The organism is Methyloceanibacter superfactus (assembly GCF_001723305.1).
In the GTDB taxonomy this organism is placed as follows: domain Bacteria; phylum Pseudomonadota; class Alphaproteobacteria; order Rhizobiales; family Methyloligellaceae; genus Methyloceanibacter; species Methyloceanibacter superfactus.
In genome coordinates this window covers 55,888-96,357 of sequence record NZ_LPWF01000035.1, presented here as the reverse complement: position 1 = coordinate 96,357, position 40,470 = coordinate 55,888, and the positions used below count along the sequence as shown (strand labels likewise).

The following is a 40,470-nucleotide window of genomic DNA, read 5'->3' as shown; positions in this document are numbered from 1 at the left end:
CGCGCTCTTCGCCGACGCCAGGGCAAACCCGCTGCCGAGCGACCGGCTGGCCGAACGGCCGGCGGCCCCGGCCTTGGACGCCACCAGCGAAGACCCGGCGGCCAGCGTCGAGCCGCCGGCGCGGGCGGACGCCTGCGCCTTGGCCCCGGTCCATGCGAGCCCCGCCGACATCATCGCCGCGAACCAACGCCCGGCGGCGGACAGTTGTGCACCCGTAAAGCGCAAGCCCGCCGCGACGAGACGCGCGACATAGCCCGCGAAGGCGGCGATCAACGCCCCGGCATATTTGAACCCGGCGACGATCTTGGCGACGGCGAGCAGGACCAGGGACCGGACGAAGAGTAGCGCCGCCCATGTCGCCTGCTGCACCGCGCGCGTCGCCCGTTGACGCATGAGTTGCCGGCGGCGCTTGGTGCGCTCCCGCCGGGCGGCGGCGACCCGGTGCTCACGCTGACGCTGTAGCCAGCGCTCGTGCCGGGCGCGGTCGCGATCGACGGCGGCGCTCTGCGCCTGCAGCCAGCGCTTGTGGTCGGTCAGGTCCTCTTTGGCGGTGGAGAGGAACGCGCCGGACTTCGCGGCGGTATCCTGGGCCGCGGCGACCGATGCCTCGAGCGCGGCTGTTTCCCTCGACTCAGCGTCGTCTTCCCGCGTCGACCAGGCACGTTTTTTGCGCATCGGACTGGCCATGCAGAGAGGCTCCGCTAGAACCCGAATCCAGGTCGAGCCTCATGGGTTACAAGACTCATCCCTACTCATCCCCGAGGACGCTAAACAACGGAACGCTAAACAAAGGGCGCCGTGACGGGGCTTCCGCCCCGACGAACCGGAGTCTTTGGCCGCGACGGCCTACCGTAGGAGATCGCCCCCGCCTCGAACAAGGCGCTTTTGCGCCGCCCCACGCTTGGAGGGCACCTAAAGAAACGGCAGGCTGTTGGCCGTCAGATCTCCGCTCGCCTCAGCTTAGCGGTCAAACCCATTGGGGCCAACGGCCAAACTCGGGATCGCATGATTTTGTAAGAAGGGTGTGGCGGGAAACGCGCTCACGCTCACAAATCGTCGAGACCGCCCAACACCCGGTCGAAATCCCGGCGCTTCTGGTACTCGATCTCGGCCTTCTGGGCACGCTTGTTCGCCAATTCCTGGCGGCAGGCATCATATTCGGCGCTTCCCGGGTCGCCTTTAGGGCGGCAAGCTGCCTCCTCCTCCGCATCCTTGGCCACCTGTTGGGCCACACGATCTGCGCGGATCTCCTCCCGATCGGCGCAGCCGAAAAACCCCGTCGCCATCGGTGCAAGCAAGGCCAAGATGAAGGCTTTTCTCACCATGGACCCGTTGCTGCTCTCAAATGATGGCGCGGTGATGGTGGTAGCCGGCAAGGACTGTCACGGATTTCCGCGCCTTGAGACTGCCCGCTTGCTTGCATAAGTCTGTGATGCCCCCCTCGCAAGGGCCATTGCCGTCTCCAGCCAGAGAGCACATCAAAGTGACAGACGCTTCTCGACGCCACCTCGCCGGACCAGTCTGCCTAGCCGCCTTCCTTGCCGCCTTCGCCGTCTTCTCCGGCGCGCGAGCCGAGGACGTCCACGCGCCCAGGCCCGAGCCCAAGCCCGTCACTCAACAGTCCGCGCCCGAGGGGCAAGCCAAGGGGCAAGAAAGCAACGACGGGAGCAAGGACGAGAGCCAAGAGGCGGCAAAACCGCTCCTGCCGCCCGCCGTGACCACGTCCCACACGCTGCAACAGGGCAGCGCCGCCTTGACCTACAGTGCCGTCGCCGGCGCCCTCCCGCTCCACGAGAAGGGCAAGATCACGGCCGAGATCTTCTACGTCGCCTATACCAAGTCGCCCGCCGACACCGGCCGCCCCGTCACCTTCGTCTTCAACGGCGGTCCGGGCGCGGCCTCCGCCTATCTCCATCTCGGCGCGATGGGCCCGAAGATCATCGAGGCCACGGACAACGGGGGAATTGCTCGGGCCGCCGCCGCGCCTCGCCGACAACGACGCGAGCTGGCTTTCCTTCACCGACCTGGTCTTCGTCGATCCGGTGGGCACCGGCTATAGCCGCGCCGCGGGCGAGAAGAAGGAGTCGGATTTCTGGGGCGTGAAGCAAGACACCGAGTCGCTCGCCGAATTCATCCGGCTCTATCTCATCGACAACAATCGCATGGCCTCGCCCGTGTTCCTCACCGGCGAGAGCTATGGCGGCTTCCGCGCCGCGACCATCGCCCGCGAGTTGCAGAAGACCACCGGCATCTCGCCGAGCGGGCTGGTGCTCGTGTCACCCGCGCTCGAGTTCTCCATGATCCACGGCGAGGACTACGACCCAATGCTTTGGGCGCTGGCGCTGCCCTCTTACGCCGCCGTCAAGCTCGAGAGCGACGGCGTCACCGGGCGGCAAGCGCTTAAGGATGCGTTGGCCGACGCCGAAAACTATGCCCTGTCCGATTACCTAGTGGCGCTGGCTTCGGGCGCCGAGCAAGGCGGCAAGACGGCAAGCGCCCGCGTGGCGGAATTGACTGGTCTGCCCCTGGACAAGGTGGAACAGCACCTGGCGCGTGTCTCGCCCTCTGTGTTCATCAAGGAGTTCGACCGCGACGGCGGCCAGCTGTTGAGCCGCTATGACGGCAGCGTCAGCGGCCCCGATCCGCATCCCTCGAGCGCATGGCCGCACGGCCCCGACCCCGTGCTCGACGCCACGATCCCGCTATGGAGCGCGGCCTTCGTCGACTACGCCCAGACTGACCTCGCCTATAGGACCGACGAGCCCTACCGCCTGCTCAATCGCGACGTGCGCAACAAATGGGATTTCGGCACCAGCCCGACACGGCAAGGCTATGCCGGGGTGCTCGACGACATCCAGGAGGCCCGCGCTTCCAACCGCGCGCTCGAAGTGATGATCGCCACCGGCTACACCGACCTCATCACGCCTTACATGGTGCCGACCTATCTCGTGGGGCAGCTGCCGCCGCTCAAGGGCGCGACGCCGATCACCATTGAGGACTATGCCGGCGGGCATATGCTGTATTTGCGCCCCGACTCCCGGCGCGACCTGAAGGCCGATGTGGAAGCGATGTACCGCCGGGCGCTGTCGGCGGCGTCGCAAGGCTGACTACCGCCGGCGCATGCGTGTCACGGGTGAACCATACGGGATGATCGGGTAGACTTGCGATTCTACACGCAGGCGACGAAGGGATCTGCAGTGCCTGTTCGACGCATCGCTTTGGCCTCGATAGCGCTTCTGGCGCTGGCCGCTCCGTGCATCGCCGCGGAGGATGCGCCCGCGCCCGAGCCGCCGAAATGGCGCGAATTCCACTTCTCGGAGCGGGGCTTCGTCGCCTCGTTTCCCGGCGCGACCGCCAAGCCCAAAGCGGTGAGCACGCCGGTCTCCGGCCAGAACCCGCTGCTCCAGCACGACTATCAAGTGAGTGTCAGCGACGACACGGTCTATAGCGTGGTGGTCTTCGAATATCCGGAAGCCGGGCGCCCAGCCCACCGAAACCCGACTATTTCGCCAAGGTCGTCAACGCCTATGCCAAGGGCAGCGGCACGAAGGTGCGCAACAAGGGCGCCAAGACCATCGACGAGCGGCCGGGCTACGAGGCCATTGCCGAGGACGGCAGAGGCAAGCTCAATCATCTCGTCGATCTGGTGGCCAACGGCGACCGGGTCTACATGCTGGTGTCCGCCGGACCCAAGGGCCACGCCAAGAGTGACGGGGCCGAACGCTTCCGCGACAGCTTCCGCCTCCTCGGCGGACCGCCACCGCCCGGCGCCGCCAGCGCCTCGGTCGAGTAACGATCGCCTCCGGCTTCGCTTCCGGGTTCAGACGGTCCGCTCGCGCAAGCCCTTCACGAAGCGCTGCACGTCCTCGGACGGCGCCGCCGTGAACAGGCTCACGCCGATCATCACGAGGAAGCCCACGGGCACCGCGAAGAGCCCTGCGAAGGCCCCCCGCACACCCCACCAATTGGCGATCGGGCGCGCCGCGGCGTCCCATTTCGCCAGCACCGCCTCCTGCGCGGCCCCATTGGTGAGATAGTAGCTCTGCTGCAACGACTCATAGGCCGACCTCTGCGCGTCGGTCGCATTGGAGAAGACGCTCGACGACTCGAAGAAGGCGAACGGGATCGTGTGCGGCGCGATCATGTAATAGAGACAGACGGCGAGCCCGGCGATCATGCCTGCAAGCGCTGCGTCCGCGCTGGCGCGCTTCCACCACACGCCGAGCACGAGCGCCGGCAGAAAGGCGCTGGCCGCCAGTGACAACGCCGCCGCAGTGCCCGTCAACATCGCTTGCGGCTCGGCCATCGCGGCAAGCGCGGCGAGCCCCGCCACCAAGATCACCGACAGGCGCGCCACGAACAGCCGCCGCCGGGTAGATGCCGTGGGGTGCGCATCCTTGAAGTAGAGGTCGTAGGAGACCGCGTTGGCGATGCACAGGGCGAGCGCGCTGCCGACGGCGAGCAGCCCGGCGATCGCCGCCACTGTCAGCACCCCCTCGGCGATCATCGACAAGTTGTCACCGCTCTTTACCCAGGCCGCCTCGAACAGCGCGGCAAAGGCCGGTGCGGCCAAGCACAGCGCCCCGGCGAAGAGCACGCTGACGAAAAACGAAGTCCGCGCGTTGCCGGGCGTGGGGGTCGTGAAGCTCCGCATGAGGAGAAACGGCAACGAGGCGGTCCCTGCCGCCAGGCAGCAGATCAGGGCGAAGCGGTTGACCGCGTCGTCTTGCGCGAAATCTTGCAGTCCGAGGCCTGGGATCACCTCATCGATCAGCAACTGGCTTTCGCCGAGCAGCGTTTCCGCCTGCCAGAGCACGACCATGACCGCGGTCAGCGAGGCTGCCAGCAGCAGGGCATATTGAGCGATCTGCGACAGGCTCAGCGAGCGCATGCCACCGATCAGCGTGCACACCAGGATCATCGCGACGCCGAAGCCGATGCCAGTGACGGCCGGTAGGGAGAACAGCGCGGCGCTAAGCATGCCGAAACCGAGCAGCACGGTGGCGAGTGCCGGAAAAGAGCAGAGAATGATGGCCAGCACCGCGAGCGGCCGGATCTTGTCGCCACCGAAACGCTCGGCGAGAAAGTCCGGCAGCGTGTAGCCGCCATAGGCACGCAAGTAAGGCGCGAGCAGCACTCCGGCCACGATCAGGCCTGCGCCGCCGCCCAGCAGCAATGTCGTGACGCCCTGCCAATCGGGGCCCAGTCCGCCGGCCAAGCCGACGAACACCAGCACCGCCATGAAGGAGGCTGCGATAGCCATGCCGTTGAACATGGCGGGCATCAGCCGCGCCGCCACGTAGAAGTCGGACACCGGCCGCGCCACGCGCACGAGACCCGCCCTGGCGAAGATCAACACTGCCAAGAGGATCGAGATTTGGGTGCTTAACGTTTTCGGCCTCCGTTCTTCTTGGGCTTTGTAGGCTTCTTGGTTGGCTTCGGCAGGATCTCGCAGAGCAGCTTACCGAACTGCGCGAACTCGTCCTTACGCGGCGAGGTCTTGCGCCAGGCGAGCCCGATCTCGCGTTTGGGCTCCGGCGCCGGAAAACGCAACAGGCGAATATCGCCGCCGCGGTGAATCTCGCTCTCGATGGCCATCTCCGGCAACAACGTGACGCCATAGCCGTTCGCCACCATCTGCACGATGGTGGCCAAGCTCGACGCGCCGAAGCTCTCGCGCGCCTCGCGCGTCATCATGTGACAGTAGGACAGCGCCTGGTCGCGCAAGCAGTGGCCCTCCTCCAACAGCAGCAGCCTCTCATCGGCAAGCATGTCCGGCGTGGCGCCCCGCAGCTTCGCGTTCTCAGGTGTGGCCTGTGTCGCCAGGATGAAGCTGTCGGCGAACAGATATTGCGTCTCCACCTCGGGATCGTCGATCGGCAAGGCGACGAGAATAACGTCGAGATCGCCGGTCACAAGCTCATGCACGAGGTTTTCCGTCACCGTCTCGCGCAACTGGAGCTTGAGGGCCGGAAAGCGCTTTTGTAAGGCGGGCAAGGCGGCCGGCAGGAGATAGGGTGCGATCGAGGGGATGGCGCCGAGCTTGAGCACGCCCGACAGCAAGCCCTCCTGCTGCTTGGCGTAGTCGACGAGATCGCGCACCGAGGCGAGGATGCTGCGCGCCGCCCGGGCCACCTCCACCCCTTTCTCGGTCAGCTCCACGCCGGACTTGCGCCGCTCCACGAGGCTGAGCTGGAGCTCGTCCTCCAGCTCCTTGATCTGCATGCTGAGCGCCGGCTGGCTGACGGCGCACGCCTCCGCCGCGTGGCGGAAGTGCCGCGTCTCGGCGAGCGACTCGAGATAGCGAAGCTGCCTGAGGGAAACCATGGCGATAAGGAGCGCTTATGCTTTCTATAAGGAAATACGATTGGAAATTATCATGACACGATCGCATATTCCAATCGCAGAGTCGGGCGATCCTTTGAGTTCGGGTTCGCAAAACGTTCAAGGGACCGTCCCGACCGATGCTTGGTCTTAAACTCGCGAAAGGAGAACTATCATGCGTGAGTGGCACAAGCCGACGGTTGAGGAAACGGAGTCTGGCATGGAAGTGACGAGCTACCTGCCGGCCGAGCTGGACCGCGCTTAGTCCGGCTTTTCCTCATCTCGGAAATCGCGAAGCGGCGGTCCGGCGGGAGCCAGATCGCCGTTTCGCACATCTGGGGGCAGGACTCTGGGGGGAGGACTCTGGGGGGACGGCCAGTCGCGGCCACGCAATGGCGCCGCTTCGGCCTTTCGTCTACGATGGCTCGCTAAGAGCCGATAGCCCGTTCAGACGTTCTTAATCCGGCATCAACGCAGTGTTCATGAACGAGTCATGAAACTCTCATTGCGCATCACCATGTTTCTACATGGTATAGACCGATTCAAAGGCGCTCACGAAGAAGCGCCATTAGTAGACAATATTTGAGGATTGACGCGCATCAAGAAGGCGGCAGCGGCGCCGGGCTAGTTTATCCTCCCAGACCAATGGTTGAGATCGAGGTGTAGAGCCGTGACGAAGATAATGAGCCCTGACGAACTGGAGCAAGAGCTGCGCGCCATCGGCGCCGCTCAGTATCACGATAAGCATCCCTTTCATGCGCTGCTGCATGGCGGCAAGCTGAATAAGGGCCAAGTGCAGGCTTGGGCCCTGAACCGCTATTGCTACCAGTCGGCCGTGCCCCGCAAGGACGCCGCCCTGATGAGCCGCTGCCATGACCGCGAGCTTCGCCGCGAGTGGCTGCATCGCATCATGGACCATGACGGCTATGGCGAGGAGGAAGGCGGCATCGAGCGCTGGCTCGTGCTGACCGACGGGCTCGGCCTCGACCGCGACTATGTCATCTCGCGCAAAGGCGCCCTCCCCGAGACGGTCTTCGCTGTGGAAGCCTATGTGAACTTCGTGCGCGAGAAGACGCTAGTGGAAGCGGTTGCGTCCTCGCTCACCGAATTGTTCGCGCCGAACATCCACAAGGCGCGCATCGCCGGCATGCTGGAGAATTACGACTTCATCAGCGACGACGTGATGGCTTATTTCAAGCGCCGCCTGACGCAAGCGCCGCGCGATGCCGACTTCGCGCTTGAATATGTGAAGCAGAACGCTCGCACGCCCGAGGCACAGCAGGGCGTGCTCGATGCGCTCCGCTTCAAGACGCATGTTTTATGGGCGCAGCTCGATGCGCTTCATTTGGCCTATGTCGAGCCGGGAATGATTCCCCCCGGCGCCTTCGTGCCGGACGAGGCATGACGGGCGCAACGACGTCTCCCGGCCGGCTCATCGTCGGCCGTGAGACCCGGCCGAAACTGCCGCCCTATCTGAAGCTCCGCCATGACGCGGGGCGGGGGCGATGGGTGCTCCTGGCGCCGGAACGTGTTCTGACGCCGGACCAAACTGCCGTCGCGGTTCTGCAACTCTGCGACGGAACAAGGACTGTGGAGGAAATCTCCGCCAAGCTCGCCGAGGAGTATTCGGCCCCCGTCGACGTCATCACCGCCGACGTACTCGACCTGCTCCAGGGCTTGGCAGACAAGGGATACGTAAAGGCATGACCGAAGAGCTTCAGCCCAACGAGCATTGTCAAACCGTTAGCGTGGACGACGAGCCGACCGCAGGCGTGGTTGGCGGCGAGGACATGACCGCGGAGTTGTGCGCCCGCGCGCCCATCGGCATGCTCGCCGAGCTGACGCATCGCTGTCCCCTGCAATGCGGCTATTGTTCAAACCCCATCGAGCTCGAGCGCGTCAACAACGAGCTCACCACCGAGGAGTGGGTCTCGGTGATGCGCCAAGCCGGCGAGATGGGCATTCTGCAAGTTCATCTGTCGGGCGGCGAGCCCACGGCCCGCAAGGATCTCGAAGACATCATCTCCGCCGCGTCGGAAGCCGGGCTTTACTCGAACCTGATCACTGCCGCCGTTACCCTCAAGCGCGATCGGCTGGAAGACCTCGTCAAACGCGGGCTCGACCACGTTCAAATCTCGTTCCAGGACGTCGACGCCGAGAACGCCGAGCGGATCGGCGCCTATCCCGGCGCCACCCAGAAGAAGCTCGACGTCGCCCGCTGGGTCGTCGACATGGGCCTTCCCCTCACCGTCAACGCGCCCATTCACCGGCAGAACATCCACAATGTCGGCCGCTATATCGATCTCGCCGTGGAGCTGGGAGCCCAGCGGCTCGAGATCGCCCATGTGCAATATTACGGCTGGGCCTTCCTCAATCGCGCCGCGCTGATCCCCACTTACGAGCAGACGGTCCAGTCGATCGACCTCGTCGAGAACGCGCGCGAGCGGCTCAAGGGCGTGCTCACCATCGACATGGTCGTCCCCGATTACTACGCCAAGCGCCCGAAGCCTTGCATGGGCGGCTGGGGCAAGGGCTTCATGAACATCACCCCGGCCGGCAAGGTGCTCCCGTGCCACGCCGCCGAGAGCATTCCTTCGCTTGCCTTCGACAATGTGCGGGACCGCAAGCTCCTCGACATCTGGATGAACTCGGATGCCTTCAACGCCTTCCGCGGAACCGAGTGGATGAAGGAGCCCTGCCGCTCCTGCGCTTTCAAGGAGATCGACTTCGGCGGCTGCCGCTGCCAGGCGATGGCCATGACCGCCGATCCGCGCAACACCGATCCGGCTTGCGCCCTGTCACCCTATCACGGCGAGATGGTGGCGCTGGCCAAGGCGGAGGCGGCCAAGCCGGCCACGGAGTTCGTCTACCGCAATCCGCGCAACGTCACCGCGGCGATGAAGACGGCGCAAGAGCCCCTCGTCCCCGCCGAGTAGACAAGCACGCGCGTGCTTGCACGGCGACGGTTCTCGATAAGTGTGATCCGAGACGCTGAGGGCCTATGCGGCCAGCCGCGCATCCGGTGCGACCGGCGCGGCGCCGGCACGGCGCGACAACACCCGGTAGGCGTGCACGAAGGCCAATGTCGACACCGGCATGGCGACGAGAACGCCGACGAACAGTGCGAGCAATCCGGCGATGACGATCAGCATGAGGACGGCGATCAGGCCGAGCAGCGTCCAGCGATAGCCGCTACCAATCCGCATGCTCTCTTTCATCGCTTCGATGGGGCCGAGGCCCCGGTCGATGACGATGAAGGTCGTGAACATGAACAGCACCGCGGCGATGAGCCCAGGCACGATCAGCAACACAAAGCCGATGCCGACGGCGAGACCCACCAGGATCGACGCCGCGAGAAATTTCCAGAAGGGTTGCGGGTGCCACAGTGCCGACAGCTCCACGGTTTCCGGATTGTCGTGCGCGGCGAGATAGAAGGCGACGACGCCCATGCCGATGAGGGTGGAGAGCGCGAAATTGACCAGGCCGCCGATCAGAGATGGCTCTTCCGGCGTGGCGCCGAGCACCGAGTCAATCCCGCTCGTGATCCCGCCGACGATCATATAGGCGACGAAGATGACGACGCTCGAGCCCACGAAGAACCATGGGCGCTTCTTGAACGTCTCCCACCCGTAGCGAACAGCCGATCCGACCGTGAATTCCATCGTGGGAACCTAGCACCCCCCTTGCGATTCGGGGAAAAGCCTCATCGCCAATCCACAGGCAAGGGCGGCGGCGCGCGCCACCTACTGTCACGGCAATTATCTTTGCCTAGGTTTCCAACTTGCATTGCCTAATTTCTTGTCGGTACCATGCGGCCGATCGCTCGATTGGCCCCCTCGAACCCTACGAAAGGGCCATTTTCGGGTTTCGGCGCAACGCGATAACCGGCGAAACGGTCCTCTCATGCAAGTTCGCTGGGCCAACAGGCCCCTTTCCCGCGCTCTCTTGGTCTCCGCGCTCACGCTCTTGGGCGTCTCGTCCTTGAACGCTGCTGCCCAAGCCACCGACACCAGCCATCCCTCCAAGGAGCGCGAAGGCGGCGTCAGCGTGCAGATGCCGCAATCCCCCGAAATGGTGCCGCTCGACATCGGTTACATCATCGAGGAGGTGGAGCATCCCCGCCCGGCGTCGCGGCTCGACGTCGAGCCCGAGAATGCCGGCGTTGCCGGCGCCAAGATGGGGATTGACGAGAACAATGCCGGCGGCCGGTTCACCGGACATCTTTATAGCCTCGATACCGAGACCGCGTCGTCGCCGGAAGAGGCCCTCGCGGCGCTAGAGAAGTTCCAGGCGTCCGGCCACAACTACGTCATCGTCGATGCATCCGCCCCGACCCTCCTCAAGCTCGCCGACTGGGCCAAGGACAAGAACGTTCTCTTGTTCAACATCCGCGCCACCGATGTATCGCTCCGGCAAGCCGACTGCCGCGCCAACGTCATGCATATCGTGCCGGACCGCTACATGCTGGCCGATGCGCTGGCCCAATATCTCGTCGCCATGGACTGGAAGAATTGGCTTTTGGTCCACGGCTCGACGCCCGCCGACCTCGCTTACGCGGAGGCGGTCAAGCGCGCCGCCGGCCGCTTCGGCGGCAATATCGTCGATGTCCGCGAATACAAGGACGTCTCCGGCGGCCGGCGCGACGATGTGGGCGTGATCCCCCCGGCCATCCCGGGCAAGCAGGCGAACGCCGACAAGACGGTGGTCTCAAGCCCCAAATATGACGTCATCGTCGTCGCCGACGAGAACCAGGTCTTCGGCCCGCTCCTGCCTTATCGCGGCGGCGGGGCACCGCAGATCGTGGCCGGCACGACCGGGCTCACGGCGACGACCTGGAGCCGCGGCCACGAGAAATGGGGCGCCACCCAGGCCAACAATAATTTCGAGAAGGCCTTTCACCGGCTGATGTTGCCCATCGACCATCAGGCCTATGTCGCGACGCGGACTATCGGCGAGGCGGTGACCCGCAATCCGGACAACGATTTCGCCACGGTCTCGGCCTTCATCCACGGCCCCGATCTTCAGCTTGCGCCGTTCAAGGGCATCAAGCAGCAGTTCCGCCCGTGGGACGGCCAGTTCCGCCAGCCGATCCTGATCGCCACCGACAAGGTGCCGGTCTCGGTCTCGCCGCAGCGCGGCTTTCCGCACGCTAGCCACCCCGAGATCGAGGTGGACACGCTCGGCATCGACGAGCCGGAAAGCATCTGCAAGATGTAGCTTAGCGGTCGGCGGTGCCGGACGCGATCAGCTCGCCCTCTTGGTTCAGAAGCGGCACGTTGTAGCCCTGCAGGATCACGTTGATGTCGTGCTGGTTCTCGGCGAGCACCTTGTTGATGCGGTGCTTCCACTGGGGCTCGTCGGGCCGCACACCCATGGTGATGCCATAGACGGTGTTCGGCCCCGCGGTCTCCTTGACGAGCGGCACGACCCGAAGCGGCACGTCGGCCCGCTGCGCGTAATAGCCGCCGACCGGCCCCCACAGCAGCCCGGCGTCGAGCTCCCCTGAGGCGATTTCCGCGATCATCGCCTCGGCTGCCTTCGATTGGCTCTCGCCGCGTGGGTCTCGAAAGGCTTCGCGTTCGACACAAGCCCATGCATGGCGAGGATGCTCGCCGGCGGCGTCCTGGCGAAAAGTCCGATGCGCTTTTGCTTGAGCCGCGGGTCGGACAGCGTCTCCACCCCCTTGAGGGAAGCATCGTCCTCGCGCGTGATCAGCACATATGAGGTGTTGTAGTAGGGATTGGTGTCCTCGATCAGCCCGGTACCTTGCGCGTAGCCCATGACGAGATCGCATGCATCGTGGCCCACCGTATTCGGGACATAGCCCGTGCTCTCCGTGAACCACGAATATTCGAGCTCGTCCCCGAGACGTTCGGCGATGAGTTCGGCGAGCTTGTTCTCGAAGCCCTCTTTCTGATCGTTGGAGAAGGGCATGTTGTCCGGGTCGGCACAGACGCGCAGCACCGGCGCGGCGCCCGCCTCGCCGCCCAGGCAAAGGGCCACGGCCGCGGCCAGGATTGCCATCGCCATGCCAACCGGCCGGGCGCAAACCGTCGCCCGGCGCATTATCGCTGCGCTGCCCTTCAAGGCCGCCTCTTCTTCATCTCGGAACCGACACCATAGCATGCCCAAACAGGCAGGTTTACGGCGGAAACACTAGGAAGATATGGAGATTCGGGAGCGGCCCTGCCAGCCCTATTCGTCCGGGCCGGCACAGACCAGGATATTGGCGGCCCGCTCGTCGCCGGTCGGATAATAGGCCCCGGTGGGGTTCGCGCCGAAGGCGACCATCGAGTGCCGCGCCGCCTCGATGCCATCGGCCTCGTGCCGCTCCCGCAGCATCCTGACCGCGCAGCAATCGGCCTCGAGCTCCATCTGCTTCAGCGCCGGCGCGATATAGAAGAAGGGTTGCGGCCCGACCCCGCCCAGCCGCTTGCGGAACTTACCCAGATGACCGAGCGAATGGTGGCAGCACTCATGGGCCAGCAGGAACTTGCCATAGGATGGGTGCTGGCGCAGCGTCTGCAGATTGACGACGATCACCGGCCGGCCTCCGGAGTCGGTCATGGACGAGGCCAGTTCCGCCACGTCGCGCAAGGTATAGGTGGTGATGGGGCAGTAAGGGTTCTCGATCGTCGGCAAGAAGCGGCCAGCCTGGGCGCTGCCGAAAAACAGCCCGAGACCCGCGATAGCAGCCAATGCCGCGATCGGAAGACGCAAACCGAGCCCTCCGCGATAAGACCTCGTCACACCGAAGACTATCGCCAAGCGGGAGCGCCACCAAAGCGATTTATAGATGTTGTCCATCGCCGCAATAATAAGCCCAGCCGGACCCGCCCGGGGATAAACACTGCGTTATCGGGGCCTTAGGTTCCGGGGCCGAAGCCCATTAAGGCGCCGCAGACCATGTCGTCCGGCTGGAGTTGAATGCATCCGCCGGGATACTAGATACACACACAACGATCCGACCTGAGACCTCAGACTTGACCTGAGGTCTCTCATTCAACGGCCGTTCATCGGTCTGCGGTTAGACGAATAGGCTCTCATGATCCCGTCCCGGCCAAAGGCGGCGGGATCAGGCGGATGGAGGTGTTCATGCTCCGGCATCTGACCGCATGCGTCTTCGGCGTCGCCGCCCTGATGGCGGCGTCCGCCCCGGCATCTGCCGAGAAACGCGTGGCCCTGGTCATCGGCAATTCGGCCTATCAACACACCGGCACGCTGAAGAACCCCAGCAATGACGCGACCGACATGGCCCGCACCTTGCGGGAACTCGACTTCGAGGTGATCGACGGCACTGATCTCACCAAGCGCGACATGGTCAAGCGCATCAGGACCTTCGCCGACAAGGTGCGCGGCGCCGATGTGGGTCTCTTCTATTATGCGGGCCACGGCCTGCAGGTGAATGGACGGAACTTCCTCGCCCCCGTCGATGCAAAGCTGAGCTCAGACGTGGATCTCGACTTCGAGGCGGTGGAGCTCGACCTCGTGCTCAAGCAGCTGGAGCGCAGCAGCCGGCTGTCGCTCGTCTTTCTCGACGCCTGCCGCGACAACCCCCTCGCCATGCAGCTCGCCCAGACAAGCCGGTCGCTCGGGATCGGCCGCGGGCTCGCGCAAGTCGAGAAGGCCGTCGGCATGATGATCGCGTTCTCCACCCAGCCCGGCAACGTGGCGCTCGACGGCGACGGCCGCAACAGCCCCTACACCGCCGCTCTCCTCCGCCACATCGCGGCCCAAGGGCGGAGCATCAACGACACCATGATCGAAGTGCGCCGTGACGTGCTGGAGCAGACCGACGGCAAGCAGGTGCCCTGGGAGAATTCCTCCCTGACCGGTCAATTCTTCTTCAAGCCAGCCCCGCTCCCGCCAACCGCTGGCGGGCCCAACGAGACGGCGGCGCAGATCGCGGCCTTGCGCGAGGAGATCGAGCGGCTCAAAGGCGCGAAGGTCGCCGACGGCGTGAGCCAAGCCGCCCGCGACGATCGCCGTCGAGGCCGGCGGGAAGCGCCACCGGTGTCGAGACCAAGCTCGCCTCCGTCGACGAGGGTGTCGCGCCAAAAGCCGCGCCCGCCGCTGCCCCTGCCCCCTTGCCAATGCAGCCCACGCAAGCCGAGCTCGCCGCCGACATCGCCGCCGAGCTTGAAGACCTCGACTGCTATGACGGCACGCCGACGAGCGACTGGGACGGACAAACGCAAGATGCGCTGCAGCGCTTCAACGCACTCTCCAAGCTCGACCTGCCGGACGACGCGCCGCAAGACGCGACCCTCGCCGCGCTGAAGGCTTGGACCGGCGATCATTGCGCCGCCACCACCAAGATGGTGGCACCGACGCCGAAACCCGAGATCGCGCCCAAGGCCTCCGCTAAGCCCAAAGCCGCGCCCGCGAAGCGGGCCGCGCCGAAGCAGACCGCGCCGAAGCGCACCAAGCAGGCGGTGAACCCGACCTACCCACCGAAAACCACCGCGCGCCCCACATACAAGGCGAAGCCGAAGAACGACGGCATCAGCGACGCGCAACGTGAGCTGCAGCGACGGTTCCCGGCCGGTCCGTGGGCCGACTGACCGCGCGCTCCAACCTCATTCTTCGCGCCGATTCAAGACTGGAGCGAGCCCGCCGCAGCCGTTAGGGTCTGCCGGCCCGCGTGTCTCGGCGCGGCCGGAGAGAGACAAAGAAAAGCAACGGGATGGGTCCACGCCTTCTCTACGCTCTCCTTGTGGGGGCCGTCATCGTTGCGTCGCTGGCGTTGCGGGTTTGGGACCCCAACCCGGTCGCGCGGATGCGGGCGCTTGTCTTCGACGCCTATCAGCGCGTCGCCCCCGCCGAGTTCGACCCGGCGCTGCCGGTGCGCATCTCGATATCGACGAAGAATCGCTGCAGAAGATCGGCCAATGGCCCTGGCCACGCACGGTGCGGCCGAGCTCGTCGCCAAGCTCGGCGTCGACGGTGCCGCCGCCATCGCCTTCGATATGGTCTTTCCCGAGCCCGACCGAATGTCGCCGGCCAACGCCGTGCAGTTCTGGCCGAAGTCGGCGGCGCTCGACAGCTTGAAGACCGAGGTGGAGAAGCTCCCCACCAACGACCAGGTCTTCGCCGAGGCGATTGCCGAGGCGCCCGTCGTGCTTGGCTTCATCGCCTCGCCGCAGGCCCAATCGATGCCTGAGACCAAAGCGGGCTTTGCCCATGGCGGCGACGATCCGCGCCTCTTCGCACCGTATTATCCGGGAGCCGCGGCAAGCCTCGAGGTGCTGCAAGGCCCGGCCCAAGGCGCCGGCGCGCTCAACTGGATTCCGGAATACGACCAGATCATCCGCCGCATGCCCATGCTCGTGCGCATCGGCGACACGCTCTATCCCTCGCTCGCCGGGGATGTCTTGCGCCTCGCCCAAGGCGCCTCGACTTATGTGGTCAAGTCCTCCGGCGCCAGCAGCGAGCAGGCTTTTGGCGAGAACACCGGCATCGTCAAGATCCGAGTCGGCGATTACGAAGTGCCGACCGAGGCCAACGGTCAGATGTGGATCAAGTTCACGCCCCATTCGGAGGCCCGTTACCTCCCCGCATGGAAAGTGCTGAACGGCGAGATCGGCGCCGACGAGATCGCCGGCCGCATCATCCTGGTCGGCACCAGCGCGGCGGGCCTGCTCGACCTCAGGGCGACCCCGCTCGAAGCCTCCGTGCCGGGAGTCGAGCTGCACGCCCAAGCCGTCGAGCAAATCCTGCAAGAGGCCTATCTGCTCAGGCCGGACTTCGCCACGCCCGCCGAGCTTCTCTATATCCTCGTGCTCGGTCTGCTAATCGCGGTCTTGATCTACCGCGCCGGCGCGATGGGCAGCGCCGTGCTTGGCGCCGTGGCCGTCGCCGGCGTCGTCGGCATCTCATGGTATGCCTATGACGCGCTCGGCTGGCTCGTCGATCCGGTTTATCCGGCGATCGCGCTTTCCGCCATCTACCTCGCCGGCACCTCCTTCGTTTTCCTGCGGACCGAGCGGGAGCGTAACCGCGTGCGCAACGCCTTCTCTCACTATATGGCGCCGGCGCTGGTGAAGCGCCTGGCCGACGATCCCAAGCAACTGAAGCTCGGCGGCGAGACGCGCGACATGACGTTGTTATTCAGCGACGTGCGCGGCTTCACCACGATCTCGGAGGGACTTGATGCGGAGGAGCTTACGCGGTTCCTGAACAGCCTATTCACGCCCCTCAGCAATATCGTCCTCGATGAACAAGGTACGATCGACAAGTTCATGGGCGACGCGCTGATGGCCTTCTGGAACGCGCCGCTCGACGATCCGGACCACCCGAGCCATGCCTGTCGCGCCGCGCTGCGCATCATGGCGGAGAGCAAGACCTTGAACGAGCGCTGGCGCCAGGAGGCGGAAGCCAAGGACCGGCCCTATAAAGAGGTCAAACTCGGCATCGGTCTCAACACCGGCGTCTGCTGCGTCGGCAATCTCGGCTCGGAGACGCGCTTCGACTATTCGGTGATCGGCGACAACGTCAACGTCGCCTCGCGCCTCGAAGGCCAGTCGAAGACCTACGACCTGATGACCATTGTCGGCGAATCGACGGTCGCGCGCGCGCCCGACTTCGCCTTTCTCGAGATCGATCTCCTCAAGATGAAGGGCAAGACGTCCGCGACGCGCGTCTTCACCTTACTCGGCGATTCCGCGCTGAAGGAGAGCCAGCCATTTATCGACCTCAGCACAAAACACGGCGCCTTCCTCGCCAGCTACCGCGCCAAGGAGTGGGACGCGGCGGACGCCTTGAGTCATGAGTGTGAGAAGATGAACACCGCGCCGCTCAACCGGCTCTACGCGCTCTACCGCGAAAGAATCGCGAGCTTCCGCAAAACCCCTCCCCCGCCCGATTGGGACGGCACGGCCGAGGCCTTGTCGAAGTAAAGCCGATGCCAGAGATAGCAATCCTTATCCTCGCCGCCGTGGCGGTCCTCATGCTGAAGCACATGGCGGCCGACTTTTTTCTGCAGACGCCATATCAGTACTGCAACAAGAGAACCTACGGCCACCCCGGCGGGCTGCTGCACAGCCTCATCCACATTGCACTGACGCCACTCGTCTATCTCGTGCTCGCGCCGGTCTCGCCGCTGCTCGCACTCGGGATCGCGGCGGGCGAATTCGCCGTGCACTACCATGTGGATTGGGCCAAGGAGCAGATCACCCGCCGCAACGGCTTTACGCCGCAGACCCGGGGCTTCTGGCACCTGCTCGGCATCGACCAGCTCCTGCACGGGCTGACCTATCTCGCCATTGTCGCGGTTCTGATATGGGCCGCCGCTAGCTAAAGCAGCGCGGAGATCTCGCGATTGGCGAATTCGAGCCGGTCGGAGAGCAGCCGGATGATGAGCTTGTGCAGCGCGGCCGCGGCGGCCGGATCCTCCTCCTGCATCCTGTCGAAGGCATCGCGCGTCAGGCGGTAGACCACGGTCGGTTCCTCGGCCACCACATTCGCCGTGCGCGGCATATGCCGGTAGAAGCCCATCTCGCCCACGACCGTATGACCTATCATGCGCCGCAGTCGGATGGGACGGCCGTGCTCGTCGATGATGGTGATGGCGACGCAGCCCGACGCCTGAAACACGACCGAGTCGGACGGCTCGCCCTGCTTGAACAGATATTCCCCGTTGTCGAGCACCTGATGCTCCATGAAGGGCGCGATCCGCGCGAAATCGATCAGGCCTTCGAATTCTTGCTGCAGCCAGCTTTCGAAGCTGTGCGTCGAGGCGTCGCCAACCTCGTGATACATGAGGAGCATGTCCTCGCACCACTCGATGGCCTCGTTGCGGGTGCCGAATTTCTGATGCGGCCGCGTGGCGCCAAAAAAGCCGGCGCTCTCGAACGCCGCGCGCATGGTGTCGCTCAAGCCGGAGAACACCAGCGCCACTTTGTGCTCCTCGCAGAAATTGCGCAGCTTGACGAGGCTCAACACCGCCGAGGTATCGAGCCCTTGCACCGAGCTGAAATCGAGCACCACATAGCCGACGGGCTTCTCCTTCTGTTCCTCGATGACCCGCTTGATGCGCTCGAACAACCCGTTCGACGACCCGAAGAAGATGAAGCCTGAAAGCCAGAACACATGAACGCGCTTGCCCTCCTCGTGCAGCAAGCGCGTCTGCTCGGGCGAGCGCTCGACATTGCTTGAGAACTCGTAGCGCGTCAGGTGACGGCGGATCACACCGATGCGGCTATAGCTGAGCGCGAACAGCAAGCAGGCGCCGATGACGCCGATCACCACGCCAAGCAGATAGCCGAAATAGCAAATGACGATGGCGATGGCGATGGCGAGACCGAGATCGGTGCCCGAGCGCTGCGCCGGCGACCGCACCAGCGCCTCGATCAGGATCATCACACCGAGATAGGCCAGCATGCCGCCGAGGATCGCTTTCGGCACGATGCTGCCGATATCGGCGCCAGCGAACAACACGAGCCCACACACGATGGCGACGGAAACACCGCTCAGCCGCGTGACCGCGCCGGCCTGCTGCAACAGCAGGCTGTTGTTCAGGGACAGATTGCCGGCAACGCCGCCCAGGATGGAGGCGAGTAGGTTGGCGAGCCCGTTCGTCCGAAACTCCTTGTCGAGATCCGCCGACTTCTGCCGCGCCACTTCCAGGCTCGAAACGTCGAGCAGCATGGAGATGGCGGTGACGCCGCAGACCGCGCCGATCTCAGCGCTGCTCCGCGCCATCACGCCCCAATCGATGTCGTGAGTGACCATGGCCTCGATCGGCCACCAGAGCTGGAGCGCGCCGACGGCCTTGAGGAACCACACGCTGCGCGCGCTCTCGTCCGACACGAAGCCGAATAGAATGACGTCCATCGCCAGGACAAAGACGATGAAAGCGATGGGCAGCGTCAGGAAATCGTCCATCCAGCGGCGCAACAGGACAATAAACAGCGCAAAGGTAAGCCCCACGCCGATCTGCGGCGCGAAATCCATGGAAACAATCGGCAGCCAGCTCGACGGCGACAGCGTGAGATTGGTCCCAGTGATGACCTCGACGCCGCCGGTGATGAGGAGCCAGCCCGAGGCGGCCAGGAAGCCGCCGATCACCGGATAGGGCACGAAACGCAGCCACTGGCCGAGCTTGAGCGCGCCGACGCCGAATAGAAGCGCGCCCGTGAGGAACGTGCTCACCGAGATGGCGACGAGCACGTTGATCACCATGGTTTCGGCACTGGCGCCCTTGGCCGCAAGCCCGGCCGCCACCGTGGCCGCGAGCACGCTCATGACCGCCACGGCCGGCGTATCGGGACCGGCATCGGCCGGCACCAGCGTCGTGGTGAGCGCCACGACGACGCCGGTGACCACCGTGCCCATGATTAGGGCAGCGAGGCCGAGCGGGAATCCGGCGGCGATCGAGCCCTGGAAGATGAGCGCGCTGAAGGAGATGCAATAGGCGATGTTGACGATGGCCGAGATCGTACCGGCCAAAGCATCGCGCCCGAGCGTTGAAGCTTCGATGTTGCGCGGGCGCTTGAGCGCCAAATTCGCGAGCAGCGACAAGGGCGTTATGCGGAATCTTTAAGGGTTAAGTTTGGGCCGATCATGGCCGGGGGCGGCGACAATGCAAGGCAAAAATGGCAATGCGGGGATGCGATGTGTTTGCCTCCCTCACCCGCGCGGCACCGAACGCCTGAGCCGTTCGGCCAGCGTACGCATGACGGCGATGGCGAAGAACGGGGTCTCATGCACCAGGAACAGAAAGCTCTTCTCGTTGATGGGCGCGACCTCGCAAGCGGTCTTGGCGCGCGCCGTGGCGCTGCGTGGCGATCCGTCGATCAACGCCATTTCGCCGAAAATGCCGCCAGCCGACAGCGTTTCCGCCACGACCCCGTCCCGCTCGATATCGATCTCGCCCGAGCGCACCACATACATCTTGTCGCCCTTGTCGCCTTCGGCGAATACCACCTCGCCCGGCTCGAAACTCGCCAGCGGGAACCCGGCATTGGCGAGCATATTGAGATCAATTCCGGCGATGGTCATGCGTGCCCTCCCACCGTGCGGCTCCCGGCGAAGCGGACAGATGCTACCCTAGGCTGCGGCTAAGACGATAGCGTGAAAGTGCCGGAGCGCACCTGCGTGCCCGGTGCAACCCTGCCGGTACCCGGGACTTTCGGGTTCCACCGCGCCGCATCGAGCGTCTCGTCCACGGCCCATGACCCCTCGCGCCCGGGCTCGAACGCCGCCTTCGACAAGAGGCCGTTGAAGGCGAAGCGCGGCACCAGCATGAAGCCGAGTTGGCTCAATTGCCCGCTCATGCGCTTGCCGTCGTTCACAGCGTAGCCCCAATGCTGGAGATGGCAGCTCAGCGTCACGAAGCCCACATTCGCGGCGTCGCGTTCCCGCGAGAACATCTTCTCAGTGAAGAAGGCGCGGCCAACCGAGACCCCGTAGAGCCCGCCGGCCAACCGTCCGGACCGGTCCCGGACCTCGACCGAATGGGCGTGGCCCGCCTCATGCAGGGCCGTGAAGCTCTCGACAACATCCTGCCCCGGCGCGCACGCCCGAATGACCGCGGCGAAATCCTCGTCGAAGGACACCCGATAGGCCCGCGTCTGCATCAACCGCCACACGGTCTTCGACACATAGGCGTTCTCCGGGAAAGACACCATGCGTTCGGCCGGCGCCCACCATTTGCCCTCGGCCGGATAAAGGCCCTTGGCATAGGCCGCGAGCAGTGTCGGCACCCGCATATCCGTGCACGGGCCGGCGAGCCTTCCGGATGGCGCAGAGCCCTTTCCGGATCGGGCAATGCGCCTGGCTTCGAGCTCCACTCGGCATAGAGGCGCGCAAGCGTTGCCAAAGCCGAGGACATCTTGAACTGCCCCGGCGCTTTATGTTGGCCCGCCGGTGCGGGACGACGCGAAACTTGACCCAACAAACTCTTTCCTCCTGAAACGGCGGCCTAGGCCGCCTTGACGGTCCCCGGGGTTCCCGGCTGCCAATCGGCGACCGCCCTCGGATCCGCCTCGACGCTCCAGCGTCCAGGCTTGCCCTTGAGACCCACGTCCTCGCCGAGAATGCGCAAGAACTCGCTGCGCGGAATCATGCGAAAGCCCATATCGAGAATGGTGGGCGTCGCCCACTTGCCGTCGTTGAGCCCAAAGCCCCAATGGGCCAGATGCCAGTTGAGCACCGAGAAACCGAGCTTCGACGTGTTGTCCTCGTGACTGAACTGGGACTCGGTGAAGAACACGCCACCAATCGCGACGCCGTAGCCGCCGCCGGCCAGCTCGCCCTCGCGGTTCCACACCTCGAAGGAGTGCACGAGCCCCGCGTCGTACAGCGCCGCATAGGCGCGCATGATGCGCGGCGTGATCCAGGTGAGATGCCAGCGCCCTTCCCGCTTGCCGGCACAGGCCTTGATGACGCCTTCGAAATCCTGATCGAAGGTGACCCTGTAAGTCCCCTGGCGCATGAGGCGCTTGAGGCGCTTCGACATGTGATAGTCGTCGAAGAACAACACGCAGCGCTCCGGCGGCGAGAGCCATTTGGTCGGCCCGAAATGCGCATGCGGGAAGAGACCCTTCGCATAGGCCTCGGCCAGCTTGGCGACGGAGAGATCGTCGGCGATGCCAACCAGCTCGGGCGCGCCCGGCGTATGAGCGAGATTGGGCAGCGTATCGTTCGGCTCGAGCAGATGCCGCATGCAGAGCTTGGCGAGCGGCACGAGCCGGTCGATACGCTCGGGCTGGAGCGACCAGGCGGTGCCGAGCATCACGCGCTGAATCGTCTCGGCCGGCGTCTCGCGAAACAGAGCGGCGCGGCGTGCCGCACGATCCGCGGGCGGCGGCGCGAGGCCAGCGCCGTCAGGCGTTTGCGGCACGACAGAGTCGCGCGAAAGATGGCTGAGCAAGGACACCGGCAACACCAACGCGAAAACAAAGGTTGCGAACTCGGGAGGAGCTTGCCGGGAAAAGGATTCCCAACGGGTTAACGCCAAAAGTCTTGGGATTCAGGGGCTTGGCAGCCGGTCAATTAAGGCTTTCCGGCGGTGCGTCTCAGGCGCCGTCCGGACGGCTCCGCACCCGCGCCACCGCCTCGTGCCAACCGGCGTAGCGGGCCTCACGCTCGGTGTCGCCCATCGCCGGCTCGAAACGCGCGAGCCCAACGGGCGGCGAGACTGGTGTCATCGCCATAGAAGCCAACCGCCTGACCGGCGTGATAGGCCGCGCCGAGCGCCGTCGTCTCCGGGATCGCCGCGACATCGACACGCTCGCCCAGAATGTCGGCGAGACGTTGCATCGCCCAAGCGTTCGCCGTCATGCCGCCATCGACGCGTAACGTCCGCGCCGGCTCGATGCCGCCCACAAGCATATCCTGGCGCATGGCGGTAAGGAGATCGCGGGTCTGGAACGCCGCCGCCTCGAGGCCGGCCGCGACGATGTCGGCCTTCGACGCGGCACGGCTCAAGCCGACAATGGCCGCCTTCGCGTCCGCGTCCCAGAACGGCGCGCCGAGGCCCTGGAACGCCGGCACGAGATAAACGCCGGCGTTGGGATCGGACCCGTGCGCCAGCGCCTCGCTCTCGCCGGCAGTCTCGATGAGGCCGAGACTGTCGCGCAACCACTGGATGGTCGCGCCGGCCATGAAGATCGACCCTTCCAGCGCGTAAGCGCGCGCGCCGTCGCGCTGATGCAGAATGGTGGACAACATGCGCGTGGCCGACGCCAGCTTATCGCCCCCCGTATTGGCCACGACGAAGCAGCCCGTGCCGTAGGTCGCCTTCACCATGCCCGGATGAAAACAGGCTTGGCCGAAGGCCGCCGCCTGCTGATCGCCGGCAACGCCGTGAATGGGCAAAGCCGCACCGAAATGCTCTTCCGCCGTGACTCCGAAGTCGCCTTGGCTGTCGCGCACCTCCGGCAACATCTCGCGCGGAATCTTGAGGCGCTCCAGCAATCGCCCGTCCCAAGTTCCGCTGCGGATGTCGAACAACTTGGTGCGGGCGGCATTGGTCGCATCGGTGGCGTGCAGCGCTCCACGAGTAAGCTTGAACAGTAGATAACTGTCGATGGTGCCGAAGCACACCTCTCCGCGCTCCGCCCGCGCGCGCAAGCCCGGCACGTTGTCGAGCAACCAAGCGAGCTTGGTCGCCGAGAAATAGGGATCGATGACGAGGCCGGTGGCCTCGGCGACGTGCGCGGCCCAGCCTTCGTCTTCGAGCGTGGCGCAGAGCGGCGCGGTGCGCCGGTCCTGCCACACGATGGCGTTGGCGAGCGGCTTGCCCGTGCCCCGGTCCCAAACGACGGTCGTCTCGCGCTGATTGGTGATGCCGATGGCGGCGATCGAGCCGGCGCCCACCTCACCCAGGACCGTGCGGCAGACTTGGAGCACCGCCCGCCAAATCTCCTCCGGGTCGTGCTCGACCTGCCCCGGCGCCGGATAAATCTGGGTCAGCGGCAATTGCGCGCTTGCGCAAGGCCGTCCGTTCTCGTCGACGCGATGGCGCGCGTGCTCGTGGTCCCCTGATCGATGGCAAGGACATAGCCTTTGCTCATCCCGCGCCCGCGCCTCCGGTCTCGCTCACGATCCACGCGCAATATTCGTCGCTGCCGCCCTCGGTCGGCAGCACGAGCAGCGCCGGCACGTCATACGGGTGCAGCCGCTTTGTCTCGGCCAGGACCGTCTCCGTCAGACTTGACCGCGTCTTGATGATCATGGCGACCTCGTTCGCCTCCTCGCGGGCGCCTTCCCACTGGTAGAGCGAGATCATGCCGGGAAACATATTGACGCAAGCCGCCAGCCGCGACGCGATCAACGCCGCGCCGACCTCCTTGGCATCCGCCAGACTGGCGAAGGTGGTGTAGATCAAGACCGGACGTTCCGCGTTCCCCATGGATTCACCATTTCATCGTTGTTCCGAGAGACTCGAATTCCGAGAGACTTGCATTCCGTGGCCGCCACAGCCTTATAGTGCCCCCTTCTCTAGGCCGGACCAAGCGCAGCGAACTGACCAATGGCACGCTTCGAAAAAATCGCATTCGTCGCCAGCGAGACCAAGGAGGCGGAAGAAGCGCTGGAAACGCTGACCGCGCGCTACGGCAATGTCGCGCCCGAGGAGGCTGACGCCATCGTCGCCCTCGGCGGCGACGGCCTGATGCTCCAGACCATGCACAACCACCTCAACAGCCGCATTCCGATCTACGGCATGAACCGCGGCTCCGTGGGCTTCCTGCTCAACGACTATCAGAAGAACAGCCTGAAGGCGCGGCTGGAGCAGGCCGAGATTACGGTCATCCACCCCTTGCGCATGACAGCCCGCGACGTACGTGGCGCAACTCACCAGGCGCTCGCCATCAACGAAGTGTCGCTATTCCGCCAGATCCATCAGGCCGCCAAGTTCAAGATCGCCGTCGACGGCACGACGCGTCTCAAGGAGCTCATCTGCGATGGCGTTCTCGTCTCCACGCCCGCCGGCAGCACCGCCTATAATCTGTCCGCCCACGGACCGATCCTGCCGATCACCGCGCCGCTGCTGGCGCTGACCCCGATCAGCCCGTTCCGGCCGCGCCGCTGGCGGGGCGCGCTCCTGCCCAACGAGGCGAAGGTGGTGATCGAGGTGCTGGAGCCGGACAAGCGTCCGGTGAGCGCGGTGGCCGACCACACCGAGTTCCGCGACGTGGTCTCGGTCGAGGTGCGGGAGGAAAGCGGCATCGACATCTTCATGATGTTCGATCCCGGCCACACCCTGGCCGAGCGCATCCTGGCGGAGCAGTTCGGCTACTGATGCCATGCGCCCGCGGCGTCAAGGCCGTGTCAGCTCGAACACCTGGTCGATCACCGCATAGTCGCCATAGCCGAGCCGCGCGATAGGCTTGAGCTTGGTCACGTCCACCTTGCCGCCGGTGATCACTGCGTCGTCGATATGCACGCCGACCACCTGGCCGAGCACGATCGCGTGCGTGCCCGGGCCGCCGTTGGGTCCGGGGAGATCGATGGTGCGCCAATAGCGGCACTCGAAAGCGACGGGCGACTCTTTCACCCGCGGCGGCGCCACCATGTTCGACGGCGCCGGATTGAGCCCCGCGAGCACCATCTCGTCCACATCGGGCCCCACATGCTGCGAGGTGCGGTTCATGGCGTCGCGGAGGTCGTAGGTGGCAAGCGAGCACACGAACTCGCCCGTCTCCTCCGCATTGCGCTGGCTGTCCTTGCGCCCACCCGAGGAGAACATCACGAAATGCGGATCGGTGGAGACGGCGTTGAAGAAGCTGTAGGGCGCGAGGTTGACCACGCCGTTCTTGCCGAGCGTGGAGATCCAACCGATCGGCCGCGGCGTCACCAGGGCCTTGAACGGGTCCCATTGCAGGCCATGCGTGTTGGCAACCGCATCGTAGAACATGACGTCGATCCTCTAGGAGAAGCCGCGCGCTAAGACCGCCACGACGTGACGATGTCGGCGAGCCGAGGCCTCTCCCGCTCCTCGGGTTTCTCCTTGGGCGTGCCAATATAGACGAAACCGGCGATACGCTCGTTGTCGGCGAGGCCGAGCGCGGCCCGGACCCCACGGCTGTAGGCATACCATTCGGTGATCCATTGCGCGCCGAAGCCGAGCGCCGTCGCCGCCACGATGAGATTCTGGCACGCAGCACCGGCCGAGAGAATCTGCTCCCACTCCGGCGCGGCTGGGCTGTCGGTGATGCGGGAGACGACGGCGATGACAACCGGCGCCCGCAAGAAGCGCTTGGCCTCGTTCTGCAGCCGGAAGGCGCCGGGATCGGTTTCCTCCGCGCGGCATACCTCGGCCAGCACCTGGCCGAATTCCTCCCGCGCCGCGCCCTCGAACAGCACGAAGCGCCATGGCACGAGCTTCTTGTGGTCGGGCACCCGCGCCGCCGCCGTGAGGATCTGCTCAAGCTCGGCCGCGCTCGGACCGGGTTCGGTGAGGCTGTTGGCCGAAACGGAGCGGCGGCTCAGGAGATGGTCGAGCGTGGGGTTAGACATGAGCTCACGGGATTTGGCTAAGACCATGCTGCCTATCGCGAAACAGGCCGGCGAACAATGCGCAATCCTTGCGTCCAATTGGCCGTCGCGGACCCAAAATCGGCCTTAATCACGGCGGAATTTCCAACCATTACGCGGGCCGGAAGCTTGTATAAGGGTCGGCAGTCGACTGTATCGGAGCAAAAATCGCTATGCGGGGGAAACACTTCGCGGCGCTGAAGCTATTGCTTTTGCCCGCCTGTGTCCTTGGCGCCGGCATGGCGCCGCCGAGGATGCCCCCCTGCCCAACCCGAGCCCCGGTTCCGCCACGGTGCTGGTGCTCGATGCCGCGCGCAGCATGGGCGACAAGCTCGGCGGCGCGGTCAAGCTCGATGCCGCACGCGACGCCTTCGGCCACGCCGTGACCCAATACGGCAATCGCTTCTCTCTCGGGCTCGTCGCCTTGGGCCATCGCAAGGCATCCAACTGCGCCGATAGCGAAATCTTGGCCAAGCCGGGCGCCCTCAATGGGGAGACCTATGAGAAGCTTCTGGGCGGCGTCAGCAAGGCCACGGGGCAAGCCCCCATCGCCGCCGCCATCAGCGACGCCGCGACCCTGGCGGACCCCTCCGGCAAGCCCCTCGACGTGATCCTGATCGCCGATAGCGGCGACACCTGCGATGCGGATCTCTGCGCCACGGCCGACGCGCTCAAGCAAAAGACGAAGGGGTTGCGCATTCACGTCATCGGCCTCGGCGACAAGCCGGACGCACTCAAGCCGCTCGCTTGCATCGCGACCGCGACCGGCGGCAACTATTCCGCCGCAGCCAATGAGAGCGAGCTGAAAGAGCGCCTCGACGCGGTCTTTGCCGTCATCGCCAGCCCGCCCGCTGCCGTCGCCACGGCCGCTCCCAGCGGAGACAGCGGCGCGGCGAACGGCATCACCCCCCCGATGGCGGTCCAACCCATGGAGCCGGATCTCACGGGGCCCGGCGATGCAGGCCCCGGAAACGCGGCCCCCGGGGAAACCGCAGTCCTGAAATCCGGCGCCCCAGCGCCGAGCACCGCCCAGACCTTGGTCCAGCGCGCGCTCCCTCCGAGCCGGCGCGGCCCGTGCCGGTGACCTTCAAGGCGAAGGTCACCGAGGTCGGACCCAAGCTGCAAGGCGGCATCACCTGGCGCGTCTACAATTCCAGGCCCGCCGCCGACGGCAGCTATGAGCTCGTCAGCACCCATCGCGAGCCCTCGCCGACGGCGGCCCTGCTGCCGGGCGAGTATCTCGTCAACGCCGCCTACGGGCTTTCCAATCTCACTAAGAAGATCAAGGTCGAGGGCGGTAAGTCGATCGAGGAAACCTTCGTCCTCAATACCGGCGGCTCGCCTTGCGCGCGGTGCTGGCCAACGGCCAGCCCTGCCCCGAGGGCAGCATCCGCTTCGACATTATGTCCGACGAGGAGGACCAGTTCGGCAACCGGGCCACGATCCTCGCCGACGCCAAGCCTCAATCCGTCATCAGGCTCAACGCAGGCGCCTATCACGTCGCCAGTCTCCTAGGCGACGCCAACGCCAATGTGGGTGTCGATGTGACCGTGGAGCCGGGGCGCATCACCGAGGCCACCATCAAGCACACCGGCGCCAAGATCACCTTCCGCTTGGTCCAGAGCCTGGGCGGCGAGGCGCTCGCCAACACGAAATGGACGATCCTCACCTCGGCCGGCGACACCGTGAAGTCGAATGCCGGCGCGCTGCCTACTCACATCCTCGCCGCCGGCAGCTATGCCGTGGTGGCCGATCACGGGGGCCTGAGCTATACGCGCAAATTCTCCGTCGAGCCGGGCGACGACAAGCAGATCGAGGTCGCCTTCGAAGACGGGCCGACATCGCCGGAAGCGCTGCAGGCTCTGCTTGATCCGCCGGAGCGCCGCGCGCCGGGACCGGCGCATTGACCGGCGAAGGCCCGGGCGGGGCTGCCTCCTTCGACGGATTCTCGGCCAGGCCCGCCGATCCCAATGCCCCGCTGATCAATCCCGGCACGCTGTTCCGGCCCTCCGCTCGCTAGCGCTTCATGCGGCCGTACGGCGATCGCCGGAGATCAGGCGGCACGGCTCACTAGCGATCGTTCGTGCTCGAGCAGCCATTTCTTTCGTGCGAGACCGCCGCCATAGCCGGTCAATGAACCATCGCTGCCGATGACCCGATGACACGGAATGACGATGCCGCGGAAATTGTCGCCGTTGGCGCGCGCCACGGCACGCACCGCTTTCGGCGCACCGATCTGCCTGGCGATTTCCGCATAGGAACGAGTCTCGCCCGGCGGAATCTCTAGCAGAGCGTCCCACACGCGCCGTTGGAAGTCCGTGCCGCGCGGCGCAAACGGCAAGGTGAACGCGGCTCGCTCACCGGCAAAATATTCACCGATCTCCTGCGCTGCCTGACCCAGCACCACGTGATCGCCGGGCACGATGGCAAACTTGGTCTTGTGCCGCAGGCGCAAGATCTCGCGCTCAAGGCCGCGCCGATCCACCCAATCGAGCACATAGAGCCCGCTGTCGTTGGCCAGCGCGAGGATTGCCCCCAATGGTGTCTCGATCCAGCGCGCGAAGAGGCAATGCACGCCGTTTGCCTTCGATGGAACCGTGCCGAAGAGTTTTGCGAAGGCTTCACGAAATCCGCTCGACGATTCAAAGCCGTGGGCCAATTGCGTGTCCAACAGATTTCTCCCCTTTCTGACGGCAGCCAGCGCCGAGCCCATGCGCCGCGCGCGCTGATAGGCGTGAAACGACATGCCGAAATATTTTTGAAACTGCCGCCTTGCGGTTGAGGGCTCAATGCCCATGCGCAGGAGGTCTCGCTCGCGCAAAGGGTCCGACTGGCCTTCCTCGACCATCCGGCGGAGCTTCTCCACCAGTGCCGGCACCTCGCGCCCGACATTCATCGGCTTGCACCGCAGGCACGGACGAAAGCCCGCATACAGCGCCTCGTGCGCGCTTGGAAAAAATTCGACGTTGCCGCGCAGAGGCTTCCGCGCCGGACAGGTCGGCCGGCAGAAGATGCCGGTCGTCCTCACGCCGACGACGAAGATGCCCTCATAGGAGGAATCGCGGCGTTGCAAGGCCCGGAAGAATTCGTCGGCGCGTCGGTCGACTGGCTGCGTGCTCATGGTCGCAATATTACGCGCCGCCCGCACGCCCATGCGACCGATTTTCAGGCAATGATTTCGTTATGCTGCCTTCTCAGCGGCGCTCCGCAAATCAGGCGGCACGGCCTCGTCCACGAGCATCTTCACCGCGGCGTCGAGTGTCATGACCTCTTGGCCCTGCGAGCCGAGCCGGCGCACCGACACGGTGCCTTCCTCCGCCTCGCGCTTGCCCACCACGAGCAGGACGGGGATCTTAGCGACCGAGTGCTCGCGCACCTTGTAGTTGATCTTCTCGTTGCGGATATCGGCCTCCGCGCGCAAGCCCGCCGCGCGCAGCCTCTCGAGCACCGTCTCCGCATAGGCGTCGGCGTCCGAGACGATGGTGGCGACGATCGCCTGTGTCGGGGCGAGCCACAACGGCAGGTGGCCGGCATGATGCTCGATGAGAATGCCGGTGAAGCGCTCCAGCGAGCCGAACATGGCCCGGTGAATCATCACCGGGACCGTCTTCTCGCCGTCGGAGCCGATATAGAAGGCGCCGAGCCGCTCTGGCATATTGAGGTCGACCTGGATCGTACCGCATTGCCATTCGCGGCCGATGGCGTCGCGTAAGACATATTCGAGCTTAGGACCGTAGAACGCGCCCTCGCCCGGATTGAGCTCGTATGACAGACCCGCCGCCTCCACCGCGCGCTTCAACGCGGCTTCGGCCTTGTCCCACACCGTGTCGGAACCGACGCGCTTCGCGGGCCGGTCGGAGAACTTGATGCGGACGTCGGTGAAGCCGAAGTCGCGATAGATCGACAGCATCTGCTCGTTGAGCTTCACGCATTCCTCGGTGATCTGGTCCTCGGTGCAGAAGATATGCGCGTCGTCCTGCGTGAAGTGACGCACGCGCAACAGGCCGTGCAGCGCGCCGGACGGCTCGTAGCGATGCACCTTGCCGAACTCGGCGATGCGCAACGGCAGGTCGCGATAGCTCTTCAGCCCGTTCTTGAAGATCTGCACATGGCCCGGACAGTTCATCGGCTTGCAGCAGAACACGCGGTCATCGGGCGTCTCGGCGATATACATGTTCTCGGCGAACTTCTCCCAATGGCCCGACTGCTCCCACAGCGTGCGCTCCATCATGTCGGGCGAGTTCACCTCGACATAGCCCCAGGCGTTCTGACGCCGGCGCATATAGCCGATCAGCGCCTGGAACAGGGCCCAGCCCTTGGCGTGCCAGAAGACGGCACCCGGCGCCTCTTCCTGGAAATGGAACAGGTCCATCTCGCGGCCCAAGCGGCGATGGTCGCGCTTCTCCGCCTCCTCGAGCTGATGGAGATAGGCTTTGAGGTCCTCCTCGCTCGCCCAGGCCGTGCCGTAGATGCGCTGAAGCATCGGGTTGTTGGAATCCCCGCGCCAATAAGCGCCGGCGATCTTCAACAGCTTGAAGCCCTTGCCCACCTTGCCCGTCGACGTCATATGCGGGCCGCGGCACAGGTCGAACCATTCCCGTTGCGAGTAGATCTTGATGTCGTCGCCTTCGGGGATCGCGTCGATCAGCTCGATCTTGTAGTCCTCGCCCATGCCGGCAAACAGCTTCTTCGCCGCCGCGCGCTCCATCACCTCGCAGGAGAACGGCGAGTCGCGCTTGATGATCTCGTGCATCTTGGCTTCGATCTTCGGCAGATCGTCGGGCGTGAACGGCTCTTCCCGGGCGAAGTCGTAATAGAAACCGTTGTCGATCACCGGGCCGATGGTGACTTGCGTGCCCGGATAGAGCTCCTGCACCGCCTCGGCCATGACATGGGCCGCGTCGTGGCGGATGAGCTCGAGCGCTTGCGGGTCCTCCCGCGTGATGATGCGGATCGCCGCGTCGCCCTTGATCGGTGCGGCAAGGTCGTGGAGCTTGCCGTCGAGCTCGACCGCCACCGCCTTCTTGGCAAGCGACTTGGCAATGGACTCGGCCACGTCGCGGCCCGTGACTCCAGATTCGAAGTCGCGCGCGGAACCATCGGGAAACTTTAGGGAAATCATCGTGTCTCTCCTCTCACTCCTGCGTACCAGCGCAGGTAAGATGGACTGTCGGTTGCGGCGCCGCTTTTAGCGGGAATCGGCTGCCGCGTCACCCGTATTTAGGCGCCAGCGCCCGTAGCGCCAAGGGGCGAGCGGATGATGCTCTGGCCGCAGGTCCGGTACGGGATCGAAGCCGTGGCTGCCCCACGGATGGCAGCGGCACAGCCGGGCGAGCGTGAGCCAGCCCCCTTTCCACGCGCCGTTCGTCTCGATCGCCTCCCGGGCGTAGTCCGAGCATGTCGGCAGATGGCGGCAATTGGCGCCGACGAGCGGCGACAGCGTGTAGCGATAAACCATGATGGGCGCGAGCATCAGCACCTTGGCCGCGCGCCGCCCCAGAGTTGCAGGCGCGCTCATGGATAGGGATCGCCGTTCTTGTGGGTGAAGACGAAGGTTCCGCCGTCCTTGCGCGCCTTCATGTCGATGTCGCTGTATTGCGCCTGCTCGACCGCCGCGCGCGTGCCGACCTCGAGATAAATCACCGGCGTCTTGGTACGGTTGATCAAGTGGTGGCCGTCCGGTCTGCCCGCGGGAAAGCCCGCGGCCATGCCTGGCCCCAGGATCTGCTCGCCGGCGTCGGTGACCAGCGTCACCTCGCCTTCGACCACATAGACGAACTCGTCCTCGTTGGCATGCCAGTGCCGCTGCGAGGACCAGGCGCCCGGCGGCAGCGTGACGAGATTGACGCCGAATTGGGTCAGGCCGAGCGCATCGCCAAGCGCCCGCTTCTCGCGGCCCGCGACCGGCGCGTCGAACGGCGCCGGATAAATGCTGCCCTTGCGCGGCGTCACGTCCTCTGGGTCTAGCCAGCAGCGCTTCTCTTCGCTCATGTCCGCCACCCCGAGCCTAAGACGCCGTCTCGGCGGCGGCGTCCGCCCGCTTGGCCTCGATCTGGGCCATGGCGTCCTCGACCGCGTCGAACACGAGCAGGGTCGAGGCATGCCGGGCCTTGTAGTCGCGAACCGGCTCCAACAGCGCCAAATCGGCCCATTTGCCCGTGGGCGGCGGCCCACCCTCTTTCAACATCTTGCGCATGGTGGCGCCAACCGCGCGGAGCTCCGCCGCCGTGGAGCCCACGATCTCCCGCCCCATGATCGAGGCTGCGGTCTGCCCCAGGAGGCAGGCCCGCACGGTCTGGCCGTAATCCGTCACCACATCGCCATCCATGACCAAGTCGATCTCCACTCGGCTGCCGCAGAGCTTCGAGTGGGCCTTGGCCGTGGCTTGAGGCGAAATCAGCCGTTCCGTGCGCGGCATGGCCGCGGCCAACTCGAGCAATTGCTGGCTGTAAATATCGTCAGGCAGGGTCATCTTGCCATCCTAGGCTGGCCGGGCTCGCCTTGCAGGCTGATTTCACGCAATATATATGCAGCATAGGGCCGCACGGCCACGCCTGCGCGGAATGAGCCAGATCGCGGATTTTCGCCAAATGAAGGAAGTCTCGTCACATGGACGCAACCACCAAGAATCCGCGGCCCGCACGGCTCTATGCCGGCATGGAAATCGGTCGTGGCCCGCAGATCACCCGCCCGTCCCGCGAGAAGGCCGAGGAGGCCGTGCGCACGCTCATCGCCTATGCCGGCGACGATCCCGAGCGGGAAGGCCTGCGCGACACGCCCCGCCGCGTAACATCCGCCTATGACGAGTTCTTCGCCGGCTATCGCGACGATCCTATCGAGGTCCTGTCGCGCACGTTCGACGAAGTCGCGGGCTACGACGACATCGTCATGCTGCGCGACATCGAGCTCAACTCGCACTGCGAACATCACATGATCCCGTTCATCGGCAAGGCGCATATCGCCTATTTTCCGACGGATCGCGTGGTCGGCCTGTCGAAGCTCGCCCGCGTGGTCGAAGTGTTCGCCCGCCGCTTGCAGACGCAAGAGACGATGACCGCACAGATCGCCGAAACCATCGACACGGTGCTGAAGCCAAAGGGCGTGGCGGTGATGATCGAGGCGGTGCATCAGTGCATGTCGATCCGTGGTGTCCGCAAGCCTAACGTGGCGACCATCACCACACAGTTCACCGGCATCTTCAAAGAGGATCCGTCTCAGCAGGCGCGCTTCATGATGCTGGCGACCGAGCGCGGCCGCTCGTAACGCGGGTCCGGCCGCGAAGGAAGTGATCGCGGTGACCAAGACCAACGTGTTCCCCAAGATCGAAGACAAGACCGAGCGCGAGGAGGGAACCGTCTTCGCGCCGAATTTCGACGCGCACGGCCTTCTGCCCGTCATCGTCACCTCCGCCAAGACCGGCGAGGTGCTGATGTTCGCCTTCATGAACGCGCAAGCACTCGCCCTGTCGATCGAGACGGGCGAGGCCCACTACTGGTCGCGCTCGCGCAAGAGCCTGTGGCGGAAGGGCGAGACATCCGGCAACACGCAGCGCATTGTCGAGATGCGCACGGATTGCGACCAGGACGTCATCTGGCTGAAAGTCGAGATGACGGGCGCCGAAGCGTGCTGCCACACCGGCCGCAGATCCTGCTTCTATCGCGCGATTCCCACCGGCGACGCACCCGGCGCCGCCCTGTCGCTCGTCTGGGTCGACGCCGAGCGACACTTCGACCCAGACGCGGTCTACGGCCACGGCGCCGCCGCAAAGGGAACCTTAAAGAGTTCATAGTACTGATCTTGATTGGCTTAGGGCTCGCACTTGGCCAGCCTGTGGGACAACCAAGCACGGCTAGCTGCGACCTTTTTGGCGTTACCGGACGCCTGTCCGGTGTGAGGCTCGTGTAATGGAACGACCAACGCTCGGTTTGGCGCTTGGAGGCGGAGCGGCCCGCGGCTGGGCCCATATAGGCGTGCTGCGGAGCCTGATCGCCGCCGGTCTCGAGCCGGACATCATCGCCGGCACCTCGATCGGCGCCGTGGCCGGCGCCTGCTACGTCACCGGCAAGCTGGACGCGCTTGAGGACTTCGCCACCGCCCTCACCCGCCGCCGGGTCTTCGGCTTTCTTGATTTCAATTTCGCCGGCTCAGGCTTCTGACCGGTCAGCGCCTCAGCACACGGCTCGACAACCACCTCAAAGACTTCTCCATCGAGAAGCTGAACCGCAAATTCGTGGCTGTCGCAACCGAGCTCGGCACGGGCCACGAGGTCTGGCTCAACAAGGGAAGCCTGGTGACGGCCCTACAGGCGTCATTCGCCCTGCCCGGCATCTTCCGTCCGGTCCAGATCAACGGGCGCTGGCTCATCGACGGCGCCCTCGTGAACCCCATTCCGGTCTCAGTCTGCCGCGCACTCGCGCCCGCGTCGTCATCGCCGTCAATCTCAACAACGATCTGTTCAGCAAGGGCGGCGTGATTCACGACCATGGCGTGGACGCGCCGGCCCCGGTGGAGGACAACCACCTCCCTGGCACCAACGGGCGCGCGGCCGTACATCTCCTTCACCGGCAGATTTTTGGACGCAGCAACGGCGCCCCGGGCCTGTCGGCGGTGATGATGGACGCCATCAACATCACCCAGGACCGCATCGCGCGCTCCCGCCTCGCCGGCGACCCGCCCGACATCACCATCGGCCCGAAGACGGCGCGTATCGGCCTGTTCGACTTTCACCGCGCCAACGAGGCGATCGAACTCGGCAGCAAGGCCGCCGAATCCCAGATCGACGAGATCAGAATGCTCATGCGGGCGCTCGCCGCGTAGCGCGGCGAAGACCGAGACGGGGAAGCCGGTCGGCTCAGCCCGTGGCGATATACTCGCGCATCGCCGCCGCTTCCATTTCGGCTTCCGCGATCCGCATTCTCACCACGTCACCAATCGACACCAGGCCGGTCAGGCGTCCGCGATCGACCACCGGCATGTGACGGAACCGGTGCGCGGTCATCTCGCCCATCAGCTGGTCCATCGTGTCCGATTCCCGGCAGCTGACCACGGCCTTGGTCATGCACACCTCAACCGGCTCATCGAGCACGGACGCGCCGGCTCTGGCGATCTCGCGGACGATGTCCCGCTCCGACACGATGCCGATAACCTTGCCATCCTCCGCGGCGATTACGATGCAACCAATACGGTGCCTGCCGAGGAGCTTAGCAATCTCCTGTAAGGGCGTGTCCGGCGCGGCCGTGAAGACCTCCCTGCCCTTCAGCTTTAGAATTGCAGCGACGTTCATTAGGGTTTCCTCCAGCCCGGGAACTTGGGCCCCGTTGCTGCGACATCATGTCCCGGAGCGGCACAGCGCGCAAGAAGCCCCAGGAAATCGCCGCTTTCTCCGATGCTTAGCCCTGCCGCCAGAGATTGTCGGCGGCATCCCGCTTGTCGAAGAAGCCGAAGGTGAGCAGCCCGCAGAGGAAGCCGCCAATATGGGCTTCCCAGGCGATGCCGCCGTCAGACCCGCCGGACCAGACCGAGGTCAGCCCGAAATAGGCATTGAGGACGACCCAGAATATGAGGAACGCGACGATGCGGTGATCCCGCAGGGTGGCGCCGAGGCTGGCGAGTGGCGCGTTAACGAGTCGGGCGCCCGTTCGCCGGGCAACCGCTTGGCGAAAAAGACAAATCTTAGGGCGCCGGCCATCTGTCCCGAAATGGCCGCCGAAGCGCCCACGACGGGCGCCATCTCACCCCAATGGAGCGCCAGATGGGTGAGCGCACCGGCGACGCCGCACAGGATCGAAAACTCGAAGAAGCCCCGTGTGCCGATGCGCCGGGCCACGGCCGTGCCGAAAGCCAGCATCCAGAGCACATTCACCAGCAAGTGCGTCCACCCGCCATGCACAACCATATAGGTCACGAATGAGGTGACGGCGCTGACATACCCGCCGGGCAGCTCGAGCGCCGCCCCGCTATAGCGGGCCGGAATGAAGGCCAGCGTCAGCAACACGGTGAGATCCATCTCGTCCGGCAGGAGTCCCCGGATGACCTGCACCGCGATCATGATCGCCGAAGCCACCACGACGGCGCGCGGTACGTTAAGGATAGGTTCGCTTGCCGCCATTCGAGGATCTACTCAGAAACGGTTGTTTCTCGCCATTCTGACAACCTTAGTGGCCGTCACTCCACGCCGCCGCGGCCAAAGCACCCCGCGCTGGCATACTCCCTGCTTAACAGACCCTGAGCATGCTCGCTCAACCGTGCCAAAGCGGGATTCGACCCTGGCTTGGCTCAAGGATGCGCGGGCTCGTGAGTGAAGCGTTCTTTCGTCGGGTAGGTTATGCAACAGCCAACAAGCAGGCAGCTTTACGCGTATTGGGACGGTATACGCAATGGGCGCATTGCCCCGCGCGCTTCGAAATCGAACCGGCGCGGATCGCGGGTCTCCTGCGCGAGACGTTCATCGCCGAATGTACGGGTCTTCTGGGCTTCCGCTTCCGCTTGGCCGGAACGAAGATTTGCCATCAGTTCGGCCGCGAGCTGAGGGGCGTCGACTTCTTGAGCCTGTGGCCCAACGAGGACCGCCTCGCCATCGCCTCCCAAGTCCGCACCGTGCTGAATGACGGCGCCGTGGGCCACGGCGTGTTTCAGGCCTTCGGTGAAACGAACCGCCCGGCACGCTTCGAATTCACGCTCATGCCGCTGATCCACACGGGCCAGACGATCAACCGCCTAATGGGCTCCATCACCGCCATCGAGCCGCCATTCTGGCTGGGCGCCGAGCCCCTCAACACCTTCGAGCTCGCCGAGCTTCATCTTCATTGGCCGGACGGCGTTCCCGCCTTCATGGCAAATGGGGGCGACGATGCCGTGCGGGCTGCCCGCCGCCGCTTCCGCGTCGTCCAGGGCGGCCTGGCCTGCGGCAACGAATAGGAAACCCAATGAGCACCGAAGCCGGGACGTTTCCACTTGGACCGAGCCATTTAGACTTTCCTTAATGCGTGCTCTCCTAGCCTGACACTCGGCTTGCTCAGCCCCCAATTCCCCAGACCTGAGCGGGCCGCTGGCATGATTATGAGCGTCCCAAATACCGAGGAGCAGGTTTCCGCTCGCCCCGTGACCATTCGTGGCCGGCGCGACAGCAAGCTCACGGCCAGCCGGCCGCTTCCCAAGATCGTGCCGGACCGTCGCAAATATCGCCGGGTGACGGTGAGCCTCCAGGGCCGCTTCATGTCCGAGGACAAGCAGGATTATCCCTGCGAGGTGATCAACATGTCCGCCGGGGGCATGGCGCTGCTGGCGCCGATTTCCTGCGCCCCAGGCGAGCGCATCGTCGCCTATCTCGAGAATTTCGGCCGTCTCGAAGGCATCGTCGTCCGCAGCGTCGAGGGCGGCTTCGCGGTCGAGATCCAGGTGAGCATGCAGAAGCGCGAGCGCATCGCCAACTTGCTCACGTGGTATGCCAACCTCGAGATCGGGGCCGAGGAGCGACAGCATGAGCGCGTCGCGCCCCGCATCGCCGCCCAGAAGCTCATCCTGCCCAACGGCGACGTCCATGATTGCCGGGTGCTGGACGTGTCCTTGAGCGGCGCCTCGATCGCCACCGCCGTGAAGCCGCCGCTGAACACCGTCGTCGTCTTGGGTCGCCCGCGCGGTCGCGTCGTGCGCCACCACGATCAGGGCATAGCCATACAATTCGCCGAGCTTCAAGATCCGGATAGTCTCGCGCGCACGTTTGGCTAACCTTTCTCAATTCTTTCAAGACTGCCGGCCGATGGTGCTTCGCCTTGCCATCGCCTCAAAAAAATCGCGGAAAACCGCGCTTGGCCGCGTTTTGTTCCAAAATATCTAAAATTTTAGCTAACCCAAGAACATTCAGGTTTGAGTAGGTCTCACTAAAAAAGAACTACCAATACTACTCCAAAACACTGGCTTCTTTTATCGGGATCTCAAAACCTCTCTGACATAGTGCTCCTCAACAAACGGGGGGTGTAATGAAACACTTTGTTCTAGGTACAGCATTCTTGATGTTCATCTCGTCTTTGCCGGCGGATGCCACAAACAATCATGCAATCAGTCTCAAGCCTCAGCTTGAGACGCAGAAGGTTGCGTTCCTGCAGTCCTTTGGCGACACCTTGCCGCCGATCGGCTACGTGAATTTCTGCCGTGAGCGCGAGACCGAGTGCCGTCCGTCCGGACGCTTCGCCGACCGTATCCAGCTGAGCGCCGCCAAGTCCCGCGAGCTCGCCGAGGTCAACACGAGCGTCAACGAGGCCGTGGCGCCGATCACCGATCTGGACCTCTACGGCAAGGTCGAAGTGTGGACCTATCCGGTGAAGGAAGGCGACTGCGAGGACTATGTCCTGCTCAAGCGCCGCATCCTGATCGAGCGTGGCTGGCCGGAAAGCGCCCTGCTCATCACCGTCGTCCGCGACGAGAACAATGAGGGCCACGCCGTGCTGACGGTGCGCACCGATCACGGCGACCTGGTGCTCGACAATAAGCAGCGCGAGATCATGGCCTGGGCCGATACGCCCTACACATTCGTCAAGCAGCAGTCCGCGCGCAATCCGCTGGTGTGGATCTCGCTGTTGCCCCCGACTCTCGAGCCGCAACCCGCGGTGTCGGCTTCGAACCGCCAGTAAGGAGACTTTCGACCCCCCTGCTCCGAGGGGGCACGCTTTGAGGCCCGGTGACCATCCCCCACCCATCCCCGACCCAACCGGGCCTTTACTAGAGCCGGTCTCGCAAGAGACCGGCTCCTTTTTTTCAGGGGGTTAGGTCTATAGCGTCAGAATAAGGTCGATCAACAAGGCGCCGGAAAACAGGCTCCACAGCGCCGCGACCGCCAGTGACGCACCGAACCAGACTTTGGGCCGCGCCTCGATCAGCATTCCCCGCCACGCATTGCGCATGAGAATGGCAGGCCCTGCGAACACCCGCAGGATCACGCCCCCAATCGAGGATAAGGTGGATTTCGGCTCGACACCGAAGCGCATCGGCTCGCCCGAGACGAGCTGCACAAAGCTCGACAGCACGCCGGCCAAGACGAAGCCACACGCTGTCACGTACAGATAAACGATTGCAGGTCCCATCACGCCCCTCGCCCGTGCTTTCCCAAAAGCACTCTAGCGAGCGGCGCGGGGCCGTTTGCCGCAAATCTTAAGGACTGGTTAACGCCCGTGCCGCCAGGGCACGAAAAGCGCTATTGCAAGTCGAAGTCGAGGATCGCCATCTGGAACTGATAGGCCGTCTCGTCCTCGTCATCGTCGTCGCGGAACAGCACGCCGATGAACTCCTCGCCGATATAGACCTCGGCGGAATCGTCCTTCTGCGGGCGCTGCCGCACCTGGATCTCAGGCAAGCGGAAGACTTTCTTCAAATAGGTCTCGAGCTTGAGAATTTCGTCTCGTGTCACGCTTAAAGCCCCCTTTCGAGCTGCTGCCAGCCCTAGCGGCGGCTTGCGTCGTCACCTGTGAACATTTGATCCATGGTCAGCGCCGGCTCGTCACAGGTATTGGCGCCGATATCCCGGGCCGGCACGCCGGCCACGGTGCGCTTCGGCGCCACGTCCTTCAGCACCACGCTACCCGCGGCGATCCGGGCGCAGTCTCCGACCGAGATATTGCCGAGAATCTTGGCGCCAGCGCCGATCATCACGCCGCGCCCGATCTTGGGATGGCGGTCGCCCTGCTCGTTGCCCGAGCCGCCAAGGGTGACCCCGTGCAGGAGCGAGCAATTGTCGCCGACCACCGCCGTCTCGCCGATGACGATGCCGGTGGCATGGTCGATCATGATGCCCCGGCCGATCCGCGCCGCCGGATGGATGTCGACCTGAAGGAAGCGCGAGACCAGGCTCTGGAGGTAGAGCGCCAAATCCTTACGGCCCGCGTTCCACAGCCGGTGGGCGATACGGTGGGTCTGAAGCGCGTGAAAGCCCTTGAAATAGAGGAGCGGCTCGATCAGCCGGTCGCAAGCGGGATCGCGCTGCGCCCATGCCACCAGATCGGCGCGAAACTCCTCGCCGAGCATGGGGTCCGCCTCGAGCACCTCATGAAACGTCTGGTGCATCAGGCCCACGTCGAGCGCCGCGTGCTGCAGCCGCCGCGCCAGACGATGGCAGATGGCATCCTCAAGACGGGAATGACTGAGCACCGACGCATAGATGAAGCCACCAAG

The 40,470-nt window shown here is 64.8% G+C and carries 50 protein-coding genes and 1 pseudogene (1 of these 51 only partly in view); 24 read left to right on the top strand and 27 right to left on the bottom strand.

The features are described from left to right. Positions 1-687: TrbL/VirB6 family protein (locus AUC69_RS14575; RefSeq protein WP_204377338.1), on the bottom strand; the 687-nt coding region annotated here is incomplete at its 3' end. A 359-nt stretch (positions 688-1,046) separates the two neighbouring features. After that, the gene (locus AUC69_RS14570; RefSeq protein ID WP_069442788.1) at positions 1,047-1,325 is read right to left on the bottom strand and encodes a hypothetical protein; all 279 of its coding nucleotides are present in this window, start codon (positions 1,323-1,325) and stop codon (positions 1,047-1,049) included. 158 nt (positions 1,326-1,483) lie between these two features. On the opposite strand from AUC69_RS14570, the gene AUC69_RS17595 reads away from it, so the two are divergent. From AUC69_RS17595 to AUC69_RS14550, 3 genes are all read left to right on the top strand, one after another. Further along, positions 1,484-2,059 carry a hypothetical protein gene (locus AUC69_RS17595; protein WP_069442787.1) on the top strand — a complete coding sequence of 192 codons (576 nt, stop codon included), beginning with the start codon at positions 1,484-1,486 and terminating at the stop codon, positions 2,057-2,059. Next, positions 1,965-3,107 (top strand): S10 family serine carboxypeptidase-like protein, encoded by a 1,143-nt coding sequence (locus AUC69_RS14560; protein WP_069442786.1) that lies wholly within the window; start codon positions 1,965-1,967, stop codon positions 3,105-3,107. The genes AUC69_RS17595 and AUC69_RS14560 overlap by 95 nt, the downstream gene beginning before the upstream one ends. A 443-nt stretch (positions 3,108-3,550) precedes the next feature. Then, positions 3,551-3,793 (top strand): hypothetical protein, encoded by a 243-nt coding sequence (locus AUC69_RS14550; protein ID WP_069442784.1) that lies wholly within the window; start codon positions 3,551-3,553, stop codon positions 3,791-3,793. A gap of 27 nt (positions 3,794-3,820) precedes the next feature. Here the strand turns inward: AUC69_RS14550 and AUC69_RS14545 are convergent, their stop codons facing one another. Both AUC69_RS14545 and AUC69_RS14540 read right to left on the bottom strand, forming a co-directional pair. Continuing rightward, complete coding sequence (locus AUC69_RS14545; protein ID WP_069442783.1) at positions 3,821-5,359, bottom strand: sodium:solute symporter family transporter; 1,539 nt, start codon at positions 5,357-5,359, stop codon at positions 3,821-3,823. 26 nt (positions 5,360-5,385) lie between these two features. Then, positions 5,386-6,327, bottom strand: coding sequence for a hydrogen peroxide-inducible genes activator (locus AUC69_RS14540; protein WP_069442782.1), 942 nt, complete (start codon positions 6,325-6,327; stop codon positions 5,386-5,388). 172 nt (positions 6,328-6,499) lie between these two features. Between AUC69_RS14540 and pqqA the strand changes: the two genes are divergently transcribed. From pqqA to pqqE, 4 genes are all read left to right on the top strand, one after another. Continuing rightward, on the top strand, positions 6,500-6,589 hold the full coding sequence (pqqA, locus tag AUC69_RS14535) for a pyrroloquinoline quinone precursor peptide PqqA (RefSeq protein WP_069442781.1): 90 nt from the start codon (positions 6,500-6,502) through the stop codon (positions 6,587-6,589). Between the two features lie 417 nt (positions 6,590-7,006). After that, positions 7,007-7,729, top strand: a complete 723-nt coding sequence (gene pqqC, locus AUC69_RS14530; protein ID WP_069442780.1) for a pyrroloquinoline-quinone synthase PqqC — start codon at positions 7,007-7,009, stop codon at positions 7,727-7,729. Next, the gene (pqqD, locus tag AUC69_RS14525; protein WP_069442779.1) at positions 7,726-8,031 is read left to right on the top strand and encodes a pyrroloquinoline quinone biosynthesis peptide chaperone PqqD; all 306 of its coding nucleotides are present in this window, start codon (positions 7,726-7,728) and stop codon (positions 8,029-8,031) included. Before pqqC ends, pqqD begins: the two co-directional genes overlap by 4 nt. Positions 8,032-8,114: 83 nt before the next feature. Then, complete coding sequence (gene pqqE, locus AUC69_RS14520; RefSeq protein WP_069442801.1) at positions 8,115-9,260, top strand: pyrroloquinoline quinone biosynthesis protein PqqE; 1,146 nt, start codon at positions 8,115-8,117, stop codon at positions 9,258-9,260. 63 nt (positions 9,261-9,323) lie between these two features. On the opposite strand, the gene AUC69_RS14515 is transcribed toward pqqE, so the two are convergent. Further along, a complete protein-coding gene (locus tag AUC69_RS14515) occupies positions 9,324-9,986 on the bottom strand; it encodes a DUF2189 domain-containing protein (protein ID WP_069442778.1) in 663 nt (220 codons plus the stop codon). 319 nt (positions 9,987-10,305) lie between these two features. Here AUC69_RS14515 and AUC69_RS14510 point away from each other — a divergent pair, with 319 nt between their 5' ends. After that, positions 10,306-11,541 carry an ABC transporter substrate-binding protein gene (locus AUC69_RS14510; RefSeq protein ID WP_158008140.1) on the top strand — a complete coding sequence of 412 codons (1,236 nt, stop codon included), beginning with the start codon at positions 10,306-10,308 and terminating at the stop codon, positions 11,539-11,541. 1 nt (position 11,542) lies between these two features. Here AUC69_RS14510 and AUC69_RS16665 read toward each other — a convergent pair whose 3' ends face one another. From AUC69_RS16665 to AUC69_RS14500, 3 genes are all read right to left on the bottom strand, one after another. Further along, a complete protein-coding gene (locus AUC69_RS16665) occupies positions 11,543-11,848 on the bottom strand; it encodes a hypothetical protein (protein WP_083239488.1) in 306 nt (101 codons plus the stop codon). Further along, entirely contained in the window at positions 11,845-12,354 is a 510-nt protein-coding gene (locus tag AUC69_RS16660; RefSeq protein ID WP_158008139.1) for a transporter substrate-binding domain-containing protein, read from the bottom strand. Before AUC69_RS16660 ends, AUC69_RS16665 begins: the two co-directional genes overlap by 4 nt. A 165-nt stretch (positions 12,355-12,519) precedes the next feature. Further along, positions 12,520-13,044 carry a M48 family metalloprotease gene (locus AUC69_RS14500; protein ID WP_141700825.1) on the bottom strand — a complete coding sequence of 175 codons (525 nt, stop codon included), beginning with the start codon at positions 13,042-13,044 and terminating at the stop codon, positions 12,520-12,522. Between the two features lie 375 nt (positions 13,045-13,419). Here AUC69_RS14500 and AUC69_RS14495 point away from each other — a divergent pair, with 375 nt between their 5' ends. From AUC69_RS14495 to AUC69_RS14480, 4 genes are all read left to right on the top strand, one after another. After that, positions 13,420-14,604, top strand: a complete 1,185-nt coding sequence (locus AUC69_RS14495) for a caspase family protein (protein ID WP_158008138.1) — start codon at positions 13,420-13,422, stop codon at positions 14,602-14,604. 38 nt (positions 14,605-14,642) lie between these two features. Next, positions 14,643-14,888, top strand: a complete 246-nt coding sequence (locus AUC69_RS17590; protein ID WP_069442775.1) for a hypothetical protein — start codon at positions 14,643-14,645, stop codon at positions 14,886-14,888. Between the two features lie 327 nt (positions 14,889-15,215). Then, positions 15,216-17,222, top strand: a complete 2,007-nt coding sequence (locus tag AUC69_RS14485) for a CHASE2 domain-containing protein (protein ID WP_069442774.1) — start codon at positions 15,216-15,218, stop codon at positions 17,220-17,222. Between the two features lie 5 nt (positions 17,223-17,227). Beyond that, entirely contained in the window at positions 17,228-17,623 is a 396-nt protein-coding gene (locus tag AUC69_RS14480; protein WP_069442773.1) for a DUF3307 domain-containing protein, read from the top strand. On the opposite strand, the gene AUC69_RS14475 is transcribed toward AUC69_RS14480, so the two are convergent. The 6 genes and pseudogenes from AUC69_RS14475 to cutA form a co-directional block, all read right to left on the bottom strand. Then, positions 17,620-19,845, bottom strand: coding sequence for a SulP family inorganic anion transporter (locus tag AUC69_RS14475; RefSeq protein WP_069442772.1), 2,226 nt, complete (start codon positions 19,843-19,845; stop codon positions 17,620-17,622). The genes AUC69_RS14480 and AUC69_RS14475 overlap by 4 nt on opposite strands. A 108-nt stretch (positions 19,846-19,953) precedes the next feature. After that, positions 19,954-20,325: a cyclic nucleotide-binding domain-containing protein gene (locus AUC69_RS14470; RefSeq protein WP_069442771.1), complete on the bottom strand. Its 372-nt coding sequence runs from the start codon at positions 20,323-20,325 to the stop codon at positions 19,954-19,956. A 59-nt stretch (positions 20,326-20,384) separates the two neighbouring features. Then, positions 20,385-21,029: a leucyl/phenylalanyl-tRNA--protein transferase gene (locus tag AUC69_RS14465; RefSeq protein ID WP_158008137.1), complete on the bottom strand. Its 645-nt coding sequence runs from the start codon at positions 21,027-21,029 to the stop codon at positions 20,385-20,387. Between the two features lie 218 nt (positions 21,030-21,247). After that, positions 21,248-22,204: a leucyl/phenylalanyl-tRNA--protein transferase gene (locus AUC69_RS14460; RefSeq protein WP_141700824.1), complete on the bottom strand. Its 957-nt coding sequence runs from the start codon at positions 22,202-22,204 to the stop codon at positions 21,248-21,250. A 139-nt stretch (positions 22,205-22,343) separates the two neighbouring features. Then, positions 22,344-23,843: pseudogene (gene glpK / locus AUC69_RS14455) on the bottom strand (glycerol kinase GlpK). Continuing rightward, positions 23,840-24,181 (bottom strand): divalent-cation tolerance protein CutA, encoded by a 342-nt coding sequence (gene cutA, locus AUC69_RS14450; protein ID WP_069442768.1) that lies wholly within the window; start codon positions 24,179-24,181, stop codon positions 23,840-23,842. The pseudogene glpK and the gene cutA overlap by 4 nt, the downstream one beginning before the upstream one ends. Before the next feature lie 120 nt (positions 24,182-24,301). Between cutA and AUC69_RS14445 the strand changes: the two genes are divergently transcribed. After that, the gene (locus tag AUC69_RS14445) at positions 24,302-25,072 is read left to right on the top strand and encodes an NAD kinase (RefSeq protein ID WP_069442767.1); all 771 of its coding nucleotides are present in this window, start codon (positions 24,302-24,304) and stop codon (positions 25,070-25,072) included. An 18-nt stretch (positions 25,073-25,090) separates the two neighbouring features. Here AUC69_RS14445 and AUC69_RS14440 read toward each other — a convergent pair whose 3' ends face one another. Together AUC69_RS14440 and AUC69_RS14435 are read right to left on the bottom strand one after the other, a co-directional pair. Beyond that, positions 25,091-25,687, bottom strand: coding sequence for a flavin reductase family protein (locus AUC69_RS14440; RefSeq protein WP_069442766.1), 597 nt, complete (start codon positions 25,685-25,687; stop codon positions 25,091-25,093). Between the two features lie 29 nt (positions 25,688-25,716). After that, positions 25,717-26,316, bottom strand: a complete 600-nt coding sequence (locus tag AUC69_RS14435; protein ID WP_244500279.1) for a nitroreductase family protein — start codon at positions 26,314-26,316, stop codon at positions 25,717-25,719. A gap of 283 nt (positions 26,317-26,599) precedes the next feature. Here AUC69_RS14435 and AUC69_RS14430 point away from each other — a divergent pair, with 283 nt between their 5' ends. From AUC69_RS14430 to AUC69_RS14425, 3 genes are read left to right on the top strand one after another with little or no spacing between them, the layout of a single operon-like run. Continuing rightward, entirely contained in the window at positions 26,600-27,391 is a 792-nt protein-coding gene (locus AUC69_RS14430) for a vWA domain-containing protein (protein ID WP_069442765.1), read from the top strand. Continuing rightward, on the top strand, positions 27,382-27,822 hold the full coding sequence (locus AUC69_RS17585; protein WP_158008136.1) for a hypothetical protein: 441 nt from the start codon (positions 27,382-27,384) through the stop codon (positions 27,820-27,822). Before AUC69_RS14430 ends, AUC69_RS17585 begins: the two co-directional genes overlap by 10 nt. After that, positions 27,711-28,214, top strand: coding sequence for a hypothetical protein (locus AUC69_RS14425; protein WP_158008135.1), 504 nt, complete (start codon positions 27,711-27,713; stop codon positions 28,212-28,214). The genes AUC69_RS17585 and AUC69_RS14425 overlap by 112 nt, the downstream gene beginning before the upstream one ends. 146 nt (positions 28,215-28,360) lie before the next feature. On the opposite strand, the gene AUC69_RS14420 is transcribed toward AUC69_RS14425, so the two are convergent. From AUC69_RS14420 to AUC69_RS14400, 5 genes are all read right to left on the bottom strand, one after another. Beyond that, complete coding sequence (locus tag AUC69_RS14420) at positions 28,361-29,461, bottom strand: bifunctional transcriptional activator/DNA repair enzyme AdaA (protein ID WP_204377337.1); 1,101 nt, start codon at positions 29,459-29,461, stop codon at positions 28,361-28,363. Between the two features lie 27 nt (positions 29,462-29,488). Further along, entirely contained in the window at positions 29,489-31,429 is a 1,941-nt protein-coding gene (gene thrS, locus AUC69_RS14415; RefSeq protein ID WP_069442763.1) for a threonine--tRNA ligase, read from the bottom strand. Between the two features lie 66 nt (positions 31,430-31,495). Continuing rightward, positions 31,496-31,825: a membrane protein insertion efficiency factor YidD gene (gene yidD, locus AUC69_RS14410; RefSeq protein ID WP_083239486.1), complete on the bottom strand. Its 330-nt coding sequence runs from the start codon at positions 31,823-31,825 to the stop codon at positions 31,496-31,498. Then, entirely contained in the window at positions 31,822-32,298 is a 477-nt protein-coding gene (locus tag AUC69_RS14405) for a cupin domain-containing protein (RefSeq protein WP_069442796.1), read from the bottom strand. Before AUC69_RS14405 ends, yidD begins: the two co-directional genes overlap by 4 nt. 16 nt (positions 32,299-32,314) lie before the next feature. After that, the gene (locus AUC69_RS14400; protein WP_069442762.1) at positions 32,315-32,779 is read right to left on the bottom strand and encodes an iron-sulfur cluster assembly scaffold protein; all 465 of its coding nucleotides are present in this window, start codon (positions 32,777-32,779) and stop codon (positions 32,315-32,317) included. Between the two features lie 137 nt (positions 32,780-32,916). Here AUC69_RS14400 and folE point away from each other — a divergent pair, with 137 nt between their 5' ends. The 5 genes from folE to AUC69_RS19470 all read left to right on the top strand — a co-directional run bounded on the left by folE (position 32,917) and on the right by AUC69_RS19470 (position 35,124). Further along, positions 32,917-33,570, top strand: a complete 654-nt coding sequence (folE, locus tag AUC69_RS14395; RefSeq protein ID WP_069442761.1) for a GTP cyclohydrolase I FolE — start codon at positions 32,917-32,919, stop codon at positions 33,568-33,570. A gap of 31 nt (positions 33,571-33,601) precedes the next feature. After that, positions 33,602-34,096: a phosphoribosyl-AMP cyclohydrolase gene (gene hisI, locus AUC69_RS14390; protein WP_141700822.1), complete on the top strand. Its 495-nt coding sequence runs from the start codon at positions 33,602-33,604 to the stop codon at positions 34,094-34,096. A gap of 115 nt (positions 34,097-34,211) precedes the next feature. Further along, positions 34,212-34,463, top strand: a complete 252-nt coding sequence (locus AUC69_RS19480; RefSeq protein ID WP_342018614.1) for a patatin-like phospholipase family protein — start codon at positions 34,212-34,214, stop codon at positions 34,461-34,463. Continuing rightward, on the top strand, positions 34,460-34,780 hold the full coding sequence (locus AUC69_RS19475; RefSeq protein WP_342018616.1) for a patatin-like phospholipase family protein: 321 nt from the start codon (positions 34,460-34,462) through the stop codon (positions 34,778-34,780). The genes AUC69_RS19480 and AUC69_RS19475 overlap by 4 nt, the downstream gene beginning before the upstream one ends. Further along, entirely contained in the window at positions 34,777-35,124 is a 348-nt protein-coding gene (locus tag AUC69_RS19470; RefSeq protein WP_342018613.1) for a patatin-like phospholipase domain-containing protein, read from the top strand. Before AUC69_RS19475 ends, AUC69_RS19470 begins: the two co-directional genes overlap by 4 nt. A gap of 34 nt (positions 35,125-35,158) precedes the next feature. Here AUC69_RS19470 and AUC69_RS14380 read toward each other — a convergent pair whose 3' ends face one another. The 3 genes from AUC69_RS14380 to AUC69_RS19135 all read right to left on the bottom strand — a co-directional run bounded on the left by AUC69_RS14380 (position 35,159) and on the right by AUC69_RS19135 (position 36,415). Next, a complete protein-coding gene (locus tag AUC69_RS14380; protein WP_069442759.1) occupies positions 35,159-35,590 on the bottom strand; it encodes a CBS domain-containing protein in 432 nt (143 codons plus the stop codon). 106 nt (positions 35,591-35,696) lie between these two features. Beyond that, positions 35,697-35,834: a rhomboid family intramembrane serine protease gene (locus tag AUC69_RS19140; protein WP_280136660.1), complete on the bottom strand. Its 138-nt coding sequence runs from the start codon at positions 35,832-35,834 to the stop codon at positions 35,697-35,699. Next, on the bottom strand, positions 35,831-36,415 hold the full coding sequence (locus AUC69_RS19135) for a rhomboid family intramembrane serine protease (RefSeq protein WP_083239485.1): 585 nt from the start codon (positions 36,413-36,415) through the stop codon (positions 35,831-35,833). Before AUC69_RS19135 ends, AUC69_RS19140 begins: the two co-directional genes overlap by 4 nt. Before the next feature lie 251 nt (positions 36,416-36,666). On the opposite strand from AUC69_RS19135, the gene AUC69_RS14370 reads away from it, so the two are divergent. From AUC69_RS14370 to AUC69_RS14360, 3 genes are all read left to right on the top strand, one after another. Further along, positions 36,667-37,224 (top strand): PAS domain-containing protein, encoded by a 558-nt coding sequence (locus AUC69_RS14370; RefSeq protein WP_069442758.1) that lies wholly within the window; start codon positions 36,667-36,669, stop codon positions 37,222-37,224. A 135-nt stretch (positions 37,225-37,359) separates the two neighbouring features. Next, positions 37,360-38,034, top strand: a complete 675-nt coding sequence (locus AUC69_RS14365) for a PilZ domain-containing protein (protein ID WP_083239483.1) — start codon at positions 37,360-37,362, stop codon at positions 38,032-38,034. A gap of 251 nt (positions 38,035-38,285) precedes the next feature. Continuing rightward, entirely contained in the window at positions 38,286-38,936 is a 651-nt protein-coding gene (locus AUC69_RS14360; protein WP_083239482.1) for a transglutaminase-like cysteine peptidase, read from the top strand. A gap of 138 nt (positions 38,937-39,074) precedes the next feature. Here AUC69_RS14360 and AUC69_RS14355 read toward each other — a convergent pair whose 3' ends face one another. From AUC69_RS14355 to cysE, 3 genes are all read right to left on the bottom strand, one after another. Further along, the gene (locus tag AUC69_RS14355; protein ID WP_069442756.1) at positions 39,075-39,386 is read right to left on the bottom strand and encodes a DUF6949 family protein; all 312 of its coding nucleotides are present in this window, start codon (positions 39,384-39,386) and stop codon (positions 39,075-39,077) included. Positions 39,387-39,496: 110 nt separating this feature from the next. Further along, positions 39,497-39,709 carry a DUF3126 family protein gene (locus AUC69_RS14350; RefSeq protein WP_069442755.1) on the bottom strand — a complete coding sequence of 71 codons (213 nt, stop codon included), beginning with the start codon at positions 39,707-39,709 and terminating at the stop codon, positions 39,497-39,499. A gap of 32 nt (positions 39,710-39,741) precedes the next feature. Further along, positions 39,742-40,470 carry the 3' portion of a serine O-acetyltransferase gene (cysE, locus tag AUC69_RS14345; RefSeq protein ID WP_069442754.1) on the bottom strand. Its footprint extends 105 nt past the window's final position, so 729 of the gene's 834 nt are visible here — the last part of the coding sequence; the start codon falls outside the window, past its right edge; its stop codon occupies positions 39,742-39,744.

Bases quoted from the DNA above. Each gene is read 5' to 3' on its own strand.
- AUC69_RS14570 (WP_069442788.1), bottom strand. From the start codon at position 1,325: ATGGTGAGAAAAGCCTTCATCTTGGCCTTGCTTGCACCGATGGCGACG.
- AUC69_RS14540 (WP_069442782.1), bottom strand. From the start codon at position 6,327: ATGGTTTCCCTCAGGCAGCTTCGCTATCTCGAGTCGCTCGCCGAGACG.
- pqqA (WP_069442781.1), top strand. From the start codon at position 6,500: ATGCGTGAGTGGCACAAGCCGACGGTTGAGGAAACGGAGTCTGGCATG.
- pqqC (WP_069442780.1), top strand. From the start codon at position 7,007: ATGAGCCCTGACGAACTGGAGCAAGAGCTGCGCGCCATCGGCGCCGCT.
- pqqD (WP_069442779.1), top strand. From the start codon at position 7,726: ATGACGGGCGCAACGACGTCTCCCGGCCGGCTCATCGTCGGCCGTGAG.
- pqqE (WP_069442801.1), top strand. From the start codon at position 8,115: ATGACCGCGGAGTTGTGCGCCCGCGCGCCCATCGGCATGCTCGCCGAG.
- AUC69_RS14515 (WP_069442778.1), bottom strand. From the start codon at position 9,986: ATGGAATTCACGGTCGGATCGGCTGTTCGCTACGGGTGGGAGACGTTC.
- AUC69_RS16665 (WP_083239488.1), bottom strand. From the start codon at position 11,848: ATGATCGCGGAAATCGCCTCAGGGGAGCTCGACGCCGGGCTGCTGTGG.
- AUC69_RS16660 (WP_158008139.1), bottom strand. From the start codon at position 12,354: ATGGCGATGGCAATCCTGGCCGCGGCCGTGGCCCTTTGCCTGGGCGGC.
- AUC69_RS14495 (WP_158008138.1), top strand. From the start codon at position 13,420: ATGCTCCGGCATCTGACCGCATGCGTCTTCGGCGTCGCCGCCCTGATG.
- AUC69_RS17590 (WP_069442775.1), top strand. From the start codon at position 14,643: ATGGTGGCACCGACGCCGAAACCCGAGATCGCGCCCAAGGCCTCCGCT.
- AUC69_RS14485 (WP_069442774.1), top strand. From the start codon at position 15,216: ATGGCCCTGGCCACGCACGGTGCGGCCGAGCTCGTCGCCAAGCTCGGC.
- AUC69_RS14480 (WP_069442773.1), top strand. From the start codon at position 17,228: ATGCCAGAGATAGCAATCCTTATCCTCGCCGCCGTGGCGGTCCTCATG.
- AUC69_RS14470 (WP_069442771.1), bottom strand. From the start codon at position 20,325: ATGACCATCGCCGGAATTGATCTCAATATGCTCGCCAATGCCGGGTTC.
- cutA (WP_069442768.1), bottom strand. From the start codon at position 24,181: ATGGGGAACGCGGAACGTCCGGTCTTGATCTACACCACCTTCGCCAGT.
- AUC69_RS14445 (WP_069442767.1), top strand. From the start codon at position 24,302: ATGGCACGCTTCGAAAAAATCGCATTCGTCGCCAGCGAGACCAAGGAG.
- AUC69_RS14440 (WP_069442766.1), bottom strand. From the start codon at position 25,687: ATGTTCTACGATGCGGTTGCCAACACGCATGGCCTGCAATGGGACCCG.
- AUC69_RS14435 (WP_244500279.1), bottom strand. From the start codon at position 26,316: ATGGTCTTAGCCAAATCCCGTGAGCTCATGTCTAACCCCACGCTCGAC.
- AUC69_RS14425 (WP_158008135.1), top strand. From the start codon at position 27,711: ATGTCCGACGAGGAGGACCAGTTCGGCAACCGGGCCACGATCCTCGCC.
- AUC69_RS14420 (WP_204377337.1), bottom strand. From the start codon at position 29,461: ATGGGCGTGCGGGCGGCGCGTAATATTGCGACCATGAGCACGCAGCCA.
- thrS (WP_069442763.1), bottom strand. From the start codon at position 31,429: ATGATTTCCCTAAAGTTTCCCGATGGTTCCGCGCGCGACTTCGAATCT.
- yidD (WP_083239486.1), bottom strand. From the start codon at position 31,825: ATGAGCGCGCCTGCAACTCTGGGGCGGCGCGCGGCCAAGGTGCTGATG.
- AUC69_RS14405 (WP_069442796.1), bottom strand. From the start codon at position 32,298: ATGAGCGAAGAGAAGCGCTGCTGGCTAGACCCAGAGGACGTGACGCCG.
- AUC69_RS14400 (WP_069442762.1), bottom strand. From the start codon at position 32,779: ATGACCCTGCCTGACGATATTTACAGCCAGCAATTGCTCGAGTTGGCC.
- folE (WP_069442761.1), top strand. From the start codon at position 32,917: ATGGACGCAACCACCAAGAATCCGCGGCCCGCACGGCTCTATGCCGGC.
- AUC69_RS19480 (WP_342018614.1), top strand. From the start codon at position 34,212: ATGGAACGACCAACGCTCGGTTTGGCGCTTGGAGGCGGAGCGGCCCGC.
- AUC69_RS14380 (WP_069442759.1), bottom strand. From the start codon at position 35,590: ATGAACGTCGCTGCAATTCTAAAGCTGAAGGGCAGGGAGGTCTTCACG.
- AUC69_RS19135 (WP_083239485.1), bottom strand. From the start codon at position 36,415: ATGGCGGCAAGCGAACCTATCCTTAACGTACCGCGCGCCGTCGTGGTG.
- AUC69_RS14365 (WP_083239483.1), top strand. From the start codon at position 37,360: ATGATTATGAGCGTCCCAAATACCGAGGAGCAGGTTTCCGCTCGCCCC.
- AUC69_RS14360 (WP_083239482.1), top strand. From the start codon at position 38,286: ATGAAACACTTTGTTCTAGGTACAGCATTCTTGATGTTCATCTCGTCT.
- AUC69_RS14355 (WP_069442756.1), bottom strand. From the start codon at position 39,386: ATGGGACCTGCAATCGTTTATCTGTACGTGACAGCGTGTGGCTTCGTC.